The sequence below is a fragment of the Brevibacterium sp. HMSC08F02 genome, from assembly GCF_001807555.1.
Lineage (GTDB): Bacteria > Actinomycetota > Actinomycetes > Actinomycetales > Brevibacteriaceae > Brevibacterium > Brevibacterium ravenspurgense.
In genome coordinates this window covers 1-41,850 of sequence record NZ_KV789351.1, presented here as the reverse complement: position 1 = coordinate 41,850, position 41,850 = coordinate 1, and the positions used below count along the sequence as shown (strand labels likewise).

Annotated in this window: 35 protein-coding genes, 1 other RNA gene and 1 pseudogene; 21 read left to right on the top strand and 16 right to left on the bottom strand. The window is 63.1% G+C overall.

Annotation, left to right across the window (positions count from 1 at the left end; translation table 11 throughout):
* Positions 1-218 precede the first annotated feature (218 nt).
* Complete coding sequence (locus HMPREF3172_RS04115) at positions 219-1,436, bottom strand: class I SAM-dependent methyltransferase (RefSeq protein ID WP_070515654.1); 1,218 nt, start codon at positions 1,434-1,436, stop codon at positions 219-221.
* Between the two features lie 25 nt (positions 1,437-1,461).
* Here HMPREF3172_RS04115 and rsmA point away from each other — a divergent pair, with 25 nt between their 5' ends.
* The 4 genes from rsmA to HMPREF3172_RS04095 all read left to right on the top strand — a co-directional run bounded on the left by rsmA (position 1,462) and on the right by HMPREF3172_RS04095 (position 7,563).
* Positions 1,462-2,313, top strand: a complete 852-nt coding sequence (rsmA, locus tag HMPREF3172_RS04110) for a 16S rRNA (adenine(1518)-N(6)/adenine(1519)-N(6))-dimethyltransferase RsmA (protein WP_070515653.1) — start codon at positions 1,462-1,464, stop codon at positions 2,311-2,313.
* Positions 2,314-2,398: 85 nt separating this feature from the next.
* Positions 2,399-3,334 carry a 4-(cytidine 5'-diphospho)-2-C-methyl-D-erythritol kinase gene (locus HMPREF3172_RS04105; protein ID WP_256173176.1) on the top strand — a complete coding sequence of 312 codons (936 nt, stop codon included), beginning with the start codon at positions 2,399-2,401 and terminating at the stop codon, positions 3,332-3,334.
* A gap of 150 nt (positions 3,335-3,484) precedes the next feature.
* Positions 3,485-5,302: an ABC-F family ATP-binding cassette domain-containing protein gene (locus HMPREF3172_RS04100; protein WP_070515650.1), complete on the top strand. Its 1,818-nt coding sequence runs from the start codon at positions 3,485-3,487 to the stop codon at positions 5,300-5,302.
* A 194-nt stretch (positions 5,303-5,496) separates the two neighbouring features.
* Positions 5,497-7,563: an MMPL family transporter gene (locus tag HMPREF3172_RS04095; RefSeq protein ID WP_070515648.1), complete on the top strand. Its 2,067-nt coding sequence runs from the start codon at positions 5,497-5,499 to the stop codon at positions 7,561-7,563.
* A gap of 128 nt (positions 7,564-7,691) precedes the next feature.
* Here HMPREF3172_RS04095 and HMPREF3172_RS04090 read toward each other — a convergent pair whose 3' ends face one another.
* The gene (locus tag HMPREF3172_RS04090) at positions 7,692-8,222 is read right to left on the bottom strand and encodes a MarR family winged helix-turn-helix transcriptional regulator (RefSeq protein WP_070515646.1); all 531 of its coding nucleotides are present in this window, start codon (positions 8,220-8,222) and stop codon (positions 7,692-7,694) included.
* A 355-nt stretch (positions 8,223-8,577) separates the two neighbouring features.
* Between HMPREF3172_RS04090 and HMPREF3172_RS04085 the strand changes: the two genes are divergently transcribed.
* From HMPREF3172_RS04085 to deoC, 7 genes are all read left to right on the top strand, one after another.
* Entirely contained in the window at positions 8,578-9,660 is a 1,083-nt protein-coding gene (locus tag HMPREF3172_RS04085; RefSeq protein WP_070515643.1) for a BMP family lipoprotein, read from the top strand.
* Between the two features lie 124 nt (positions 9,661-9,784).
* Entirely contained in the window at positions 9,785-11,359 is a 1,575-nt protein-coding gene (locus tag HMPREF3172_RS04080; protein ID WP_070515641.1) for an ABC transporter ATP-binding protein, read from the top strand.
* Entirely contained in the window at positions 11,356-12,687 is a 1,332-nt protein-coding gene (locus HMPREF3172_RS04075) for an ABC transporter permease (protein ID WP_070515638.1), read from the top strand. The genes HMPREF3172_RS04080 and HMPREF3172_RS04075 overlap by 4 nt, the downstream gene beginning before the upstream one ends.
* The gene (locus HMPREF3172_RS04070; RefSeq protein WP_062020316.1) at positions 12,684-13,958 is read left to right on the top strand and encodes an ABC transporter permease; all 1,275 of its coding nucleotides are present in this window, start codon (positions 12,684-12,686) and stop codon (positions 13,956-13,958) included. The genes HMPREF3172_RS04075 and HMPREF3172_RS04070 overlap by 4 nt, the downstream gene beginning before the upstream one ends.
* A gap of 62 nt (positions 13,959-14,020) precedes the next feature.
* Positions 14,021-14,446 carry a cytidine deaminase gene (locus HMPREF3172_RS04065; RefSeq protein ID WP_070424496.1) on the top strand — a complete coding sequence of 142 codons (426 nt, stop codon included), beginning with the start codon at positions 14,021-14,023 and terminating at the stop codon, positions 14,444-14,446.
* 12 nt (positions 14,447-14,458) lie between these two features.
* A complete protein-coding gene (locus HMPREF3172_RS04060; RefSeq protein WP_070515636.1) occupies positions 14,459-15,760 on the top strand; it encodes a thymidine phosphorylase in 1,302 nt (433 codons plus the stop codon).
* A gap of 14 nt (positions 15,761-15,774) precedes the next feature.
* Positions 15,775-16,449 carry a deoxyribose-phosphate aldolase gene (gene deoC, locus HMPREF3172_RS04055; RefSeq protein WP_070515634.1) on the top strand — a complete coding sequence of 225 codons (675 nt, stop codon included), beginning with the start codon at positions 15,775-15,777 and terminating at the stop codon, positions 16,447-16,449.
* 224 nt (positions 16,450-16,673) lie between these two features.
* Here deoC and HMPREF3172_RS04050 read toward each other — a convergent pair whose 3' ends face one another.
* Together HMPREF3172_RS04050 and HMPREF3172_RS04045 are read right to left on the bottom strand one after the other, a co-directional pair.
* On the bottom strand, positions 16,674-18,494 hold the full coding sequence (locus HMPREF3172_RS04050; RefSeq protein ID WP_070515632.1) for a phospho-sugar mutase: 1,821 nt from the start codon (positions 18,492-18,494) through the stop codon (positions 16,674-16,676).
* Between the two features lie 3 nt (positions 18,495-18,497).
* On the bottom strand, positions 18,498-19,325 hold the full coding sequence (locus HMPREF3172_RS04045; RefSeq protein ID WP_062020307.1) for a purine-nucleoside phosphorylase: 828 nt from the start codon (positions 19,323-19,325) through the stop codon (positions 18,498-18,500).
* 165 nt (positions 19,326-19,490) lie between these two features.
* On the opposite strand from HMPREF3172_RS04045, the gene HMPREF3172_RS04040 reads away from it, so the two are divergent.
* Positions 19,491-20,429, top strand: a complete 939-nt coding sequence (locus tag HMPREF3172_RS04040) for a histone acetyltransferase (RefSeq protein ID WP_070515630.1) — start codon at positions 19,491-19,493, stop codon at positions 20,427-20,429.
* 3 nt (positions 20,430-20,432) lie between these two features.
* Here the strand turns inward: HMPREF3172_RS04040 and HMPREF3172_RS04035 are convergent, their stop codons facing one another.
* From HMPREF3172_RS04035 to HMPREF3172_RS03985, 11 genes are all read right to left on the bottom strand, one after another.
* On the bottom strand, positions 20,433-23,957 hold the full coding sequence (locus HMPREF3172_RS04035; RefSeq protein WP_141741570.1) for an FtsK/SpoIIIE domain-containing protein: 3,525 nt from the start codon (positions 23,955-23,957) through the stop codon (positions 20,433-20,435).
* A gap of 158 nt (positions 23,958-24,115) precedes the next feature.
* Positions 24,116-24,550, bottom strand: a complete 435-nt coding sequence (locus tag HMPREF3172_RS04030; protein WP_141741569.1) for a pilus assembly protein TadG-related protein — start codon at positions 24,548-24,550, stop codon at positions 24,116-24,118.
* Positions 24,547-24,972, bottom strand: a complete 426-nt coding sequence (locus tag HMPREF3172_RS04025) for a hypothetical protein (protein ID WP_062020299.1) — start codon at positions 24,970-24,972, stop codon at positions 24,547-24,549. The genes HMPREF3172_RS04030 and HMPREF3172_RS04025 overlap by 4 nt, the downstream gene beginning before the upstream one ends.
* On the bottom strand, positions 24,969-25,424 hold the full coding sequence (locus HMPREF3172_RS04020) for a TadE family protein (RefSeq protein WP_256173171.1): 456 nt from the start codon (positions 25,422-25,424) through the stop codon (positions 24,969-24,971). Before HMPREF3172_RS04020 ends, HMPREF3172_RS04025 begins: the two co-directional genes overlap by 4 nt.
* Positions 25,424-25,642: a hypothetical protein gene (locus tag HMPREF3172_RS04015; RefSeq protein WP_019175994.1), complete on the bottom strand. Its 219-nt coding sequence runs from the start codon at positions 25,640-25,642 to the stop codon at positions 25,424-25,426. Before HMPREF3172_RS04015 ends, HMPREF3172_RS04020 begins: the two co-directional genes overlap by 1 nt.
* Positions 25,643-25,676: 34 nt before the next feature.
* Complete coding sequence (locus HMPREF3172_RS04010) at positions 25,677-26,603, bottom strand: type II secretion system F family protein (RefSeq protein WP_070515624.1); 927 nt, start codon at positions 26,601-26,603, stop codon at positions 25,677-25,679.
* Positions 26,603-27,478, bottom strand: coding sequence for a type II secretion system F family protein (locus tag HMPREF3172_RS04005; RefSeq protein ID WP_070515622.1), 876 nt, complete (start codon positions 27,476-27,478; stop codon positions 26,603-26,605). Before HMPREF3172_RS04005 ends, HMPREF3172_RS04010 begins: the two co-directional genes overlap by 1 nt.
* A complete protein-coding gene (locus HMPREF3172_RS04000; protein WP_070515621.1) occupies positions 27,475-28,698 on the bottom strand; it encodes a TadA family conjugal transfer-associated ATPase in 1,224 nt (407 codons plus the stop codon). The genes HMPREF3172_RS04005 and HMPREF3172_RS04000 overlap by 4 nt, the downstream gene beginning before the upstream one ends.
* A gap of 131 nt (positions 28,699-28,829) precedes the next feature.
* Positions 28,830-29,573 carry a hypothetical protein gene (locus tag HMPREF3172_RS03995; protein WP_070515619.1) on the bottom strand — a complete coding sequence of 248 codons (744 nt, stop codon included), beginning with the start codon at positions 29,571-29,573 and terminating at the stop codon, positions 28,830-28,832.
* Positions 29,566-29,754 (bottom strand): hypothetical protein, encoded by a 189-nt coding sequence (locus HMPREF3172_RS03990; protein WP_062020285.1) that lies wholly within the window; start codon positions 29,752-29,754, stop codon positions 29,566-29,568. The genes HMPREF3172_RS03995 and HMPREF3172_RS03990 overlap by 8 nt, the downstream gene beginning before the upstream one ends.
* A gap of 171 nt (positions 29,755-29,925) precedes the next feature.
* Entirely contained in the window at positions 29,926-30,282 is a 357-nt protein-coding gene (locus HMPREF3172_RS03985) for a hypothetical protein (RefSeq protein WP_070515617.1), read from the bottom strand.
* Positions 30,283-30,386: 104 nt separating this feature from the next.
* Between HMPREF3172_RS03985 and HMPREF3172_RS03980 the strand changes: the two genes are divergently transcribed.
* From HMPREF3172_RS03980 to ssrA, 5 genes are all read left to right on the top strand, one after another.
* A complete protein-coding gene (locus tag HMPREF3172_RS03980; protein ID WP_070515615.1) occupies positions 30,387-31,277 on the top strand; it encodes an amidohydrolase family protein in 891 nt (296 codons plus the stop codon).
* A 12-nt stretch (positions 31,278-31,289) separates the two neighbouring features.
* The gene (gene prfB / locus HMPREF3172_RS03975) at positions 31,290-32,420 is read left to right on the top strand and encodes a peptide chain release factor 2 (protein ID WP_070424490.1); all 1,131 of its coding nucleotides are present in this window, start codon (positions 31,290-31,292) and stop codon (positions 32,418-32,420) included.
* A gap of 36 nt (positions 32,421-32,456) precedes the next feature.
* Positions 32,457-32,948, top strand: coding sequence for an SsrA-binding protein SmpB (smpB, locus tag HMPREF3172_RS03970; RefSeq protein WP_070515614.1), 492 nt, complete (start codon positions 32,457-32,459; stop codon positions 32,946-32,948).
* A 119-nt stretch (positions 32,949-33,067) separates the two neighbouring features.
* On the top strand, positions 33,068-33,706 hold the full coding sequence (locus HMPREF3172_RS03965) for a mycothiol-dependent nitroreductase Rv2466c family protein (protein WP_070428628.1): 639 nt from the start codon (positions 33,068-33,070) through the stop codon (positions 33,704-33,706).
* A gap of 678 nt (positions 33,707-34,384) precedes the next feature.
* Positions 34,385-34,774: a transfer-messenger RNA gene (gene ssrA / locus HMPREF3172_RS03960) on the top strand.
* Between the two features lie 171 nt (positions 34,775-34,945).
* Here the strand turns inward: ssrA and HMPREF3172_RS10520 are convergent.
* A complete protein-coding gene (locus HMPREF3172_RS10520) occupies positions 34,946-35,086 on the bottom strand; it encodes a hypothetical protein (RefSeq protein WP_176746125.1) in 141 nt (46 codons plus the stop codon).
* A 22-nt stretch (positions 35,087-35,108) separates the two neighbouring features.
* Between HMPREF3172_RS10520 and HMPREF3172_RS03955 the strand changes: the two are divergent.
* The 4 genes and pseudogenes from HMPREF3172_RS03955 to HMPREF3172_RS03940 all read left to right on the top strand — a co-directional run.
* Positions 35,109-35,843: pseudogene (locus HMPREF3172_RS03955) on the top strand (IS3 family transposase); the annotation flags it as partial.
* A 530-nt stretch (positions 35,844-36,373) separates the two neighbouring features.
* A complete protein-coding gene (locus HMPREF3172_RS03950) occupies positions 36,374-36,961 on the top strand; it encodes a PadR family transcriptional regulator (RefSeq protein ID WP_070515612.1) in 588 nt (195 codons plus the stop codon).
* The gene (locus tag HMPREF3172_RS03945) at positions 36,958-37,704 is read left to right on the top strand and encodes an ABC transporter ATP-binding protein (protein ID WP_070515610.1); all 747 of its coding nucleotides are present in this window, start codon (positions 36,958-36,960) and stop codon (positions 37,702-37,704) included. Before HMPREF3172_RS03950 ends, HMPREF3172_RS03945 begins: the two co-directional genes overlap by 4 nt.
* Positions 37,701-40,667, top strand: a complete 2,967-nt coding sequence (locus HMPREF3172_RS03940) for an FtsX-like permease family protein (RefSeq protein WP_070515608.1) — start codon at positions 37,701-37,703, stop codon at positions 40,665-40,667. The genes HMPREF3172_RS03945 and HMPREF3172_RS03940 overlap by 4 nt, the downstream gene beginning before the upstream one ends.
* Positions 40,668-41,850 lie beyond the last annotated feature (1,183 nt).

The following is a 41,850-nucleotide window of genomic DNA, read 5'->3' as shown; positions in this document are numbered from 1 at the left end:
GCGTCTGATTGGTTTGGTTGGGGTTGTGTTGGGTAGGGCTGCGGTGGCCAGCATCTTTTCGCCCTGCCACCGGCGCAGATTCACGCTTTAATGCAGAGTCACGCGTTGTTGCGGCGCATTTGCGCGTGAGTCTGCATTAAAACGCAAATGTGGCGTGGCGTGAGTGCACCGCATTGCCGCGTGAGTTTGCATTAAAGCGCAAGTCTGCGCCGGCGACCTCACTCTTCGTGGGCGAGGATGGCGCAGCGCTGGTCACCCACGCGAGTGAAGATGACAACAGCAGACTTGGCCGACTGACCTTTCTTAGCCGGCCTCAGCTTCAGCTGGCGGCGGACTTGGGCAGGGTCAATGTCCATGCCGCGCTTCTTGATGACCACCTGATTGATCCCGCGATCCGCCAGCGCGCCCCGCACGGCTTTGATCCCGGCGGGCAGAACATCCTCCACCCGGTACTGTGAAACCGCCTGGGCAACAGGTCCTTCAGCAGGACGATCGCCGGACAGATACGCAATCGACTCATGAATTCTGTGCGCACCCAGCGGACCGCACAGAGCCTGCACCAGGCCGGACCGAATGACAGCGCCGTCCGGCTCAAACAGGTAGTCGCCAACAGCGGCGACTGGCACCTCGTCCGTTGGCAGATCAGCTTCCGTCACCGTCAGAGAGCCTTCGTCACCCATGATGAGGGCAGCTCGTCCCTCACGTTCCTGAGCGCGGCCGTGGAACAGCGCAACCTCAACAACATCGCCCCGGTGCGAGGCCCACTGCGCCTCCCAACCGTCCGGCACAAGACTGTGGTCCAAAGCGGGGCCGAGCTTGATGCCGACACTCGGCACGCGCCGGGCAGCCGCAAACGCCCAGGACAGACTCGGCGAAAAAGCCTCCGGATCAGATAGACGGAACGCGGAACCATCAGCGTTCGTCCCCCTGCGCCGCGCCGGATCCAGCCACAGCGCATCAGCGCGAGCAAGATCGAAATCCTCAGCGCGGGCGTGCTCGGCAACCGCATCAAACGGCCGCAGGTTGTATGCGGCAAGTGCGGCGGTGACTTCGTCAGCATCACACGCATACACGGACGCCTCGCCCACACCGGCAAAAGCCAGAGCATCCGCCCCGATCCCGCAGCCGAGGTCCGCAATCAGCCCAGGCCCACCCCGGTGCATCCGCTTGGCGTGCATCGCAGCAACCGGCAATCGGGTGGCCTGTCCCAGTCCGTCGCGGGTGAACAGCATGGAATCGGCAAACGGCCCGAACTTGGCACGTGCCTCAACCCGCAGCTGCGCCTGAGTCATGACGGCCGCCGCAACCTCCGGTGCCAGCCCTTGCTTGCGCAGCCTCTGCTGCGTCTGCATTTCCTCGGCGCGGCTGTACTCAATTGAGTCGAGAACAGCCAGCACATCCGGGTTGAGCAGGGCAGCGGCAGTCTGAGGATCCATGCCCTCGAGCCTATAGGCTAGGAGCGTGACTACCCTCCTGACCGCCCGCACTGTGCGCGAGATCGCCGCGGCACTGGGCCTGCGCCCCACCAAACAGCGCGGCCAGAACTTCGTGATCGACCCCAACACGGTGCGCATGATCGTCGCCGAAGCACAGTTGGAACCCGGCATCACCGTTGCCGAGGTGGGGCCCGGCTTGGGCTCGCTCACTCTGGGGCTCTTGGAGGCGGGTCACCCGGTGGTCGCCGTCGAACTCGATGAGCTTTTGGCCTCGCGCCTGCCGCGGACAGTAGAAGAACTCCACGGTCCTGACGCCGCGTTCGACCTGGTGGTCGGCGACGCCCTGCACGTGACCGAACTGCCCGCCGAACCGCGGGCACTCGTGGCGAACCTGCCGTACAACGTGGCCGTCCCGGTGCTTCTGCACTTCCTGGCGCAGTTCCCTTCTATCGACAATGTGCTTGTCATGGTGCAGGCAGAAGTCGCGGACCGGCTGGCGGCCCGCCCGGGCAACAGGGTCTACGGTGTGCCCAGCCTCAAAGCCCAGTGGTACGGAACCGTAACCCGAGGCTCTGACATAGGGAAGAACATCTTCTGGCCCGCACCGAACATCGGATCGGGACTCGTGCGGATCGTCCGCCACACCCAGCCGTTGCCGGGAGCCGACCAGGTTGAGCGGGACCGCGTCTTCGCGCTCATCGACGCGGCCTTCGCGCAACGGCGCAAAACCCTGCGTGCTGCCCTCAGCGGTGTATTCGGCGGGGGAGAAGCCTCTCAGAAGGTTCTTGAAGCCGCAGGCATCAGCCCGCAGGCACGCGGCGAAACCCTCGCGATCGAAGACTTCATCGCGCTCGCCCGCGCCGAAGCGCAAGCCTGACCCGCGCCGAAGCAGCCGAAGCACAGGCCCCGCTCGACCTGACAAAAACCCCGTTCCACCTGACAAATCCGCTTCAGCCGATAGTGTGGACTCAAGCAATCAGAGGAGCCACATGATCCGGGCCACCGCTCACGGCAAAGTCAATGCAATGCTCGGCGTCGGCGAGGCTGGCGACGATGGCTACCACGACCTCGTCACCGTCTTCCACGCCCTCAATGTGCGCGAAACCATCGCACTGACAGAAGCCGACGACCCCGCCAACCCGAAGGTGACAGTGGCAGGCCCCTACTCCTCGTCATCCATTCCCTGTGATGACCGGAACCTGGCCCGGAAGGCCGTGAGCGCTCTCGCGCAGGCGACCGACACCCATGTCCCCGTCGACATTGCCATCGACAAGAACGTGCCGGTTGCCGGCGGTATGGGCGGTGGTTCTGCCGACGCTGCAGCAGCGCTCGTGGCCTACGCCGCGTGGATCGGCCTGGACGACCCGCAGCTGCTCCACGACACAGCAGCGACTCTCGGAGCGGACGTCCCGTTTGCCCTCATGGGCGGCACGGCTATCGGCACCGGCCGCGGCGACGAGCTCGCCACCGTCATGTCCGATGCGCAGTTCCACTGGGTGCTGGCAACCTCGGCAAGCGAACTGTCAACCCCGAACGTCTACGGTCGGCTCGATCAGATGCGCGCCGAGGGTCGCGCACCGGGCCCGACTCTCGATGCGGAAGCCGCGGTCGCCGCTTTCGTCTCCGGGGATCCGCACCAGCTGGCCGAGGCACTCCACAACGACCTCGAAGCCGCCGCCTGCGACATGCTTCCCCAACTGCGCGAGGTGCTGGAAACCGGCCGTGAAGCCGAGGCTCTCGGGGGACTCGTGTCCGGTTCGGGGCCGACGGTCGCATTCCTCGTCGAAGACGACACTCACGCACTCGATCTTGCGGTCATGCTCGAAGCCAGCACGTCCGTGCGCAATGTTGTGCGCACATCGGGCCCAGCACCCGGAGCCCACGTAGTTGAAGACTGAGAGCTGAGGATTACGGCTCGCGTACGGCTGTGCCTCGCCGCAGACTGTGTCTGCTCGAACACTGAACCTCCCCGCTGGTCTGTGGTCGCGACCAATAGACTGAGACGACGGCTGAAACGCCTCAGCCGCTGACTGCAGGAAGGACGCGCCGTGGCACATCTGATCGGAGCCGAAGACATTTCGCTGGACTATCCCACGAAAACCGTCTTCGATTCGCTCACCATCGGAATCCACGAAGGCGACCGCATCGGCATCGTCGGCCGCAACGGCGACGGCAAATCAACGCTCATGGCGCTGCTGACCGGCCAGCTGGAACCCGATTCCGGCCGCGTGACTCAGCGCGGCGGTCTGCGCGTGGGAGTTCTCACCCAGACCGACAACCTCAACCCTGATGACACCGTCGGCACAGCAATCGTGGGCGACCGCCCCGAATACGAATGGGCCTCCGATGCCAACATCCGCGACATCATCGCAGGCCTCGTGGGCGACCTTGACTGGGACCGGAAGGTCTCCGCGCTTTCCGGCGGACAGCGCAGACGCGTGGCGCTCGCCGCACTGTTGGTCGGCGACTGGGATGTTCTGGCACTCGACGAACCGACCAACCACCTCGATGTTGAGGGCATTGCCTGGCTGGCCGGGCACCTCAACAAACGCTGGCCCAAGAACTCAGGCGGACTCATGGTGGTCACCCACGACAGGTGGTTCCTCGATGAGGTCAGCACCGACACGTGGGAAGTCCACGACGGCACGGTCGACCAGTTTGAGGGCGGCTACGCGGCCTATGTCCTGCAGCGGGTCGAACGTGACCGCCTTGCCGCAGCGGCAGAAGCCAAGCGCCAGAACCTCATGCGCAAAGAACTCGCTTGGCTGCGTCGCGGCGCTCCCGCCCGCACCTCCAAGCCGAAGTTCCGCGTTGAGGCAGCCAACCAGCTCATTGCTGACGTCCCGCCGGTGCGCGACTCACTCGAACTCAAACGCCTCGCGGTGTCGCGCCTGGGCAAGGACGTCGTCGACCTTGAAGACGTGGCCTTCGCCTACCCGGACGGCTACGTGCTCACGAATGTCACGTGGCGGATCGCCCCGGGTGAGCGCACCGGAATCCTGGGCCGCAACGGCTCTGGAAAATCAACGCTCCTGGGGCTGATCGCCGGCAGCCTGCAGCCAACCGACGGGCGAATCAAACACGGCAAAACCGTCAAACTCGGCGTGCTCGACCAGCAGTTCTCCCAGCTTGCCGACATCGGCCGCGACCGTGTGCGCGAAGTGCTGGCGCGGACCAAGACGAGCTTCGAAATCGACGGCAAAGACCACACCCCGGCACAGCTTCTGGAGCGCCTGGGCTTCCAGCGGGCACACCTGTCCTCCTACGTTGAAGATCTCTCCGGCGGACAGAAGAAGCGCCTCCAGCTGCTGCTGTTGCTGCTGGACGAACCCAACGTCATCCTGCTGGACGAACCGACCAACGACGTCGATGCCGACATGCTCGCCGCCATGGAAGACCTCATGGACTCCTGGCCGGGCACACTCATCGTCGTGTCCCACGACCGCTACCTCATTGAGCGCGTCACCGATCAGCAGTACGCCATCCTCGACGGCACACTGCGCCACGTGCCCGGCGGAATCGACGAATACCTGAAGCTGGCAGCTGAACTCGACGGTTCCGATGACGACGGAAACGGCAGCCGAGCTTCCAAGAGCCAGGGGAGCGGCACCTCGGGAGCTTCAGAAAGCAGCGGCCTGACCGGTGCCGAGAGGCACGCCAAGCGCAAAGAAGTCGGCGCGATCGAACGCCGGCTCGAACGGGTCAACGGCGAAATCGAGAAGGTGCTCGAACGGCTCGGCGAACACGACCAGACCGACTTCGAAGGCCTGCAGGCGCTCGGTGAAGAGCTGCGTGGCCACCGCGAAGAAGCCGAACAGCTCGAAGAGCGCTGGCTCGAACTGTCTGACCTGCTCGAAGACAGCTGAACAGGCCGCGGCAGCTGGTCAGCCGCCCCGCGGCAGCTGGTCAGCCGCCCCTTGCCAAGCCGCCCCCCCCTGCCAGCCGCCCCGCGGCGGCAGCACCAACCCAACTGAAGCCAACCCCGTGTCAGCCAAAAGTATGACTCCGGTCTAGCCGAAGCACCGATGGAATCGCCCCGTGTTTTCGGTGAACTGGAAGCATGGAACGACACGGCTTTGCAGACAGAATCACATCCAAGAAGGGTTCGTGGCTCACGCTCATCATCGGGCTCGTGGTGATGGGAGTGCTGTTCGGCGTTTTCGGTTCGGCGAAAGCACCCGAAGCCAGCGAACAGGCCCCGCCCGAATCCGAGTCCCAACGGGCTCAGGCCCTGCTCGACGAATTTCCCGGCGCGGACGAACAGTCCGTGCTCATTGTGGCCACCGCGCGCGACGGCGGGGAAATCACCGATAGGCAGACGAAAGCGCTGAAAGATCTCGCCGGCACGCTGAACGAAACCACCGCATCCAATGACGGTGAGGCCTCAGACCCTATCCTCAGCGAAGACGGCGAAGCGGCTGTGCTCCTCGTGCCGATCACGACCGGCGAATCCAACACCGCGAACGCCGAAGTCATCGGGGACTTGCGCAGCACAGTCGCCGAACACGGCCCGACTGACCTCAAACTGGAAGTCACCGGCGGACCGGCCTTCGGCGCGGATGTTGCAGCCGCCTTCGACGGTGCGGACTTCACGCTGCTGGCGGTGACGATTGCGATCGTCGCCGTTCTGCTGATCGTCACCTACCGTTCGCCGATCCTGTGGCTGGTGCCGCTGATCGCGGTCGGCCTGGCCGATGGTCTTGCGGGCCGTCTCACCGCGGCTGCCGGCCAAGCGTGGAACCTGCAGTTTGATGCCGGCATCATCAGCGTGCTCGTCTTCGGTGCGGGCACGAACTATGCGCTGCTGCTCATTTCGCGCTACCGCGAAGAGCTGCTGCGCCACACCGATCACCGCGCAGCCCTGGCGGTCGCCTGGAAGCACACAGTCGGTGCGATTCTCGCCTCGAACCTCACGGTTGTGCTGTCCCTGCTGACCCTGGTGCTGGCCGTCATTCCCGGCACGCACGGCCTGGGCATCACCTCGGCAATCGGTCTGCTGACCGCTCTGGCCGGTGTTCTTCTTCTGCTGCCGCCGATGCTCGCCATCGTCGGACGAGGCGCCTTCTGGCCCTCGATCCCGCGCTGCGGGACCAAGGGGCGCCGGGATGGGGTGTGGCGCCGTGTAGCGACCGCTGTTGTGCGCCGTCCGCTGGTGTCAGCCGGTGCCGGCATCGCCCTGCTGGCCATCATGGCCTCCGGCCTGTTCGGCGTGAAGGTCGGGCTTGACCAGCTGGATCGCTTCCGCGTGCAGTCGGAGTCCGCCGCCGGTCTGGAAACCCTGTCGCAGCATTTCCCGCCAGGGGAGGCCCAGCCGATCCTGATCGTGGCAAACGAAGACAAAGCTGACGACGTCGTAGCAGCGGTGGAAGACCGCGATGGAATCGTCCGCGCCGGTGAAATCGACACGCACAATGGTCTGTCGAAGATCATGGTGACCAGCGACTACAGCCCGAGCACCGACGAGAGCCTCGCCCAGATTGATGAGCTGCGCGAAGCCGTCGGCGCGGTTGACGGAGCTGATGCCCTCGTCGGCGGACAGGTCGCAGCGGATGTCGATGCGCGTGCTGGTAACGCCCAGGACTTCGCACTCATCGTCCCGCTGATCCTCGGAGTGACGCTCGTCGTGCTGTTCTTCGTGGCCCGCTCCGCGCTCGCCCCGTTCGTTCTGTTGGCGATCAACGCCGCCAGTGCGCTCGCTGCGATCGGTGCGGGTTGGGTTCTCAGCCGCGTGGTCCTCGGCAGCGAGGCGCTCGACCTGCAGGTTCCGCTTCTGTCGTTCCTGTTCCTTGTGGCACTCGGCATTGACTACACCATCTTCCTGGTGCACCGCGCCCGCCGCGAGGCCGCTGAGCACGGCACCGCGAAGGGGATGGTCGAAGCGGTCACCCACACCGGTGGGGTCATTACGAGCGCGGGCATTGTCCTCGCCGCTGTTTTCGCCGCTCTTGGCGTGCTGCCGCTGGTCACCCTGGGTCAGCTGGGCCTGATCGTGGGAATCGGCGTGCTGATCGACACGCTGCTGGTGCGCACTGTCATCGTGCCGGCCGTGTTCACCCTGATCGGCGACAAGATCTGGTGGCCCAGCAAACCGCACTCCCAAGCTGCCGAGGTGGAAGCTGCCGCTTGATCCTGCGCCTCCTGGTCCGCTGGGGCAGGGGATAGAACTGGGGTCCGCACCTGTTGGTGCGGACCCCAGCTGTTGGATGAATATGAGCTGTCGGCTCCTTGGGATTGAGTCCCGGTGCCGGCAGGCGGTCAGAGGATGCGGTCGCGCAGAGATTCGTAGAGGGACCGGTTGGCGTCTTCGAGCTTCTGCGTCAGTTCGAGGGCCTCTTCTGTTTTGCCCTCGTCGGCGAAAGCTGCCGCGTAGATTTTGCCAACCGAGCTGTAGAAGTCTGTGACGAGCTTCGCGGCATCTGCCGTGTAGCTGACTGCGATCCGACGCTTGTCGGCCGTGTCGCGTTCGCGCACCAGCAGACGGCGGGAGACCAGACGCTCAAGAATCGAGGTCAGGGTTGAAGCCGAAAGCGCTAGGCGTTCGCTGATGAAGCCGGGAGTGACGGTGGTGCGTTCGTCTGTCGCGTGGATGATCTCGGTCAGGACGGTGAAGTCAACGAGGTTGAGGCCGTGACGACGCGCGAAATGCGCCTGCGCGGTGCGAATGAGATTGGTCTGCGCCATATTGGCGTGAACCAGATGCGCAAGTTCCGCATTGAATTCAGAGTCCGACGGAAACTGCTGATTTCCGGCAGTGTCGAACAGGCGGTTAAGGGATTCCGGAAGCATGGGCCTCATCCTAATTGGGGAAGCTCGGTGATTTCTGAAAGCTTGTCCGTCTTTTGGGATTCAAAGAGCCTTGGAATCGGTGTTGATCAGTGAAAACGCCGAGAACTCGGGGGCGCTATTTCGGATAGCGAGATGCGAGTGTGCTGAAGATCACGCCCCGTTGACTCTTGCAATACCGGGCGCGCTGTGTCTCCGGCTAGGTGCTGAGCATCCCCTCACGAAATCCTGGGTGTTCTTCCAGTATTCTTGAAGGCGTAATATCACTGCACGCATCACGCGCGGGCTGTTCAGAAAGCTGTGCTTAGAGAGCTTCGATCGATCCCCTCGCACGGTGCGTCGTTCTAAGGAAGTGACTGTGAAGCGCAAATTCCTCGCTCCTGCCGTCGCCGTTTTCGCGACCGCAGCTCTCGCTCTTTCCGCCTGTGGCGAAGCCCCCGAAGGCGGCGCCGACGCCGAGAAGTCTGACTTCAAGGCATGCATCATCTCTGACGAAGGCGGTTGGGATGACAAGTCGTTCAACCAGTCGTCGAAGGACGGCTTCGACCGCGCCGTGAAGGACTTCGGCCTGCAGGAAGCAGTCGCCGAATCCAAGGACAAGTCGGACTACTCGCAGAACGTCGACACCATGGTGCAGAACGGCTGCAACATCATCTACGGTGTGGGCTACAACCTCGCTGCTGAGCTCGGCAAGTCGGCCGCACAGAACAGCGACATCGAATACGCGCTCGTCGACTCCTACTTCGCGGACGAAAACGGCGAAACCGTCGAATACGACAACGCCAAGCCGCTGGTGTTCAACACCGCTGAAGCCGCCTACCTCGCCGGCTACGTTGCTGCCGGCACTTCCGAAACCGGCAAGGTCGCAACCTTCGGCGGTATGCAGATTCCTTCCGTGTCGATCTTCATGGACGGCTTCGCTGACGGTGTGGACCGCTACAACGAAGACCACGACGGCAAGGTTGAACTGCTCGGCTGGGACAAGGAGAAGCAGAAGGGCTCGTTCGTCGGAAACTTCTCGGACCAGGGTCAGGGCCAGGCTCTGACCGACCAGTTCATTTCGCAGGGTGCTGACATCGTCATGCCCGTGGCAGGCCCCGTCGGCCTGGGTGCCGCTGAGTCCGCCAAGAAGCACGGCGATGTTTCGCTTGTGTGGGTTGACGCTGACGGCTACGAAACCACCGAATACGGCGACCTCATGCTGACCTCGGTGCTCAAGGAAATGTCGAACGCCGTCTACGACAGCGCCAAGGAAGCCTCCGAAGACAAGTTCACCGGCGAACCCTACGTCGGCGACCTCAAGAACGAAGGCGTGTCGATCGCTCCGTTCCACGACTACGAAGACAAGGTGTCGGACGAAGTCAAGCAGGGTGTCGAGAAGATCAAGCAGGAGATCATCGACGGCAAGACCAAGGTCGAAACCGAGAACGCTCCCAAGTGACCTTGCGCTGAGCGCAGGTCTCTGAAATGAGACACCGGTCCCGGCATGGAAGTGCGACTGCCGCTGTGCAGTTAGAATCTTCCTGCCGGGACCGTGCCTGTCCACACGTATTGAGGAGTAATCAGTGAAACTCACCCTCGAGGGAATCACGAAGAAGTTCGGTGAATTCACCGCCAACGATTCGATTGACCTCGTCGTCGAACCAGGCGAAATCCACGCACTTCTGGGCGAGAACGGTGCGGGCAAATCAACGCTCATGAACGTCCTCTACGGACTGTATGAGCCCACGGCCGGCCGCATCCTCATCGACGACGAACCCGTGTCTTTTTCGGGTCCGGGTGACGCTGTTGCGGCAGGCATCGGCATGGTGCACCAGCACTTCATGCTCATTCCCGTCTTCACGGTCGCGGAATCTGTGGCCCTGGGCTACGAGCCGACCAAGTCGCTCGGCCTTCTGGACCTCAAGCAGGCCCGGGAGAAAGTCAAGGAGATCTCGGCTCGCTTCGGCTTTGACATCGACCCGGACGCCTACATCGAAGATCTCCCCGTCGGCGCTCAGCAGCGCGTCGAGATCATCAAAGCGCTTTCCCGCGACGCAAAGGTGCTCATCCTCGACGAACCAACAGCGGTGCTGACCCCGCACGAAACCGATGAGCTCATCGAAATCATGCGCCAGCTCAAAGAGCGTGGAACCTCGATCGTGTTCATCACCCACAAACTTCGCGAAGTCCGCGCCGTTGCGGACTCCATCACCGTCATCCGCCGCGGTAAGGTCGTTGGCGAAGTCAGCCCCGAATCCTCAGAAGCCGAGCTCGCCTCGGCCATGGTCGGCCGCGAAGTGAACCTCAAATCCGACAAGACTCCTGCCGAACCCGGTGACGTCGCACTCAAGGTCACGGACCTGACGGTGCTGGACAAGAACAACCTGCCCGCACTCAACAATGTGTCGCTTGACGTGCGCCGCGGCGAAATCCTGGCGATCGCCGGTGTCGACGGTAACGGCCAGACCGAACTTGCCGAAGCGATCATCGGCCTGGAAACTCCAGCGGCCGGAACGATCGAGCTCGACGGTGTAAACCTCGAATCCTCATCGATCAAAGCCAGGCTCAACAAGGGCATCGGCTTCGTTCCCGAAGATCGTTCGACCGACGGCATCGTGGCCGGGTTCTCGATTGAAGAGAACATGATCCTCGACTGGTACGACCAGAAGCCCTACGCCAACGGACTGGCCCTCAACCCCTCTGCCATCCGCTCAGCCGCACTGGAAAAGGTTGAACAGTTCGACATCCGCTGCGGATCAGTCCAGGACCAGATATCCACTCTTTCCGGCGGTAACCAGCAGAAAGTTGTTCTGTCGCGCGAAATGGGGCGCGACCTGCGTCTGCTCGTGGCCAGCCAGCCCACCCGCGGTTTGGACGTCGGCTCCATCGAGTTCGTCCACAAGCGGATCATCGAAGAGCGTGACAACGGCACCCCGTGCGTCATCGTGTCAACAGAACTCGACGAAGTGCTCAACCTTGCCGACCGGATCGCCGTGATGTACCGCGGTCAGATCATCGGCACCGTGCCCGGCGGCACATCGCGTGACGTTCTGGGCCTCATGATGGCCGGTGTGCCCGAAGAAGAAGCCAACGCCCGCGTTGCCGACGGTTCGGCTGTGACAGAGGTCGGCCAGGCAGCCCAGGAGGACATCGTATGAATCAGAAGACCACTGCCGGCAGCACTGCCCGGGGCAGTGCGCGTCAGAGCATCATCCGCGGACTGCTGTCGGGCAGCTGGCTGGTATCGGTCCTGTCGATTGTCATCGCCCTGGTTGCCGGTGCCGTGCTCATCATCCTGGCCGACCCTGACGTGCAGCGGGCAGCCGGCTACATTTTCGCCCGTCCCAGTGACTTCTTCTATTACGCGTTCCACTCGGTTCTCGAAGCCTATTCGGCTCTCTTCCGAGGTGCCGTGTTCGACTGGAACGCGAATTCCTTTGTGCGCTCGATCCGCCCGCTGACCGAATCGCTGGTGTCGGGAACCCCGCTGATCCTCACCGCGCTCGGCATTGCACTGGCGTTCCGCTCAGGCCTGTTCAACATCGGTGGTCAGGGTCAGGTGATCTTGGGTGCGGTCTTCGGCGGTTACCTGGGCTACGCGATGCACCTGCCGGTTGTCCTGCACATGATCGTCGCACTTGCCGGCGGCATGCTCGCCGGCGCCATCTGGGCATCCATTGCCGGTGTGCTCAAGGCCAAGACCGGTGCGAACGAAGTGATCGTGACGATCATGCTCAACTCGATCGCGCTGTACCTCATGGCCTACCTGCTCAAACAGGAGTGGTACAAGCACAAAGAAGGGTCGATCCCGCTGACGGCGAACATCGATTCGACCGCGCACTTCTTCAAGATCCTGCCGGATCCGTTCCGCCTGCACATCGGCTTCATCATCGCGATCCTCGCCACTGCCATCATCTGGTGGCTGCTGGAGCGCTCCACCATCGGCTTCGAAATGCGCATGGTCGGACAGAACCCGGCCGCAGCTCGCACCGCGGGCATTTCAGTGTCGAAGGTGACGATCGTCGTCATGGCCATTGCCGGTGCGCTGGCCGGTGCCGGCGGCGCCAACCAGGTGCTGGCAACAGAAGGCAACGTCGGCGGCGGCATCGCCGGAACCATCGGCTTCGACGCCATCACGGTCGCTCTTCTGGGCCGTTCTCGCCCAATCGGCGTGTTCTTCGCCGGCATCCTCTTCGGCGGCTTCAAAGCCGGCGGCTACCTCATGCAGGCCCAGACCGGCACGCCGATTGACATCGTGCTCGTCGTGCAGTCGATCATCGTCCTGCTCATTGCGGCACCCCCGCTGGTCAGGGCCATCTTCCGCCTGCCGGAGCCCATTGAGAAGCGCCGTGAAGACACGAAGTCGAGCGGCACCTCGACAGGTGCAGCGGCGGCAGACTCGGCCGACGCGAAGGCCGAAAGCACAGAAGCGGCAGAGGCCGCACAGACCACAGCAGCCGCTGCCAAGGGCGGGGAGGAACGATGAGCACACAGACCAGCGTTCACAGCACCCAGAAGCTAGCACCGCGGGACTGGAAGTTCCCGGTTGTCTACGGTGTCCTGGCCTTCATCGCCCTGGTGGCCTTCGGCTTCGCTGCCGAAAGCGGCCGCAAGGCCACGTTCCAGCTTGGCCAGCAGGGCGACTTCTTCCACATCCCGAACATCACCGTCGATGCCAAAACCACCGGCATTGTGCTGGGTCTGCTGCTGGTAATCCTGGCCGGAGTGTCGTTCTGGGGTCAGCTCAAGCGCATCACAATCGGCAACTGGCTTCCCGTTGCCGTCGGCGTGCTGTTCGTCATCGCGTTCCTCGCCTGGTCGGGTGCCGGATCCGGCGTGATCCCCGCAACCTCGCTGCTCGCTGGTGCACTCGCCCTGTCGGTTCCGCTGATCTTCGGTGCCATGTGCGGCCTGGTAGGTGAACGTGCCGGCATCATCAACATCGCAATTGAAGGCCAGCTGCTGGCCGGTGCGTTTGTTGCAGCAGTCGTCGCCTCGCTTGTCGGCAACCCCTACGTAGGTCTTATCGCCGCACCGATCGGCGGTGTGCTCGTGGCAATCGTCCTGGTGTTCTTCGCGGTGCGCTACTGGGTCGATCAGATCATCATCGGTGTTGTCCTCAACGTCCTCGTAGTCGGTCTGACCAGCTTCTTCTTTTCGACCGTCCTGTCGGACAATCCGGAACAGTGGAACCGCTCCATGCGCCTTCCGGCGTTGCCCGTGCCCGTGCTGTCGGACATTCCGATCATCGGGCCGGTGCTGTTCAACCAGAACATCCTCGTGTACCTCATGTACATCCTCGTGGCCGTTCTGCAGATCGCGCTGTTCAACTCCAAGTGGGGTCTGCGCCTGCGCGCTATCGGCGAACACCCGCGCGCAGCTGACACCGTCGGCATCAACGTCAACCGCGGCCGCGTGCTCAACACCATCATGGCCGGCGCAATCGCCGGCCTGGGCGGCGCGTTCTTCACCGTCGGCTCGGGCCTGGCATTCGGCAAGGAAATGACCGCCGGACAGGGCTACATCGCCCTGGCCGCCATGATCCTCGGCAAGTGGAACCCGCGCGGTGCGCTCATGGCCGCGCTGCTGTTCGGGTTCGCCAAGAACCTCGGCAATTCGCTGTCGGCCATCGGCTCGCCCATCCCGCCGGACCTGCTGCTCATGCTGCCGTACATCGTCACGATCTTCGCCGTGGCAGGATTCGTCGGCAAAGTCCGCGCACCGGCCGCCGAAGGCATTCCCTACTCCAAGCAGTGATGCACATGCCAGGGAAGGCAAGCGGCACCTCGTCAGAAACCGGCGACAGCCAGCCCGGCACTATGCCGGGCGGTGTGACCGAACACGTGTGGGAGGACCTGCGCGAACAGGCCCGCCAAGCCATGCAGAACGCCTACGCGCCGTACTCCGGCTACCCGGTCGGAGTGGCAGCGCTCGTCGACGACGGCCGAGTGATCACCGGATGCAATGTCGAGAACGCCTCGTACGGACTGGGCCTGTGCGCCGAATGCGGACTCGTTTCCCAGTTGGCAGCCACCGGGGGAGGGAAGCTCGTCGCGTTCAGCTGCTGTGACGGCGAAGGCAAAAAGCTTGTGCCGTGCGGTCGCTGCCGGCAGCTGCTGTACGAATTCGGCGGCCCCGACCTCCTGCTTGACATGCCCAGCGGCATCCAACCGCTGTCCGTTGTGCTGCCCGAAGCATTCGGGCCCGACCACCTGGAAACGACAACCACCCAACCGCAACCCTGAGGAGCGTGCGACGTGGAAAAGTTCGACGCCGTAGACATCATCATCGCCAAGCGCGACGGCAAATCCCTGACAGACGAACAGATCGACTGGACAATCGACGCCTACACCCGCGGTGTCATCGCTGACGAACAGATGTCGGCACTGGGCATGGCGATCTTCCTCAACGGCATGGAATCCCGCGAAATCACGCGCTGGACGCAGGCCATGATCAACTCCGGGCAGACGCTGGACTTCTCCAGCCTGTCAGTGCCCACCACGGACAAGCACTCCACCGGCGGTGTGGGCGACAAGATCACGCTGCCGCTGGCCCCGCTGGTTGCAGTGTTCGATGTCGCAGTGCCCCAGCTGTCCGGCCGCGGACTCGGCCACACCGGCGGCACGCTGGACAAACTCGAAGCGATTCCCGGCTGGCACGGAGCGATTTCCACCGAGGGCATCGTGCAGCAGCTGGACGAGGTCGGCGCCATCATCTGCGAAACCACAGAAGGCCTGGCACCTGCAGACAAGAAGCTGTACGCGCTGCGTGACATCACCGGGATTGTCGACACGATTCCGCTCATTGCATCGTCGATCATGTCGAAGAAGATCGCGGAAGGCACAGAAGCTCTCGTCCTGGACGTCAAAACGGGTTCCGGTGCGTTCATGAAGGACCGCCAGAAAGCCGAAGAGCTTGCCCGCACCATGGTTAAACTCGGCAAGGCTGCCGGCACCGCAACATCCGCGTTCATCACCGACATGGACACTCCGCTTGGCCTGGCCGTTGGCAATGCGATCGAAGTTGAGGAAAGCGTCGAGGTCCTGGCAGGCGGCGGCCCGGCCGACGTCGTTGAACTCACCGTCGCACTGGCACAGGAAATGCTGGCACTGGTCGGCAAGGCAGACGTCGACGTTGCCGCAGCCCTCAAGGACGGACGCGCCATGGACAAGTGGCGCCAGATGATCAGCGCACAGGGCGGCGACCCGGACGCGAAGCTGCCGATGGGCCGCGAAAGCCACGTTGTCACGGCTGCCGAATCCGGTGTTCTCACCCGCCTTGACGCTCTTTCGGTCGGCCAGGCATCGTGGCGGCTGGGAGCCGGCCGCGCCCGTCCGGGTGACGCTGTCCAGGCCGGTGCGGGCATCCGCCTGCACGCCAAGCCCGGTGACGCCGTCGAAGCCGGCGCGCCGCTCATGACCCTGTACACCGATGAAGCCCCGCGCTTCGACCGAGCCCTCGAAAGCCTCGAGGGGGCAACTGCGATCGCCCCGGCAGGAAGCCCGGAAGCGACAGCGGCTGCCGAATCCACCTCGGTCATCTTCGACCACATCAAGTGAACTCAAGGAGCATTATGAAGAAGACCGATGTCGCAGCGATGATCGACCACACGCTGCTCAAGCCTGAATCCACCCCGGAAGACTTTGCCGCGCTCGTTGAGGAAGCCAAGAGCCTCGGCGTGCTTGCCGTGTGCGTGTCGCCGTCGGCTCTGCCGCTGAAGGACACGGGCGACCTTGTGATCGCCACTGTCTGCGGGTTCCCCTCCGGTGCTGTCGCACCCCAGATCAAGGCTGCCGAGGCGGCGCTGGCTGTCGAACAGGGCGCTCAGGAAGTCGACATGGTCATCAACATCGGTGCGGCCAAGGCCGGCCTGTGGGATGACGTGGAAGCTGACATCCGCGGTGTTGTTGAAGCAGTTGCAGATGCTGCCAAGAAGGCCGGGCACGATGCTCTGGTCAAGGTCATCATCGAATCCGCAGAGCTTGAAGACGACGAAATCGTCGCCGCCTGCGAAGCCTCGGTGCGGGCCGGCGCCCACTTCGTGAAGACCTCCACCGGCTTCCACCCGGCTGGCGGAGCTTCGGCACACGCCGTGGCCATCATGCGCAAGACCGTCGGCGACGCCCTGGGCGTTAAAGCCTCCGGCGGCATCCGATCGGCAGAAGCTGCACGCGAAATGATCGAAGCCGGCGCATCCCGCCTGGGACTGTCCGGTTCCGCCGCAGTGCTGGAAGGCTTCGAAGACTGAGGTTTTGGCTTCGGTTCTAGATTGACTCGGCTGCGGGGTGTTTTGCCTGCGGACTGCACGGAAACACGCGTCAGATGAAAAACACCCCTTAGCCGCAAAAACTCCCAATAGCAACAAATCCACCCGCTAGCCGCACGGCTAACGGGTGGATTTGTGGTTTCAGGGTGTGGTTCCGCGGTGTGCCGAGGTTCGGCGGTCGGTCCGCGCGCTTTCGGCGTGAGCTTTTACAGCCCCAGGTATGCGCCGAGTGCGGCTGAGAGTGCGGACAGGCGCTGGCGGCATTCTGCAACCGCGGTGCGCACGTCCTCGGGGGAATCGAAGCCATCAGCCGGTGCGACCGTTTCCAGGTAGCACTTGAGCTTCGGTTCGGTTCCCGACGGACGGATGATGATCCGGTCACCGCCTTCCAGGCGCAGTTTGATGCCGTTGGTGGGCGGAAGCTCATCGCTGCCGGCGGCAAGGTCGATGACCTCAACAACATCCAGCCCGGCAAGTTCGGCAGGAGGAGTGCTGCGCAGTGAGTCGACAGCCGCGGTGATCTTGTCGACGTCCTCAAAGCGGAAGGTCAGTGGGGCAGTGAGGAAAACGCCGTCGCGCTGGCGAATGTCATCCAGCTGATCTTCAACGGTCAGTCCCGTGCTCTTGAGCTTGGAGACCAGACCGGCGAAGACGACGGCCGCACTGATGCCGTCCTTGTCGCGCACAGCCTCAGGGTCGACGCAGTAGCCGAGCGCTTCCTCGTAGCCGTACACCAGGCCGGGTACGCGGGTGATCCACTTGAAACCGGTCAGCGTTTCCCGGTGCGCAATGCCGCGGTTGGCCGCCAACTGGGCAACAGCGGTTGAGGACACGATCGAGTTCGCCATGACGCACGTTTCGCCCATTGCCTGGCGTGAGCGCACGGTTCCGGCCATGAATTCGGCCAGCAGGAGCCCCACCTCGTCACCGGAAAGCTGGCGGTAGCCGCTGTCCTCCCGCGGATCCGGGATGGCGGCCGATACGCGGTCGGCATCCGGGTCGTTGGCGATGATGAGGTCTGCCCCGACCTCGCGCGCCTTGGCGAAGGCGAGGTCGAGCGCACCGGGTTCTTCCGGGTTGGGGAATGCGACGGTGGGGAAATCGGGGTCGGGCTGGTGCTGCTGGTCGACTACGTGAACATCCGTGAAGCCGGCCTGTTCAAGAACACGCAGCGCTGTCTGGCCGCCCACACCGTGCATGGCGGTGTAGACGATCGTCAGCGGTTCAGTTTGGCGGGCACCGGCCATGTCGGTGAATTCGGCAAGCCGGTCGGTGTAGGCCTCGAGCACCTCGTCGCCCAGTTCCGTCCAGCCGGTGTCCGGCAGGTCCATGCCGCCGACAGACGGCACCTCGGCGATTTTGCCGGCAATGAACGCGTCGAAAGGTTCGACGATCTGCGCGCCGGCACCTGCCGTGAGCGCTTCGAGCTCAGCGTCGGTGAGTTCGCGTCCGTCGGCGTCTGCGGCAGCGCGAGCCGCGCCGATGAGGGGCCGCTCTCCAAGGTAGACCTTGTAGCCGTTGTCTTGGGGCGGGTTGTGGCTGGCGGTGACCATGACGCCGGCGTCGGTGCCCAGGTGCTTGACTGCGAAGGCCAACAGCGGTGTGGGCAGCTGTGCCGGTAAGAGCATGGCGTGGCCGCCGGCCTGGGTGACGACGGCGGCGGTGATGCGGGCGAAGTCAGCCGATCCGTGGCGGGCATCGCAGCCGATGGCGACGGTGAAGCCCTCACCGACAACATCGCGCAGAGCCGCCGCGAGTCCTGCGGCCGCGCGGGTGACGACGGCGGCGTTCATGCGGCTGGGGCCGGGCCCGATTTCGCCGCGCAGGCCGGCCGTGCCGAACTGCAGGAGGCCCTGGAAGCCTTCGGTGATGTCGGCGATTGCGCGGTCGGCAGCTTCGCCGGGTTCGCCCGTGGCGGCATCCAGCTGCTTCTGCAGGGCTGCGGCGGTAACGGGGTTGGGGTCGTCAGCGATCCATGCTTTGACGATTTCGGGGTCGAAGCCGTCTGTGAAGCGGTCGGCGATCATGGCTCAGCGCTCCTGTCGGGGCAGTTCGGCCATCGTGCTGACGGCTTCGGCCAGCAGCGCTGAGATGCGCGGTCCTGCGGCCTGTCCGGCTTCGATGACTTCGGCGTGCGACAGGGGAGTGGCGGACACTCCGGCACCGAGGTTGGTGACCAGCGAAATGCCCACGACTTCCAGTCCTGTGGCACGGGCTGCGATTGCTTCGAGGGCGGTCGACATGCCGACGAGGTCAGCGCCGAGGGTGCGGGCCATGCGGACTTCCGCCGGGGTTTCGTAGTGCGGGCCGGGGAACTGTGCGTAGACGCCGTCTTTGAGTTCGGGATCGACACCGCGCAGAATGTCGCGCAGGCGCGGGGAGTAGAGGTCCGTCAGGTCAACGAAGTTTGCACCTTCGAGCGGGCTGACGGCGGTGAGGTTGAGGTGGTCGCTGATGATGACCGGGGTGCCGGGGGCGAACTCTTCTGAGGTTGAGCCGCAGCCGTTGGTCAGCACGAGCTTGTCTGCCCCGGCGGCCGCTGCGGTGCGGACTCCGTGGGCGACTGCGCGTACGCCGCGGCCTTCGTAGTAGTGGGTGCGCGCACCCAGGACGAGGGCGACTTTGTCGCTGTTCTTCAGGCGGATGGAGCGCAGGGTGCCGCCGTGGCCGGCAACGACCGAGGCGTGGAATCCGGGGACTTCTGCCGCCGGGGTTTCGGCGATCGTGTCGCCCAGCAGGTCCGCTGCGCTTCCCCAGCCGGAGCCGAGAACCAGTGCGATGTCGTGTTTGTCGACACCGGCTGCCGAGTTGATGACCGCTGCGGCCTTTTCGGCCGTTTCCATGGGGTTGTCCGTCATCTGAGCCTCCGTGGGCGAGGTATTCGAAGTCATGTCATAACGGTATCGGAATGCGCTTCCGTCAGGCACTGCGAGACACCGCGGGGCTGGTCACATCTGCCGGGGCCGGGCGTTGGGGTGGGCGGGCCTAAAATGGTGGGGTCAGCTGCCTTGGAAGGACTTTGTATGCGCATCCGCCCTTTTGTCGACGGTGACGATCTCAAGCTCAACACGATCCTTGGTGATCCGCAGAACCCTGCCGCCCACATGGCGCGTTCGCTTTTCCGCGCGGATGCTGATGTTCCTGTCAGCCGGGCTGTTGTTGCCGAAGCGGCCGATGATGTGCTGGTCGGTGCTGCTGCGGTGGCACAGTCGCCGGCCCACCCTACGCGTGCGTGGGCACATGTTGAGGTCGCCTCAACTGATGAACGACGAGGTGTCGGTTCGGCTCTGCTGAGCGCCGCACGCGAGTCTGTTGTCGGCACGGATCTGGAGGGGCTGCCGTTGCGGGCTCGGGTGGAGCCGGGCACGCCGGGAGCGCAGGCCGCTGCAGCCTGGGGCTTTTCGTCGCTGTTTCGCACCAGGGTGGTCCGCATTGAGGCTGCCGGGCTGGGTGGTTTGGGTGCTGACCGGTTGGAGGATTTCGAGGTGACCGCCACCGGTTCTGTCGCGCTGACTCAGGCGTTCGGCAGTTGGTATGCGGGCGTTAATCGCGCTGACCGTCCGGCTGATATGACGATTGGTCAGGTCAATCAGCGTTTTCTGTCTGAGGCAACCGGCGCACACGGGGCTGCGCTTATGCGCCGCGATGGTCAGATCACGGCTTTTGCAGTGTCGTTCCCCGCGATTGACGACGGTGAGGACGGTGCCACCGAGCTGACCGTCGGCGCTGTTTATGACGGCTCTGCTGACGGTGATGCTGGCGAGGCGGTGTCGGCTGATTCTCCTGAGTTCCAGGCTGCGCTGGAGGACACGGGCGCTCTCATTGCGCGTCTGTCGACTGACACCCCGGTTGTGGTCGAGGTAACGGACGAAATGCCGGTGCTCTCAACGCTGATTGACGGTCTGGTGGAGGCCGGCAAAGCACGCGTGCTCTACGAGTACGACACGGTTGCCACCAGTTGACTGTCATAGCGGGGCTCTTTCCTGCAGCTGTATCGGTATTGCGGCAGTCCGCGTGATGAACCATGCAATACCCGGTGGAGTAACGGGCAGGTGCCGCAGACCGAGGTTTTCCAATTCAGATTGAGCCCTGGCGCCCACGATGATTCTGGGGCCCAGTGCGCTCGCTTGGGCGGCGGGCGATCCATAGGGCAGCTGTTCATGCAGACCCCACCCAAGCACTGCCCTTTCTGCCGTCATCGCCGGCGCGATGTCACCTGGGAGTGCATCGGCCGCACTGAGCTGTGTGAAACAGTCGGGCAGCTCAGCGGAAGTAAGGGTGGCGGCGATACTCTGTCGCACTTCTGCCGGACCGATGATGCTCAGCACGTGGCCGTGCTCTTCTGCGTTCCACACAACAGGCTCGCCGCAGGGGCCGTAGCCGAGAGCACCAGGAGTTGGGGTGCGCCCGATGCCCCACGGCAGCGGGGGAGTAGCCTCTGCACAAGCACCCGGAGACCCCGCAGTGCTCGCGCCGGCAGCACCAGCCGTCCCCTCCGTGTAGGCGATCTGCACATCGACCCCGTCGGGCCCGATGACATCGGCGTCCCACTGAGGCAAGCCCTCATCTGCACGCGCTTCACCGCAGTCGGTGTGTGGGGCAATGAGAACAGCCCGTCCCGTGGCAGGGAAGCCGTCGAAACGGTGATTGCTGAGTCCCAGAAACACCGTGTCCCCATCGGAGGCCGGTGGGAAGAAAAGCCGTCGGCTGATCGATGCGCCGACTTTTGAGCTCAGTGTCCTGCGGTCACACACGATGACGGCCGAGGTGTCACTCAGCAGCGCTTCGAAGCGCATGAGGATGTGCGGTTGAGAAGTCAGGTGTTCGAAGTCGTCAATGAACACTCGCGGCCGTCCACCAGACGCAACCGTCTGCTCAATCCTGCCGAGCGCGTATTCCACCAGCCACGCATCAGCGTGATTGACCACGAGCAATCCCCTCCGGCAGCACGAAGGCCCATCCCGCGTGAAGAAAACACTGTCCGGAGACTGAGCTGCCGTACCACCCTGAGTCCCCGTACTGTCCTGGGAAAACACGCGGGCCAGAAGCCACAGCAAAGAAGATTTCCCCGTGCACGGCCCGCCGACGATCGCCGTGCTGAGATCCGCCTGGGGCGTCCAGTCCACAACGGTCTGCCGGTCGGGCAGATCAATGAGTCCCACCGGCCCCGATCCGTTCAGCGGCAAAACCTCAGGCAGAGTTTCCGGGGTGATTCGCCGGGTGTTCCTCGGCCGTGCTGTCTGCAGCAATTGCTGCAGGATCGGCACCGGCGGTGCCTCGACCTCAATACTGCACGCACCCGAGGCGGATCCGACTTCGCGCTCGCCAGTGTCGAGCCGGCGCCAGCTCACCTGGGCAGACGCGTCAGCGGGAATGTCCAGACTGGCCGCGCGGAACATATCGCTTCGGTGACCGGTGGATATGCAGCCCATCCCGGGCCGGTCCGGAAGGAAGTCAGCCGCAACAGCAGAATCGAGCACTTCGAGTGAGTCAGAAGCATCCCGTACGCGCATGCAGATGCGCAGAGCGATGTTTGTGCGCATGCGCGATGTGATGACTCCGGAAGGCTTCTGCGTGGCCAGCACTATGTGGATGCCAAGCGACCGTCCCAAGGCCGTGAGGGATTCCAGCGCTTCAACACCGGGTGGAAAGTCGGCCGTCAGCACCTGGAACTCGTCAATCACAACAACGATTCGCGGAAGCAGCGGCCCGGCTTCAGTCTGATTGTGGGCGTCAATGTCGGGGCATCCGGAGGCTTTGAGCACGCCTTCGCGATAGCGGACCTCCGCCTGAACGCTGCGCAGAGTGCGCAGGGCTGAACGCAGGTCCAGATTGTCCGAACACGATTCGACGTGCGGCAGCTCGGCCAGGGACGAGAACGCCGCTCCGCCCTTGAAGTCCATGAGGATCAACCGCAGCTCATCCGGCCGTCGACTGCGGCACAGAGCGGCAATCCACGTCTGCAGGAGGACTGACTTTCCGCTTCCCGTGGTGCCGGCAACAAGCGCGTGGGGACCATCAGTGAACAGATCAGCGGAAACCGGGCCGTCCGGGCCCAGGCCGATGGGCACCTCGGCCCGCGTGCACTGGGAGGCCAACTCGTCGAAACTGACCGGTTCCGACCATGCCTCGTCCGTGCCAGACGTGTGCGGGCACAAGCTGAGGAACCTTCCGGTGGACATGCGCGCGGGATTGATCGCGCCGGGCTCCGGCATCGTCGCAGGTGACGTGGCTGCCTGCACGATCCGGGCCGTGCGGGCAGACGCTTCAACCACAACTGAACTCTTGGCCTCAGCGCCGGCTACGGCAATCCGGTCGTGGTCAACCGTGATGGCTACAGCCGCCTCGCTGTCGACACAGTTGTCTCCATACACGCAGGGGCAGACGGGCAAAACAGTCAGCAGTTCCGGGGTGCGTCGGGCTGCGGCACGGCCGTGGACAACAATCGCGGCAGCACTGAGTGGGGCGCACAGAGCCCGGACAATCGGCACGGCCTCAGCACCGCAGAGGACAACCGAGTGTTCCCGAAGGTCGATGTTGATAGGCGCCTGGGCCTGAATTCTGCGGCTGGCAGCATCGATCGGCAGCACGGTTCTGCCCTCGAGTGTCTGGCACGCGGCACGGTAGTCGTCATCCCACGATTCATCCGGTTCGGGTGGTTCGGCGACCGCCGCGGGAAGGAGAACCGTCCCGTAGCCGATGCACACCGTCAGCCGGTCACGACTGGGCGGAATCTTCGCTTCGGCCGCTCGCTGCTCTACCGTTTCTGCAAGCGTGCGCAGACTGGCGGCATAGGAACGCAGACCTTCGGCTGACTGCCTGCGGATGCGCCGCCGCTCTGTAAGCAGCTGCAGTCCCGCGCTCAGCGGGCCGGACAGGCTGAAGGCAAGAAACCACCACACTTGCATGGCCATCGCCAGGGCAATCCCTATGACCAGTGGAATGACCAGATGCAGAATCGACGGGCGGTTCAGCTGTGCGACCCGTGGCGGTTTCGGCCAAGGAATGACGGCGTTGTTGACGGTTTCGGGCTGCCCGTCGTCAATAACCACGACGCTGCTGCCGACCGTATTCGTGCCGAACCGCAGCTGCTGCGGAGTGCGCGATGCAAAAGGGTCCTGCAGACAGAAATCAGCGCGTTCGCTGCGACCGACCGTGACAGTGTGCGGCGGCAGTGCGAAAGAAAAACCAGCGTCCGGCCCTGCCACGATCGTGGCGGCAGGCTGGACTCCGGTGAGCCTCGCACGCACGTCGAGCTGGCTGGGACGACTGACGATAGTCGCCGGATGCTGGGAACACCACTGCCGCCAGGTTTCCGAGGTGGGGCGAGAGTGTTCGCCATCGGACCGGACTGCCCACGCCCCGACAGAATCACCCGCGGTGTGGCGGGTGAAGGCGGCTAGAACATCAGCGGCGCTCGCACGGTCAGGAGCACTGAGCGAAAACGACGCGTGCCCCTGTCCGGTGACGTGAACGGTTGTCTGAGCCATGCTTGGAACATAGGCGAGCTGAGCATCGCCGCACACCCCAATGTGAACCCCTGTGGATTGCACGCGTCCTGTCCACAGAGCGCGGAACAGAAGTCAGCGACCCACAAGCCCCCACAGAAGCCGACCCTAAAAGACCATGCCGGGCGGCACCTCGTGATTCACCGGGATTCGGGATCGAGCAACGCACCCTCAACTGTGACTGCGGCGCGCAAGGGGAATCCTTTGGGCACAAAAGGGCTGATGAGAACCGGTTTGTAGCCGGCGGTGAGTTCAACGGACACGTGATTGGCGTCGGTGGTGTGCGCTCGCACGCGCATGCTTGTCCACCGGGAATCGTCGGCGGACTGCCGGATGTAGCGGCTGGCGGCACTTTCAATATCGGCGTTGGTGAAGAACAGGGACGGCTGTTCGGTCAGCCCCGGTGTGTAGGAATCCGCGGCGGCCAGAGCAGCTGAATCTGCCATGGCGAACAGCTTGCGGTGGGCCATGTAGATGTCGGTGATGACGACCGCAATGATGAGCAGGGCCAGGGCGATGCTCATAAACCCAATGGACAGAGGCATGATCGAGCCGCGATCCCTGCGCCTGCTCATGGCCTGACCTCACCGAATGCCGCAACAATGTCGGCGTGTTCCGACTGGACGGTGATCCCGGCTTTCCCACCGGACGTCAGCCAGCGGGGGATTCCGGGCAGCGGAACAGTAGATTCCACAGTCGCCGTCACACGAGTCCCGTCTTTCTGGCAGTCTCCGGCGCAGTCAAAGCGGATGGTGTATTCGGCAGATTCCAAGCCGAAATCAGCAAAGTGCAGCTGGGCGGACTGGTGTGCGCGCTCCTCGGCTGACTGCGGATAGCGGGCTGCTGCGCGTGCGGCATCGACCGCGGAAGCCTGGGCCGCGTAGGCGGCTGACTGCACCTGTGAAAACGCGAGTGCCCCGTACACCAGGGGAATGATGAGTACGACCGAGGCGAAGATGAACTCGATCGGGGCCCGCCCGGAATCCGCTTTTCTCACGACGGATCCTCCATCAGGGCACGCCCGCGCAGCTCCCACACACCGCCGGGACCCAGGAACCCGACCACGGGAACAGGGGTGCGGATTGTGACGGTGACGAGCCCCGCCTCGTGGTCTTCTTCGACAGTGATGTCTTCGGCGTAGCTCGGTGAAATCGCGGTGGTGATGAGTTCGCGGGCGACCTCTGCACCTTGGTCTGGAGTGTGTCCGACCAGGCTGGCATGTCGGGCGCCGGCAAGAGCTGAATCCGTGACCGTGTTGCGCACGTGGATTGCCAGCACAATCTGCAGGACAGCCGCAAAAACCAAACTCAGCAGTGCTGCGACGAGGACGAATTCGGCAACCGCGTTGCCCGCATCGGCTCTGCGTGCGGGTGTTCTTCGCGGGCGCACTGTAAGGGCCGTCGAGGTGTGGGCAGGTGCCCTATGAGAGGGCACTGTGCGGGTGGTCATCAGCCCGCGTTGCGGACCTTGTTCATGGAATCTTGGAAGAAGCCGGTGAATGCTTCGCCGGCCAATGCCCACAAGCCGACCACGAGGGCCGCTGTCATGACTGTGATGAGCACCCAGCCCGGCACATCGCCTCGGTCAGAACGGCTGCGTCGCCCAGTGGTGGGTGGGAAGACGGCGGCTGCGAATGCCAGCAGGTGTGCGGTGAATCGGTCAAACATGAGTTCTCCTTTGAACTTGTGTTGGAGCAAGCAGTTACGGTCCCAGCTGCAGGACCGCAAGCGATGGATAAACGGCGAAGATGACGGTGATCGGCAGGACGAAGGCGACAACGGGAACGAGCATTCCGACTTCTTTGCGGCCTGCCAGTTCCATGAGTGAACGGCGGCCTTCAGCACGGACATCCGCGGCTTGGGCACGCAGAACCTCTGATAGGGGAGTACCGCGAGCGATGGCGACGGCAATCCCATCGACGAACTGGCTCAGGCTGCGCACACCGGAGCGCTGCGCCATGGTGTCCAGGGCTTCTACCAGGGGTGTTCCGGTGCGTGCCTCCGCCAGTGCTGCCTGCAGTTCGCGGCTGAGTTCCCCCGTTGTTGTGCGGCAGATGCGCTCAAGGGCATCGACGGTTGATTCGCCGGCGGTGATGGACAGTGCAAGCAGTTCGGCAATTGTGGGGAACTCCGCGAGGATGCGCTGTTCGCGGCGGCGGACGGCGCGGGTGAGCAGCCAGTCGTTGAAGAAGTGTCCGGCAACGCCGAACAGGACGAGCATGGCGATGACCAACACGGGATGGAAGCCCCGTGCGGCAGAAAGGCCGACTGCTGCCGCAATGCCGAGCACAGTTCCGGCGGCGGTCCAGGCGATCTGCTGGGCACGGAAACGCTCAACCGTGGCGTGAGGGCCCAGGCGCTCCAGTCGGCTGCGCACTCCGGCATCCGTTGTCAGCCGTTCACCCAGCCAGCTGGCGGCCTTGCCGATGACTGTGCCGATGAACCCGCGCAGTCCTCCGGTGTCAGGTGCAGAAAGCGAGTACATGCGGCCGACAGTTTTCGATTCCCGCATGTAGGGCGCCAAGCGGTCCTCAAGGCTGGGGCGGCGCATAATCGGCAGGGCCATGACGAGGTTGGCGGCGGCAATTCCGATGAGCACGCCCAGAGCAATGACAACAATGGGAGACATCAGGACCTCAGAACCCGCGGTTCTTCCGGCAGCCGGCCGATGCGCTTCATGGCTGAATAAGCGGTGAGTGACACCACCAGGCCGACGGCCAGCAGCACTGCGCCGCGCGGTGAACTGTAGGCAGCAGCGGCTTCCGGGCGGGTGGCGAGCATGCCCAGAACAACCCACGGGGCGGCCACTGCCAGACGCGCACCCGTGACGGTCCACGATTGGCGTGCCGTGAGTTCTGCCCGGGTGCGTGAGTCTTCGCGCAGGAAGTGGCTGAGGGTTTTCAGCAGGGTGCCCAGATCAGATCCGCCGACATCGCGTGTGACTCGCAGTGCTGCCACAATCCGATCAGCGACGGGGTCGGCGGCTGCGTCTTTCAAACGGTCCAATGCGACTGAGAAAACACCTGTTGCGCGGTATTCGCGGGCGAACACGGCGAAGACGGGCCGCAGCCCTTCGGGTCCGCGTTCAGCAAGAGCGGCAACGGCTTCTGGCAGCGAGAGTCCGGCGCGCACACCGGAACTCAAATGATCGACTGCCTGCGGCCACAGGTCACGGCGGCTGAAAGCGGTTTTGCGAGCTTTCGCCTTCAAAGCAGCAAAAGGCGCAGCTGCGGAAAAGATGCCAAAGCACACGGCAATTGGCAGGGCGTTTGTCACGACCCATACCGTGAACATCGTCAGTACGGCGGCAAGGACAGCGGCGACGAAAACATGTGCCGGTTTCAACCGGTGGAACCCGGCCGTCTTGAGCTGGTCTTCGAGGTTCTGTATAAAGCCGAACGTGTGTTTGCGCTTCGGCGGACCTTCCCACATGGCCAACCACAGCAGGGCCAGCCCGGTGCCGATTCCCACACCGCACATGACGGCGGTTGCCGAGGCGCTCATGCGTTCTCCAGAATCTGGTGGATGTTCAGCCCCATGCGGGAGAAGCGCTCGCCCAGGTGCGTAAACCCGGTGCCGCGGACGAGGGTGCCGTTCACGGTGTGGAAAACGCTTTCGAGTTCGACGACGCCGTTTTCCATTCCGCCGGGCACCGCCGCGATTTCTACGACCCGGCGGGAACCGTCAGCGTTCAGAGCCAGGTGTACGACCAGGTCGAGAGCCGCCGCAACAGTGGGTGTGACGAATTCGGAGCCGATATTCGGTCCGGCCAGCAGCGGCAGGGTGCACAGCTTCGTTACGGCGGTGCGCGCTGAGTTCGCGTGGATGGTGCCCATGCCGGGCAAACCGGAGTTGAGAGCAATGAGCAGGTCGAAGCTTTCTGCTTGGCGGACTTCGCCGACGACTATCCAGGTGGGCCTCATGCGCAGGGCCTCTTTGACGAGGTCGCGCAGTGTGACTTCACCGGTGCCCTCCAGGGATGCTTGCCGGCACTGCATGGGCACCCAGTCGCGGGTGGGAATGGCCAGTTCGAAGACTTCTTCACAGGAGATCACCCGTTCGCGTGCCGGGATGGAGCCGGCAAGCGCGTTGAGCATTGTTGTTTTGCCGGCTTGGGTTGCTCCGGAGACCACGATGTTGGCTCCGGCTTTGACCGCGACGTCGAGGAATCGTGCCGCTGCCGAGGTGAGGGAACCTGTTCTGACCAGGTCGTCTAGACTGCGGGTCTTCTTGATGAACTTGCGGATGTTCACCGAGGGGTGGCGGCGTGTGATGTCCGGCAGGACCACATGCAGGCGGGAACCGTCGGGAAGGCTCGCGTCGACGAACGGCTGGGAAAGGTCGACGCGACGGCCGCTGGTGCGCAGCATCTTTTCGATCAGTTCGTAGACGTCGGTCTCGCTGAGGACGAGCGTGGTGAGTTCGCTGACGCCGTCGCGGCTGATGAACACTTTGTCGGGACTGTTGATCCAGATTTCTTCGACTTCTGGGTCGTCGAGGAAGCGCTGCAGGGGTCCGAAGCCGGTGAGGTCGTCGACTATCCGCTGGAATGCCTGTTCGGGGTCATCCAACAGAGGGAGTGATCCGCTGAGCGTGTGTTCGTCGTAGGCGGCGATGACATCGCGGATGAGTGCCCGTGTGGGTTCGGGTTCCATACGAGGGTCGAGTCCGCGAAGCCTGACAGCATCGCGGACCTGTTCGGCGATGATGTCTGTGGCATCCATGCCGGCTCAGCCTCTTCCTGTCCTCTGCATAGCCGTGCTTCTTTGCACGGCAAGTTCGGTATTTCGAAATATAGAGGACGTTTCGCCTGATAGCTACGGGTTGCGAAGAATCTGTGGATAACTTGTCGTGTTTACATTCGTTTCAGACGGTCGTAGTTGACGGTTGAAAAAACGTCTTCGCCGGGATTCTTGAAGTCGTAGCCGAGTTCCCGAAGTGCATTGGCGGCAGACTCTGGGTCGTCTCGAACAGCGGCACCTGTCTGCCTGCGTCGCCACGCCGCGCGGCCTATACGCAGTGCTTCACGAGACCCATTTGGCCCTTTGTCATGGTCGAGTCCGAATTCTTCTATGAGCATTTCGAGTACGTCCTCGAGGCAAGGGCGAAATCTACTTCCTCCAAGTGGAAAATGCAGTTCCTTCAGTGAGGGCACTGGATCGTCCTCAGCGCGTTTTGCTCCACGCTTAGTGGTCTGCCCAGCGCGGACCATAGTTGCAGTGAAAGCGTCACGGTGCGCGTGGATATGCAAATGGGCACTGGGCGTCTGACTGGCGTCGCGCTGGTATTCGTATCGGAACAGCGGCTCTTTTTGTGCTTGTAGTCCTGGGTAAACCGCAATCGCGGACTTATCGACTGCTAAGAAGCGCTTCTTGCTGTCAGCGGTGCATCGGTAGTTCACAAGCAACGACAGCAGTGGTTTGCTGTCGACAGTCAGTTCAATGCCGGTTTTAGAATCCTGCTGAATGACGAACTTTGATCCGCCGTCGACAGAATCGACTTTGAACGGTGGACTGTCCGCCACCACTGCGTGGACCGTCTGAGTGAGTTCACCCGCGAAGTCTTCAGCCTGCTGTTTCAGCGTGGGCTGATCAGTCATCGAGCAGATACTCAAGGTCGAGGAGCTCGCTGTAAAGTGCCAGTTCCTCGGCGTTGAGCTCAAAAGCTTCGCCGCGACGGCGGAATGCTGCGGGGTCCCCAACCTTCGCCAGAATTTCCTCGCGGCGAGCAACAGCGTTTTCGCGGGTGTGGACTGTAGTGCGGACATCGACAACAGACATCGTGACCTCCTAGCTGAACTCAAGTTTACAAGCCACAAGCTAGCGGGAGGCACTGACATGAAACTCGGACACAGTCTCTGACGCTCCTCGAATGGCTGATTATCCCGCCCTCAACCGCACTTCGCCCGACGGGCTGCGGGTTGCGCCGAATCTGTGGATAACTTGTCGGACTCAGGTGGTTTTGCGGCGGAAGATCATGTGCGCTCGAACTTCGCCAAACGAGGCTGTTGTTCCGCCGAGTTCCACGGTGATCGGAACAAGGGGGATGTGCTCAACGAACGTGAGGGTCCAGCCGATCCTTTCGATTGAGTCGATCAGCGGCCCGATGTCGTACATCTGCGTCTTGCCGTAGCTTTTGCGCTTTATTGCAAAGTGCTGGCCATCGGCAATTGTCATAGGCGCCGAACAGGTGAACGTTCCGCGGCCCTGGCCATGTGCCTCTCGTGCCGCGTCGATGATGGGGACGGCAATCTCGGCCTCAAGGAGATCGAAGTTTTTCTTCTTCTTTTTGTCCTCGGCGGTGTCCATGCTTGGATTTTATCTGAATTTCGCACCGTTCCATGGGACAGCCACCGGGTCCACTCCAGGGAGCACCGCCCGCCCCGCAACCACCCCTGACATACAGTGAACGCATGGCGAGCCTCAACGACGATGCGAACTACATCCGCGACCTCTGCGCACAGCTGGGCATCCCCGGTCTGACCGATATCCACACGCATTTCATGCCGCACAATGTGCTGCGCAAAGTGTGGGCCTACTTCGAACAGGCAGAAGAGGTCCTCGGCTATGACTGGCCGATCACCTACCGCACTGACGAAGCCGAGCGCATCGGCACTCTCCGCACTCTCGGGGTCAAGCAGTTCACCTCACTGCTCTACCCGCACAAGCCGGACATGGCCGCCTGGCTTAACTCGTGGGCAGCCGACTTCGCCGCCCGCACTCCCGACTGTGCCCACAGCAGCACCTTCTACCCGGAACCCGAGGCGGAAGACTACGTCCGCACCGCCATCGAGTCCGGCACCCGGGTTTTCAAAGCACATGTGCAGGTGGGCGGCTACGACCCGACCGACCCCCACCTCGACCCCGTGTGGGGCATGATCGCCGAGGCGGAGCTCCCCATCGTCATTCATGCAGGCCATGCTCCCCAGAGGGGAGCGCACACGGGTATCGAACCGATCCGGGATGTGCTGCGGCGGTTCCCGAACCTCACCTTGGTCATGGCCCACCTGGGCATGCCGGATTACGAGGCGTTCCTTGACTTGGCCGATGAACACCCGAACTTCCATCTGGACACCTGTATGGCACTGACTGATTTCACGGAGCGGTTTGCGCCAACGTCCCCTGACTATCGCCGCCGTCTGGGTGATTACGGAGATCGGATTGTGTTCGCATCCGACTTCCCCAACATCCCCTACAGCTACGCCCACCAGGTTGAAGCGCTTGAGCGGCTGGAGCTGGGGGAGGAGTGGCTGCGGGCCGTGCTGTGGGATAACGGTCAGCGTCTTCTGAACCCGGTGCCGTAGACTGGCAGGACTATGGCCTTTGACTTTGCGAGCGAAATCGCCGACCTCAAGCAGACCTTCGCCTCGATCCGCGAGGTGTCCAACATCGATCAGCTGCGCTCAGAAGTCGCTGAGCTCACCGAGCAGGCGGCAGCACCTGACCTGTGGGACAACCCGGACGAAGCCCAGCAGGTCACCTCGAAGCTTTCGCACCGCCAGTCCAGGCTCGAAAAGCTCGAAAAGTTTGACGAGCGCATTGAAGACGTCGAACTGCTGGTCTCCATGGCCGAAGACGAAGACGACGATGACGCCCTGCAGGAAGCGCAGGACGAAGTCAGCAAGCTTGCGCGCGAACTGTCGGACATGGAAATCGCCACGCTCCTGTCCGGTGAATACGACGAACGCTCCGCAGTGATCACCGTTCGCGCTGGTGCCGGTGGTGACGACGCCACCGACTTCGCACAGACGCTCACCCGCATGTACGTACGCTGGGCCGAAAACAACGAATACAACGTGCAGGAGCTCGACACCTCGTACGCGGAAGGTGCGGGCGTGAAGTCCGCAACCATCCAGATCAACGCCCCCTACGCCTACGGCACCCTGTCCGTTGAAGCCGGCACGCACCGCCTGGTGCGCATCAGCCCGTTCGACAACCAGGGCCGCCGCCAGACATCGTTCGCAGCAGTCGAAGTCATTCCGCTCATCGAGCAGACCGACCACGTCGACATTGACGAAAACGACCTGCGCATCGACGTGTACCGTTCGTCTGGTCCCGGTGGTCAGTCGGTCAACACGACTGACTCGGCTGTGCGCATCACGCACATCCCCACGGGTGTTGTCGTGTCGATGCAGAACGAAAAGTCGCAGATCCAGAACCGTGCAGCGGCCATGCGCGTGCTCCAGTCGCGACTGCTGCAGCTGAAGCACGAAGAAGAAGAGGCACAGAAGAAGAGCCTCGCCGGTGACATCAAGGCATCGTGGGGTGACCAGATGCGCTCCTACGTCACCCACCCGTACCAGATGGTCAAGGACCTGCGCACCGGCTACGAAGTCAACAACCCCTCAGCTGTTTTCGATGGCGACATCGACGGCTTCCTTGAAGCGGGCATCCGCTGGCGCAAGGAAGAACAGCAGAAGGCAGAAGAAGAAAACGCGCTTCCCTGATCAAGCGCGTCCCAAATCGAAAGACCCCACCAGAACATGTCTAAGAAGAACGGCGAGACCACCAAAAACGACGGCAAAAAGGTCGTTGCGCGCAATCGCCGCGCCTCTTTTGACTACCACCTGGAAGAGGAATTCGAAGCGGGCCTTGTGCTCACCGGCACGGAAGTGAAGTCGCTGCGTGAAGGCCGCGCCTCCATTACTGACGGCTACGCCCACATTGATCGCGGTGAGGCGTGGATCGAGAACATCTACATTCCCGAATACCTGCAGGGAACGTGGACGAACCACGCCGCCAGGCGCAAGCGGAAGATGCTTCTGCACAAGGCCGAGATCATCAAGATCAACCAGAAGCTGAAAGAGTCCGGCCGCACGCTGGTGCCGCTGGAGCTGTACTTCTCTGGTTCGCGCGTCAAAATCTCCTTCGCCCTGGCCAAGGGTAAGAAGGACTGGGACAAGCGGCAGGCGCTGCGCGAAAAGCAGGACAAGCGCGAAGCCGAACGCGCCATGTCACTGCGCCAGAACAGGTGAGCGGCACCTCGGCCTTCCTGTAGTCGGCGCTCAGCCGGAACATGACTGGGAGCCGGGCCGGCTCCTCGGCAGGGGTTTCGGCCGGTGCGCGGTGCAGCGTGAGTCGTTAGACTCGGGATATGCAGCGAGTAGATTTTTATTACGATCCCTCTTGCCCTTTCTGCTGGGTTACCAGCCGCTGGCTTGTGCAGGTCAGTGCTAAACGCGACATCGACGTCACCTGGCGTCCGTTCAGCCTGGCCATTAAGAACGACGAACTGCCCGGTGGCGCCAACGAAAACTCTGGTCACTCCAAGGGTCACAACGCCGGTCACCGCGTGTTGCGTGTGATTGCGGCGGCTGAGAAAGAAGGCGCCGACGCCGGCGGCCTGTATACGGTGTTCGGTGCGGCTCGGCACGTTGACGGCACAGACTTCACTGACGAGCTCATCAGCGAAATCCTTGCTGATTCTGGCTTGTCTGCTGATCTCCTGAAGGCCGCTGACGATGACGGCTGGGACGAGCACCTCAACGCTGAGCTGAAGTCGGCTCTCGACCTGGTCGGTGACGATGTCGGTGTGCCGATCATCGCCTTTGAACGCGAAGACGGCACCAAGCAGGGTTACTTCGGCCCGGTCATCCTCACGCTTCCGGAGGAAGAAGAAGGCCTCGCCATGTGGGACGGTCTGAGCCGCCTGGCCACGGTTGAAACCTTCTACGAACTTAAGCGCACCCGTCCGGCCGGAGGGCCTGACACGCAGAGCACCAAGGGTCTCTGAGGTATCCGAGGCCTGCGCTGATTTCTGAGCGCCTTCGGGTGGTCGGTGCTTTTCTCCCTCTGACGAGGTGGAGCTCGACTTACGTCTGATAGGTCCCGCTGTCGCTCCCTTTGGGGAGGGCAGTGGGACTTCTGTTTTCGGGTGGCGTTTGGGGCCGATTAGGGCTGGTTTTGTGCGGTTTTCGCCCGGATTTTCGGGGATGTGGGCAGTTTTCAGGTGGAGCTGTGGACAACTTGGGGATAAGTTGTTGGAAAAATTTTCTTGGAGCGCGGTCTGAGGTGGCGGTTTTGCTGATTTTGGGTCTCTGACCTGCGCAAATGCCGGAGTGTGGATTTCTGTCACGCCGCAGGGTGCACTGTGGGTGGGTTTGTGGAATAAGACTGCGGCAAGGTTGCCTTAACCGTGAATCAACGGGGGTTTTGCTTGTTGAGCGATGCTTTTCCACCGTTGTGGACAAAGCTGTGGGGTATGCGCTTTTCAGTTTGCAAACTGAGCATCTCTGAGTTAGCCAGTGGTGGTGCTGTGAGGCTGGTGGAAGTGCCGGTTCTGGTGCTGCTGTTGTTCCGGGTCGGACCGTCGGCATCGTTGTGGTGCACCCCGGTTGGTGTTGTTGGCCGCTGGGGTGGAATAATCTTCTGAGTCCGCAGCGTTACGGCTGTGTGTTAGACAAATGAATATGGGGATGATCGGTTTCGACGTTGACGTGTGTGTCGAGTGAAGCGGGTCGAGGATGCAGGGTCATCTCGTTAACGATCCTTGCAAAACAATAGGTGCTAAATCTAACGACCGCACCGAGTTCGCCCTCGCCGCCTGATAAAGGCCTTCAACTAGCGAGCTGCGACTCTGCCGGCCTAGGTCTGCTTTCGGCCTAGCTCCCGGTATCAGTTTTGAAAGCCACTGCTGACGGTGTTTGTTGGGGACATCGTTGGGACTTCTACTCAACTCCGTCTGTTGAGCACGGTGTTCGTGCCAAGCTCAGGACCTAAGAAACATTCTTCACGAACTGCACCCGGAGAAGCCTCGGTGCATCGTCGACGGACGCGGGTTCGATTCCCGCCATCTCCACCTCGGGGGGAAGCGCTGAACTCTATAGTCAACGCTTCCCCCATTTCTTTTGCGTCAGAGAGTTCCTCGAAGGTGACTTCTGCACCGTGGTCGAAGAGCCATGATGCGATGGTGAGCTCGCCTGGGCCGACGAAGATCTTGTCCACGAAGTACTCCAGCAGCAGATCCCTGGTCTCAGGGGGTATCCATTGTTGCCCCGGCATACTTTTTGTAGAACGTTCCGATGCTGGCCTCATCCTCGAACAGGGCTGCTTTGACATGCTCGGCCTGGATCGCACCATCAAGCTCACGCTTCTGGTCTTCCAATACCTGCATAGCCTCAGCCGTGGCGTCATTGAAGATGCCAGTCTCGGTCCGTGAGGCCGAGGAACGTGAGTTGATCGCCGTGCTACGCAAGCTCCATGCCGACGACCCCGAGGGTGGCTGCCGGGTGCTGGCCGATGACATCACAGAGCTGGGTTACACGGTCTCGGAGCGTCGTGTGTGGCGGCTGTGCCGGGTCGCCGGTATCCAATCGGTCATCGTCACACGCGCATCGCGCTATAAGAAGGCAGGTCCGCCGGTCCATGATGACCTGGTGCAGTGGCAGTTCACCGCTGAGGGTCCTAACCAGTTGTGGCTCACCGGCATCACCGAGCATCACACCCGAGAGGGAAAGGTGTACCTGTGTGCGATCAAGGAGGCGTTCTCCAACCGGATCGTGGGTTACTCGATCGACTCGCGGATGAAGGCCCGGATCGCGGGCAACGCTCTTGAGATGGCCGTAGCTCGCCGGGGGCAGCCGGCCGGGGTGATCGTGCATTCGGACCGAGGATTCCAATTCAGGTCGAGGAAATTCTGTAAAGCCCTCAAATGTCACGGGCTCCGCGGCTCGATGGGCCGGGTCGGAGCCTGCGGTGACAACGCAGCAATGGAGTCATTCTTCGCCCTGCTGCAGAAGAACGTCCTCGACCGCCAACCCTGGACTACCCGCCACGAACTCCGCCTCGAAATCATCTCGTGGATCGAGGGCACGTACCACCGGAAACGTCGTCAACGACGCCTCGGGAAACTCTCTTACTGCAGCCACTAATCCCGGCTAATAACAGTCCGCCCGCGGCGCCGCGGGCGAGAGCACGTCGTATGAGTTTCGTCTGCACTGACTACCTTCTCCATATAAGTGGGGAGGCGCGAGGCCTCGATCTTTAGTATTAAACACCGATACATGACTGTTCTCGTCGACTTGACCATTGTTGCCACGGTCGTTGGGCGCGAAGAGCCAGGGCTTCGTCGCAACGCATCACTGGCGCGAGCCTGAAATGCCCTGTTGTTGCGCGAAGCATCCAGCAGCATCGGGCAGCTGGTAGTAGATCCATGTGGTCTGCAATGGCTTTAGGAGCGCGTGACGATCACGGTCATCGGCAGCTTCTCCAGTGGTTCTCGCGGGAGCTCGACGCCGTCGGGCCCAGCGGCAGGACCGTTCCGTACTCGCGCGGCATCCGTAGCCACCAAGCCACCGCGCCAGCTGCGGCTGCGCTTGTTGACTGCCTCAACCACCAGGGGTTACCTTGTAACTAGTTATCAAGTAACCATTTGTTGTAGTCATGAAACGGAGGACAGTGCATGTCCGTGAAGCACGCGATACTTGCGCTCCTGTCGTCGGAGCCGTCGTCGACATACCAACTCTGTAAACGCTTCGACGCGTCCACCGGCCAGAGTTGGCCCCTCAACATTGGGCAGGCGTCGTCGACGCTCCAGCGCCTGGAACGCGACGGACTCGTGGTCCGCGACGACATGGAGACCGACGGCGAGTCAGGCGGCCAGCCTTGGCGGCTCACGAGCAAGGGCGCCGACGATCTCCAGGTCTGGTGGGAGCGTCCTGTAGTCACAGAGCAGCGCGGCCGGGACGAGCTCGTCGTGAAGCTCGCCCTCGCTACGGTCACGCCCGGCGTCGACGTGCTCGCGCTTGTGCAGCGCCAGCGCAGTACGACGCAGCGGACCCTGCACGATCTCACCCGCTTGCGTCGTCACGCCGACGATTTCGTCGGCCAGCTCGTGCTTGACCACCACCTGTTCCTCACCGAAGCTGAACTCCGTTGGCTCGACAACATCGAAGGCGCCCTGCGCCGTCGTGCCGAGGGGCGCTCAGACGCCGGCGCAGCCATCATGGCTGAGCCCTCGCTGGTGAGCAACGCGAAAGGCCGCCGATGACGTCGCCGGGCCCGCTGCTAGCGCTACGTGACGTGACCCGCGTCCACGGCGAGGGTGCGCGTCGAGTCACCGCTCTTGACGCCGTGAGCCTCGTCGTCGAGGCGGGCGAGTTCGTTGCCATCATGGGACCTTCAGGCTCGGGCAAATCGACGCTGCTGAATCTCGCGGGAGGCCTCGACTCCCCGACGAGCGGCGAGGTGCTCGTCGAGGGATCCCCGCTCTCCGGGCTCACCAGCCCGCAGCTCGCATCCATGCGACGCCGCCACGTCGGCTACGTGTTCCAAGACTTTAACCTCCTGCCTGGGCTGAGCGCCGTCGAGAACGTCGCCTTTCCCCTCGAGCTCGACGGCATGCCATGGCGTCGAGCTCGAAGCGCGGCGATGGATGTGCTTACCCAATGTGGGATTGCCCAGCTCGCTGATCGTCGTCCCGAGGAAATGTCGGGTGGTCAGGCCCAGCGCGTCGCCATCTCTCGGGCACTCGTCGGGCCTCGACGGCTCCTGCTCGCCGACGAACCCACGGGTGCGCTCGACAGCGAGACCGGCGTCGCGGTGCTCGAACTCCTTCGCCAGCGTGCTGACAAGGGAGCGGCGGTGGTCATGGTGACGCACGAGCCCCGATTCGCGGCATGGGCCGATCGCACGGTGTACCTGCGCGATGGGCGCATCTCGGGAGAGGCTGGGCCGACCGACCCGAACCATTTGCTTGACGAGCTTCATTCCGGCGACGGAGCACCCCGATGAGCGCCTGGCACGCTGTGCTGCGGTTGGCGAGCCGCGACGCTCGACGCCACTTGACCCGGACGATTCTCGCCGCTTTGCTCATCGCCTTGCCGGTCGCGGCGCTTGGCACGTTCTTCTCGATCTCCTCGCCGGGCGCCCCGGTCACGAAGCGCGTGCTGGAGAGCATTCCCGACGGTGCCCAGGCCACCATCACGGCCGCAGCCTTGCCACAGGGTGGACCACCATTTCCGCAGATCCCCGAGGGTGCCCCCGGGCCATGGATCGACGATGAAGAAGTGCGCGCCGCAGATCCGGAGCAGATTCGCGCGGCACTCCCACCGGCCATCGAGCTCTCCGAGTACTGGACGTCGCCGTCGCTCGTCGCATCGCCCGAGCTCGGGCTGCAGCCGGGGCAGGAACAGACCCTCGACAGTCAAGTGAAGACGCTCGATGGGAAGCCCCCCAAGCGGCTCGCGATGGTGGAGCTGTGGGAGGGCGAACCGTGGGCCTTTTCCGCCAGCGCGCCGCGTGTGGCTGAGGGCACCACTCCGACGACGCCCTCGGAAGTCATCATCACGCGCTCCCTGGCCGACCGACTCCACCTCGAAGTGGGCGATTCGCTGGGCTTCCTCGCGCCACCGGACGTCGGCGTGCGCAGTTACGACGGCAACCTCGCCGCCGCGATGAACGATTCAGCCCGAGGTTACCGTGTGGTTGGCATCTCTGACACGTCCGGCACCCGCGCCTGGGCGCCGTCGGGCTGGTTGTCGTCGCTGGCCGCGAAGCATCCGGAAGGGCTGCAACGGCACTGGTTCGCGCACGGTTCGGAGCCCGTGACGTGGACGGATGCCAAAGCGCTGAACAAGCTCCAGGCCTTCGCGATTTCCAGGCACGTGCTCCAGCACTACCCGGCCGCCGACGAGCTCTACCCGGTGGACATCGATCCAGCGCTGATGCTGGAGCGAGCTATCGGCGTCGCGGTAGCACTTGTGGTGGGTGGGCTGCTCGTGTTCTTCCTCGTCACTCCTGCGATTGCGATTTCCGCGGAGCAGTCGCGGCGCACGCTCGGACTTGCCGGGGCGGTCGGCGCCACGCCACGCCACCTGCGGCGCATCGTGCTGTCCCAAGGGCTTGTCATCGGAGTATTCGGGGCGGTGCTGGGATGCGTGCTGGCAGTCGCGTCAGCTGCGGGATTCGGCGCACTGCTCGGGGCGATGGTGCCAGCCGAGGACTCCGAGCAGCTGCGATTTGGTGCGGACGTGGCGCTCGCCAACTTCCCCTGGTGGGTGCTCGTTGCCGGTGCATGCATCGCCGTGTTGCTCGGCCTGATCGCCGCGTGGGGGCCAGCGCTCTCCGTCGCTCGTCTCTCGGTAGTCGATGCGCTGCGCGACAGGCCCAGCGTGCGCGCGGAACGTCGTCGTCGGGGACGCTCGCTCATCATCGGCCCCGCACTGCTCGGTATTTCGGTGCTGGTTGGCGCGGCGACGCTGTTGGCGCGAGTGCCCGAACATGTGGCGGGCCAGGAAGCTAAGGCGGAACTTGCGCCGGGCTCGCTGCCTCCAGGCGCGACGGTGTTCGTCATTGGGGCGTCACTTGCCATCGTGGCCGCGCTGGCCGGCCTCGCGGTCACGGTGCGAGGGCTGCTTCCACTCCTCGGGAGGCTCGGGGATGGCCGTCGGCCGGTGTGGAAGCTGGCGCTTCGAGATGCGGCCGATCATCCGTCGCGGACGGTGCCGGCGGTCCTCGGCGTGATGTTCTCGCTGCTGGCAGCGTCGTATCTGTTGGTCATGGGCGCGTCGCAGCATGCCGATCTTCGGACGACGGGCGAGTCCGTCGACTGGCGGGGGACATTCCTCGTCTCTCCGACGGTGTCCATCGACCCGGTGCTCGATCGGGCCATCGCCGACGCTGCGCTGGAAGAGCTGTCCCGCAGCCTGCCTGAGGTCGACGGTTCGCATCCCGTCGAAGCGTTGGCCCAAGACTCGCCGACATTGCTTCTCCCTCTCCAGCCGAAGGGCCGCGAATGCCCCGAAAACACATTGGTTCACGCCGCCTCGGCACGAACTCCGGGAGCTCCGCTTCGTTGCGTGAGCGAGGTCTCTGGTGCTGCCTTCAATGGGGGGACCACCCGGTTCGGAAGCCCCGAATCTCCCTCGGAGCCGCCGGTGTTGATGGATGGCCCTGCGCTGCAGGCGATGCGTCTGCCAGGGGCCGACGCCGCCGCGCAGGTGCTGGATAGTGGGGGTGTGTTGGTGAGCGATGCCTCGTTGATCGATGACGACGGTCGTGTCCGTCTTGCGCGCATCCCTCGTGAGAAGCTCGACACGCTCGAAATTGATCCGCACGACGAGGTGAAGCTCCCGGCGAAGTTTGTGCGGGGCATCGGTACCGGCCTCGTGATGTCACCTTCGACGGCGCGTGGCCTTGGTCTCGACCACATCGTGCTGGCGGGCGTGCTGGCAGACACCTCGAAACCGCTGGATGAAGCTACGCTCGAGCGCTTGCGTGACGAAAGAGTCGGCGGGCTGGTGTGGGTGAGCCTCCCGGACTCGACAGACCCGCTTGAGGGCAACAGGGGGCCAGAGGAGCGTGCGGCCACGTGGGGGCCGCCGGTGCTGCTGGGGGTCCTCTCCGTTGCAGCGGCGGCCATCGCGGTGCTGCTGTCCGCCACGCAGGGGCGCCGCGACGCGATCACGGCCTATGCGGTGGGTGCGTCACGAGGCGTGCTCGTGCGGATCGGGATCGCGAAAGCTGCGGTGATCTTGCTGTTCGGGGTGCCGTTAGGGCTTGGCACCGGGCTCGCGGTCAGCGCCTACCACGTCGCTTGGAAGAGGCGGATCGCTTCCAGCGGGGCGTGGCTGGACACCGTCCCACTGTGGGGCTACCAAGCCATGCTGGGGGCGGGGGTCGTCGTCGCGGGAATGCTGGCAGCGCTGCTGCTGACGAGGCCGCCTCGACGGTTGGTGCGGCGCGGGCTCGACTGACGTGGCCATATGCGCCCTGCTTTTGAAGTTGGCCGTCACACGATGCGCGGAGCAGAGTGGGTGACCACGAAGGGGGGCGAGGTGTGCTGACTGACGGTCTTCGTATGGAGGCCGTCAGAAGCGGCATCAACTCATGCAATGTGGGAGCCCACGGCTGAGTAACGCCGTAATCGAGCATCTTCTTGCCGCCAGTTGCTTGCATTGGCTGTGCTGCTGGTTCGCGAGGGGCCTGAGCAGCAATACAGCTGCATCCAAGCTATCGACCGCCGTCTCACGACGGTTGGTGAGCGTGGCAGCTGTCTGGGGGTGGTCACGTTCTGCAACCGGTCAGCGCAGCGCGCCCACCACCAGTCCCGGTCCCGAAGGGAAGGTCAGTTCTCCCAGGCTTCGATGATTTGCCAGGTTGTCGTCTCACGTTCGAGGGTCGGTTTCCCGCCCCGTTGTCGAAGGATTCTCGAGGCACGGCGTAACAGCCGGTGAGCCATCGGCGCATCGAACAGAACAGTGCCTCTCCAAGTTGCCCCCACGATTTGATTCCTGTCTGGAGGCCGGAACTACAACGTGAACACATCCCACCGGACGTAGTGGAAAAGCATCTGATGCGAGTCAGCCGGAAGTGTGCCTTTCCGGGCTTTGCGGAACTTCTTGAAGAGACGGTCCGTCTGAGGAGAGATTCTTGTGCTTGACGACAGCTCGTTCGGCGTCAGCCAAAACACTGGTGGGAACTGTCAAATGAGACCCACAAGCTGCGGCACGTCAACAATGCCCGTCGCCATCAAGCGCGGTGATAGTCCAACGCCAGGGACTGCCAAAGGTTTGGTTGACTGAGTGTCGTGCACTTTAAGTGGGTCCGGGAAAGGACGTTGGCTGTGAATTCAGCGTACTCACTATAGTAGAGGGTGGGAGGAATGAACGCTCACCGCTGCAAACCATTATGATTTTCTGTTTGGGTGCTTGCAGGGATTCTTATCTGCCGAGTATTGCGAATAGCAACTTCTAACTCGGCACTGATGTTCGGTGGGCATCAGTTGGGTGCAAGATCCTTGTAGGAGTGAACCCAGCAGTGGTTTGCGATTCAGCCACCCAGCCGTTTCGTACACCCACTTGAGTTTTGCAGCCAAAGTTGAGTACGGACAACCGTGTGAAGTCCGGGTTAATGCTCAAAATGTGTGTATGGGTTCGG

Excerpts from the sequence above, each read along its gene's own strand:
- HMPREF3172_RS04115 (WP_070515654.1), bottom strand. The coding sequence starts at position 1,436 with ATGGATCCTCAGACTGCCGCTGCCCTGCTCAACCCGGATGTGCTGGCT.
- HMPREF3172_RS04095 (WP_070515648.1), top strand. The coding sequence starts at position 5,497 with ATGGAACGACACGGCTTTGCAGACAGAATCACATCCAAGAAGGGTTCG.
- HMPREF3172_RS04090 (WP_070515646.1), bottom strand. The coding sequence starts at position 8,222 with ATGCTTCCGGAATCCCTTAACCGCCTGTTCGACACTGCCGGAAATCAG.
- HMPREF3172_RS04075 (WP_070515638.1), top strand. The coding sequence starts at position 11,356 with ATGAATCAGAAGACCACTGCCGGCAGCACTGCCCGGGGCAGTGCGCGT.
- HMPREF3172_RS04070 (WP_062020316.1), top strand. The coding sequence starts at position 12,684 with ATGAGCACACAGACCAGCGTTCACAGCACCCAGAAGCTAGCACCGCGG.
- HMPREF3172_RS04065 (WP_070424496.1), top strand. The coding sequence starts at position 14,021 with ATGCCGGGCGGTGTGACCGAACACGTGTGGGAGGACCTGCGCGAACAG.
- deoC (WP_070515634.1), top strand. The coding sequence starts at position 15,775 with ATGAAGAAGACCGATGTCGCAGCGATGATCGACCACACGCTGCTCAAG.
- HMPREF3172_RS04050 (WP_070515632.1), bottom strand. The coding sequence starts at position 18,494 with ATGATCGCCGACCGCTTCACAGACGGCTTCGACCCCGAAATCGTCAAA.
- HMPREF3172_RS04045 (WP_062020307.1), bottom strand. The coding sequence starts at position 19,325 with ATGACGGACAACCCCATGGAAACGGCCGAAAAGGCCGCAGCGGTCATC.
- HMPREF3172_RS04040 (WP_070515630.1), top strand. The coding sequence starts at position 19,491 with ATGCGCATCCGCCCTTTTGTCGACGGTGACGATCTCAAGCTCAACACG.
- HMPREF3172_RS04035 (WP_141741570.1), bottom strand. The coding sequence starts at position 23,957 with ATGGCTCAGACAACCGTTCACGTCACCGGACAGGGGCACGCGTCGTTT.
- HMPREF3172_RS04030 (WP_141741569.1), bottom strand. The coding sequence starts at position 24,550 with ATGAGCAGGCGCAGGGATCGCGGCTCGATCATGCCTCTGTCCATTGGG.
- HMPREF3172_RS04020 (WP_256173171.1), bottom strand. The coding sequence starts at position 25,424 with ATGACCACCCGCACAGTGCCCTCTCATAGGGCACCTGCCCACACCTCG.
- HMPREF3172_RS04015 (WP_019175994.1), bottom strand. The coding sequence starts at position 25,642 with ATGTTTGACCGATTCACCGCACACCTGCTGGCATTCGCAGCCGCCGTC.
- HMPREF3172_RS04010 (WP_070515624.1), bottom strand. The coding sequence starts at position 26,603 with ATGTCTCCCATTGTTGTCATTGCTCTGGGCGTGCTCATCGGAATTGCC.
- HMPREF3172_RS04005 (WP_070515622.1), bottom strand. The coding sequence starts at position 27,478 with ATGAGCGCCTCGGCAACCGCCGTCATGTGCGGTGTGGGAATCGGCACC.
- HMPREF3172_RS04000 (WP_070515621.1), bottom strand. The coding sequence starts at position 28,698 with ATGGATGCCACAGACATCATCGCCGAACAGGTCCGCGATGCTGTCAGG.
- HMPREF3172_RS03995 (WP_070515619.1), bottom strand. The coding sequence starts at position 29,573 with ATGACTGATCAGCCCACGCTGAAACAGCAGGCTGAAGACTTCGCGGGT.
- HMPREF3172_RS03990 (WP_062020285.1), bottom strand. The coding sequence starts at position 29,754 with ATGTCTGTTGTCGATGTCCGCACTACAGTCCACACCCGCGAAAACGCT.
- HMPREF3172_RS03985 (WP_070515617.1), bottom strand. The coding sequence starts at position 30,282 with ATGGACACCGCCGAGGACAAAAAGAAGAAGAAAAACTTCGATCTCCTT.
- HMPREF3172_RS03980 (WP_070515615.1), top strand. The coding sequence starts at position 30,387 with ATGGCGAGCCTCAACGACGATGCGAACTACATCCGCGACCTCTGCGCA.
- prfB (WP_070424490.1), top strand. The coding sequence starts at position 31,290 with ATGGCCTTTGACTTTGCGAGCGAAATCGCCGACCTCAAGCAGACCTTC.
- smpB (WP_070515614.1), top strand. The coding sequence starts at position 32,457 with ATGTCTAAGAAGAACGGCGAGACCACCAAAAACGACGGCAAAAAGGTC.
- HMPREF3172_RS03965 (WP_070428628.1), top strand. The coding sequence starts at position 33,068 with ATGCAGCGAGTAGATTTTTATTACGATCCCTCTTGCCCTTTCTGCTGG.
- HMPREF3172_RS10520 (WP_176746125.1), bottom strand. The coding sequence starts at position 35,086 with ATGCAGGTATTGGAAGACCAGAAGCGTGAGCTTGATGGTGCGATCCAG.
- HMPREF3172_RS03950 (WP_070515612.1), top strand. The coding sequence starts at position 36,374 with ATGTCCGTGAAGCACGCGATACTTGCGCTCCTGTCGTCGGAGCCGTCG.
- HMPREF3172_RS03945 (WP_070515610.1), top strand. The coding sequence starts at position 36,958 with ATGACGTCGCCGGGCCCGCTGCTAGCGCTACGTGACGTGACCCGCGTC.
- HMPREF3172_RS03940 (WP_070515608.1), top strand. The coding sequence starts at position 37,701 with ATGAGCGCCTGGCACGCTGTGCTGCGGTTGGCGAGCCGCGACGCTCGA.